A 57671-nucleotide genomic window follows, 5' to 3' on the forward strand; every position below is an offset into this window, starting at 1 on the left:
GAAGAAGCCGTTGCCTTCTATCCCATATTAGTGCCTATATTCTTAATTTTGGGTTATGACGCTATTGTGTGTGTCGGTGCTATTTTCCTTGCCTCTTCAATGGGGGCTGGGTTTTCAACGGTAAACCCTTTTTCAGTTGTTATTGCATCAAATGCTTCGGGGATCAGTTTTATTGAAGGGATTGGTTTTCGTACTATTGGGTTGGTGATTGGTACGATAGGTGTTTTGGTTTATTTATATTGGTATTGCAAGAAGATCAAAAAAGATCCAACTTTCTCTTACAACTATGAAAATGCGGAAAGTTTTAAACAGCGCTTTTTAAATGATTACGATCCTAATGAAATATTGGAATTTTCGTGGCGTCGTAAAGTGATCCTCTGCTTATTTGTTGCTGCTTTTCCTATTATGGTTTGGGGTGTTATGGACATGGGCTGGTGGTTTCCACAAATGGCCGCTCTTTTCCTTGGTATCGCAATCATTATCATTTTCCTCTCAGGATTAAAAGAAAAAACAGCCATTGACGGATTTATTCACGGGGCATCTGAATTAGTTGGTGTTTCACTAATTATTGGTTTAGCACGAGGTGTCAACCTTGTGATGGAACAAGGCAAAATTGCTGACACTATCCTTGAATTTATGTCTCATATGGTAGCAGGAATGCCACCAAGCCTATTCTTATTAGCACAACTCGTTGTCTTTATTTGTTTAGGTTTCATTGTGCCTTCCTCTTCAGGCCTTGCTGTGTTAGCAATGCCAATTATGGCGCCATTAGCTGATGCGGTCGGTGTTCCTCGTTATATGGTGGTATCAGCATATAACTGGGGGCAATATATCATGTTGTTCTTAGCGCCTACTGGACTGGTGTTAGCGACATTACAAATGTTAGATATCGCTTATAACAAATGGCTTAAATTTATTATGCCGATGGTGATATTTATGTTTGTACTTTCGGCAACACTATTATTGGTTCAAGTGGCTTTTTTATAAAATTGAGTTGATGTGTTTATGTTGAAATACGAGTTTTGGTTATTCTGTAATTTAAAATTAATCTAGATTTTTATGCTGCGATCGGGGATATTTTTTGATTTTCATGAGAAGTGATCTAGCTCTCGTTTTTAGTGGTGATAAAAAATAAACCGAAAAAAAAGGTTGTTAATTTGTAGAAGTTATGTTTTTTTAAATACAGATAACACGTAAACACATCATTAAATTAATTGATAGGTAACCCATGATCATCACTACTCTACTACAAAGCCTACGACTAACAGCGCACATCGCGGCTGTGGTTGTCGTGCGTGTGGTGGTGGTCGTCGGCAAAGCGCCGTAACGGGTCCGAATCAACACAGTTTCGAAACCCCGCCGGCGCATTAACCGGGCGGGGTTTTTCTTTTCTACCTGCCCATCAAGTCCGGCTTAGCACAAAGGACAGATAAAAATGGGTGATCAACAAGAAAACGCCACAACAAGTAGAACGTTTACTGGTGCGCAATTAATCGTTTATTTATTGGAACGGCAAGGCATCACGACAGTTGCAGGGATCCCTGGTGGTGCAGCGCTTCCGTTATATGATGCTTTAAGCCAAAGCCAATCTATTCGACATATCTTAACTCGCCATGAACAAGGTGCGGGTTTTATTGCACAAGGTATTGCTCGTGCTAATGGTAAACCTGCGGTTTGTATCGCTTCGAGTGGGCCTGGTGCAACAAACTTAGTAACAGCCATTGCTGATGCTAAGCTTGATTCAATTCCTTTAGTTTGTATTACAGGTCAGGTATCTTCAGCGATGATTGGAACGGATGCTTTCCAAGAAGTTGATACCTATGGCATGTCTATTCCAATTACAAAACATAACTATTTAGTTCGTGATATTGCTGAGTTACCTGAAATTATTTGTGATGCATTCCGTTTAGCGATGTCAGGAAGACCGGGGCCTGTTTGGGTTGACGTACCAAAAGATATTCAGCAAGCCACAATTACATTAGAAGCGTTACCGCCTATTCCACAAAAAGATCCCGTTCCCGCATTTAATACGGATTTAGTGATACAAGCGGCGCAAATGATTAATCAGGCTAAAACACCTGTTTTATATTTAGGTGGGGGGATCATTAGCTCTGAAGCCTGTAAGGAAGCAATTGAATTAGCAGAGAAAAATAATCTACCCACAACAATGACTTTAATGGGTTTAGGATTAATGCCACCTTCGCATCCATTGTACTTAGGGATGTTGGGTATGCATGCGACTCGTAGTACCAACTTTATTTTAGAAGAAGCGGATCTCTTGATTGTATTAGGGGCTCGATTTGACGATCGTGCCATCGGCAAAGCGGAGAAATTTTGCCCTAATGCCAAAATTATTCATGTTGATATTGATCGCGCTGAAATTAGTAAGATCAAACGCCCAGATATCGCGATCCACGCTGATGCGAAATCAGTGTTATCACTGTTATTGCCATTGATTAATACAAACAAACGTAATGAATGGATAGAACGTGTTACGACACTGAAACAAGAGTACCCGTTAGAGATGAAAAATGCTGAAAATATCCTAAGTGGTTATGGCATTGTATTAGCGGCGGCAAACTGTGTTGATGATGAAGCGATTATTACAACAGACGTAGGACAACATCAGATGTGGGTCGCACAAGCATACCCGTTAAATCGACCTCGACAGTGGTTAACATCAGGCGGTTTAGGTACGATGGGCTTTGGTTTACCCGCTGCGATTGGTGCTGCATTAGCTGAGCCCAGTAAGAAAATCCTCTGCTTCTCTGGGGATGGTAGCATTATGATGAATATTCAAGAACTTGCTACGGCGGCTGAGCATCAATTAGATATCAAAATTATTTTGATAAATAATCAGGCATTGGGATTGGTTCACCAGCAACAAACGCTGTTTTTTGAAGAGCGTATTTATGCTGCAGCTTACCCTTATCAAACAGATTTTATTCGTATCGCACAAGGTTTTGGTTTAGATACCTGTGACTTAAATCAGGAAGCGGATCCTGCGAGTGCATTAAAAGCAGCAATTGAAAAACCAGGTCCGTGTTTAATTCATGTAATGATTGATATTCATGAAAAAGTATTTCCAATGGTACCGCCAGGGGCGGCAAATATTGAGATGATAGGAGCTTAATTTATGTCACAACAATCACAACCTATCGCGCTGGAATTGATTGTTCGCAACCATCCCGGTGTTATGACCCATATTTGTGGACTCTTTGCTCGCCGTGCATTTAACGTCGATGGTATTTTATGTTTACCGATGAAAAATAGCGATAAAAGCCGTATCTGGCTATTAGTGCAAAAAGATGATCGCCTAATGCAGATGGTGAGCCAGGTAGAAAAGCTTGAAGACGTAAAAGAAGTGCGATTCAGCGATGATTTACGTGTTTTTGAACAAATGGAAAGTTATTTAAATTAATACAGATTGGCTCTCTCTTTAATCATTAAGAGAGAGCCAGAATTTTATGAGTGTATAAATTTATTCTGTTTTAGCGGTGATTTTCTTCAAGATGTTGTCTGTCCTCACATTCCATCTGTAACGTAATATGGTTGATATGGAATTGCTCACGAAGTTGTTGCTCAAGGTGAATTCTAAGTTCTTCATGATTGGCATTAGGTTGATAAACGATGTGCCCACTTAAAATAAGTTTACTTTGTGTGAGTGCCCATAAATGCAAATCATGAGAGCCTACAACATCAGGGTTATTATTAATTGTTTCAGTAACCTGAATAAGATCGATACCGCGAGGCACGCCTTCAAGTAAAATATTCAGACATTCTTTAAGTAATACCCAAGTTCGTGGGAAAACCATAAAACCGATTAACACGGCAATAATAGAGTCAACAAGCTCCCAACCTGTAAACCAAATAATGATCGCACCAATAATTACGCCAATTGAGCCCAGCATATCAGCCCAAACTTCTAAGTAAGCTCCTTTTACATTAAGGCTTTCATCCTTTGTGCTGGTGAGTAATTTCATTGAAATCCAATTAACCACAAGACCTATTAACGCGATGATAAGCATACCAACAGATTGAATATCTGGAGGAGAAGATAAGCGTTTATAGGCTTCATATAAAATATAGAAAGCGACTGCCATTAAAATAAGTGCATTCATGGTTGCCGCTAATATTTCAAAGCGTGCATAACCATAAGTTCTAAAAACATCAGCGGCTTTTCTACCTGCATGAATAGCGATCAGTGCAAGTAAAAGCGCGAAAGCATCCGTCATCATATGCATGGCATCGGAAATTAATGCCAAGCTACCCGTTAAATAACCACCAATAAATTCGACTAACATAAATGATGATGTTAAGCCGAATGCAATTAATAATCGCGATTCAGGTAGTGTTTTTACGTCCGCATGTTCATGATTTCCACTCATTGAAGTTCCTTATTATCCGAATAGCATTAATAAAAACATAGCTGAAAATAAAGAAAAATAAATTAGATAAAGAGAGGATTTCTAGACAACTTAAAGCGAATATGAAGACATTAAATGAAGGGTATTGATAATTAAGTTCACACGATAATTAAAACCAGTTAAATGATTTACTAATTATCGTGCGAGTGATAAAGCTAGGGCGGTAAATTGATTAAGGGCGATGATGGTAATGCTGTTGATTTGGGCTAGACATGATCACAGAGGCTCGTAAATGCCCTTCCACACAAATATAAGAGTGGGGCGCATTACCATGAAAAGCGTAAAAATCACCCGTTTCTAATAAAACCGTTTCGTCGTTATCAAAACGCATCATTAATTTACCAGAATAAACCATGATATGTTCTTGCGTTCCATCTGCGTGAGCGGGACTGTTAATAATGGCACCATGCTTCATTTCGATATGCCAAATTTCAGTAATATTGCCGATGCCAATACGAAATTTAAATTCCTGAGCATAATCACCAACGATAGGTTTATGTCGTTCTAAACGAGGGTACTCTTCACGCGTAAAACTAAATAAATCTCCCAAAGGAAAGCCAAGTGCTATCGCAATAGCCTCTAAGGTATCGATTCTGGGATTAGAATCACCGGATTCTAATTTTGACAATGCAGCCTTGGATATTCCCGATTTTCTTGATAACTCATTGAGTGACAAGTTTCGAGATTGCCTTAATTGTTTGACTTTATTACCAAGGTATTCATTCGTTTTTTTAGGAGGTTGTGGGTTCATTGCCAATTCAAAATATCGTTAGTTTAAAAGTGTCATTTCGACTAGATAATAGCACTAATTAACCGTATTCGGAAAAATGAGATCCTGTTTCTGCTGTATTTTGTGAATAGTCTTACGATCACTATTCGATTTTTAATAATTACGCTAATATCCTTCATTAAATGATAATTATTCAAGGATTATTATGCTGGACTTGCTCAGTTGGTCTGATCTTTTTATTTGCCTACTTACCTTATTTTTTGCTTATGTCATTTTCGGTATGGCGGGATTTGGCTCTGCGTTAATTGCGGGTCCTGTATTAGCACTTTATTTGCCTCTTTCAATGATAGTGCCTTTATTGGCATTAATTGATTTAAGTGCTGCCATAGTGAATGTCTTAAGAGATGGAAAACAAGCTGATTTTAAAGAGATACGCTATCTTATTCCGCTGATTATTATTGGTAGTCTTGTTGGCGCAACGATTTTATTAACGACACGACCAGATTTACTTTCTCTTCTTTTAGGTATCTTTGCCACTTGCTATGCAATTTACGCCCTGTTTTGGAAAAAACAAGAAAATCAATTTTCCCAACGCTTGGTTTATCCTTTTGGGTTAATTGGTGGTGTGTTTAGTGCGTTGTTTGGCAGTGGGGGCTTTTTATATGCGATCTATTTATCAGGTCGAATTGCAGATAAAAACAAATTTCGCATTACACAAACCACATTGATTGGTTTTAGCACACTAACACGAGTGGTGATTTTCTTATTTGCCGGTATTTATTGGCAATGGGATATTCTTCAGTTAGCTGTTATTTTCTTGCCTGCTATGCTTGCTGGTGTATGGTTAGGGCGAAATTTGACATTACGGATGTCAAAAGCGCGATTTATGAGTGTGATTTATACCATTGTATTGGCATCAGGTGCTGTGCTTATCTATCGTTATTTTTCTTAAGCGTTGTAGGACAACGGCTGATGAAGTGAGAATATTATGAAAGGTAAAGATCTTTGTGAGCCAAACGGAGATCTTTCTCTGATTAACGTTACTTTTTAAGCATGTTTATCTATTTCTTATCTCCTATAATACAACAATATTTTATTTAACCACCTTCCTTTTATTACAGAGGTTTCTGTTATTCGCAGAAACAAAATAACATGTCATATCAAAATTATCGTCAATCTGAAGTTTTTGCGATAACAACTATCACGGTAAGTATTGGCGTTATCGGGATTGTTATCGGATTAACTATTCCTATGGTTGCACTACGCCTTAATTTAGCGGGTATTAGTGAATCTATCATTGGACTTATTTCTGCCGCACCCGCTATTGGGATGTTAATTATTTCACCTTTTGCTCGACGTATTGTGCAATGGATTGGTAAACGCTTTGCCATGCTATTAGCAACCCTTGTTTCAGCAATCAGCTTATTACCCTTAATGGGAAGCCTACCTCTAGAGTTGCTATTTCCGTTACGATTAATCACGGGTATTGCCAGTGGTGTGATGATTTGTTTAGGTGAAACGTGGATTAATGAACTTTCGCCCGATAATAAACGTGGGCGGATTTTAGCGGTATATACCACGGTATTTACGATCAGCCAGTTATTAGGTCCTTCGATAATTGCGCTTTATGGCGTCGCAGATAAGACACCTATTTTAATGAGTGTTTTTATTCATATTATCTCTATTGTTCTGTTTTTAATGATGGATCAGAAAACAGGAGATAAATTGCCGAAAGATACGCAAGAGCCTAATTTTTCTATTATTCGTTTTGTCAAAGTTGCTCCTGCGATCTGTGGTGGCATTATTTTCTTTGCTTTTTTTGATGGCACCGTACTTTCTATGTTTCCTATTTATGGTCTAAGCATGGGACACACTGAAGCGATTGCTGCAATGATGATAAGTGCTATTTTAGCAGGTGACGCTATTATGCAAATGCCATTTGGCTGGCTTGCTGATCATATGAACAGAACACGGCTATATCGAATTTGTGGGGTAGTGACTTTACTTGCCAGCTTATTATTACCTATCACAATGTCTCATACATTTTTGATTTGGCCTTTATTACTGCTACTGGGTGCAACAGCGGGGGCGATATATACCATTGCGTTGGTACAAATAGGGCAATATTTTTCAGGTAATGATCTTATGGTCGCTAATGCGTCAGCTGCGATGTTATGGGGGATCGGTAATTTAGCAGGGCCTTTGCTGGCTGGTGCGATGTCAGAAATTTCTTCATCTTCACTACCATTCTTATTGGTTGCTATGACGGGGTTATTTTTAGTTTCAACGATGGAACGTTGGAATCTAGGTATTGAAACACTCAATAGTCACTCATCTTAGTATTTTCTATCGTATTTCATTTAGGGTGATAGGAATGCGATAGAGAAGCGTCTCTGTTCTCGATTTCTAAATATTAAGATCTTACCTTATTGTTTTTTTTATAAATGATTATAATTATATCCCGTTATTATACTTAATTTAAAACTTATTAAGAATAATCTAGAAATGCTTATATAAAACGGAAAATTATTTGCTAAAACAGTGCTAACTCATCTAACGTTAGAAGTAGAAGATGACATTATCTTCAGATAAAAATAACGAATACTGCAAACCATTAATCGCCACACATTGGGAATGAGAGGTATAATTTATCTAGGCAACTTATTAAAATTGCTAATAGTAGATAGATATACCTAGTTATTATTTGATTTGAAATAAATTCAATTAATTAAGATATTTTCATTTCACTTAATACTATTGTTTTAGGAATTAATGAATGCCGGAATATTTTATTCATAGACGAAGAGAAGAAGATAAAGGAAAAACGACAGCAGGAGGTCAGGTAACTCCTGTTTCTGTTTCCATAGCGTCAGCTAAACTTTTCATGGAAGCGCGTTCACTATCCTATGCGTCGCCTAAATCCATCATATTACCTAAACCTATCTTTAAACCTACCCCCGTGCCTTATCAACGTGTCCTCAATGCCGTTAAAGATGTTGCGATTGCCTCTCGATGGGGAGTTTTAGGCCTACTTTTTCACTCTGAGCCTGCTGGGGATCCGAATAAAGACCAACTTTTCATTAGAAAATTTATGAAGTTGATCATATTCCGTCACAAGCCGCAGTTAGACTTTATTTAAAAAAGTTAAATCCAAAAATATCGGAAAAAGATTTAAAGATAGAATTAGAGGATGATACTAAGCTACGTCGAAAAGAGTATGACAGTCAGGATCTTAAAGAAGCGGTTGAGCGAAATTGGGAAGCAGATCGACGATGTTTAAAAGCAGAATATAACGTATCAGATGAACAGTTGGATAAGGTTTTAGCAGAATTACACCGATTAAATAGAGCGAAAGGATTATACCAATGAGTGTAAATATTGAAGCCTTAGTGCTGCGATTAGGGGATACTTATGATGAACTTTATGACGATGGACTCATTCCGTATAAAACCAAACCACAAGGGAATTCTGGGGATGATGAAGTCACCCTAAGGATGACCAAAGAGTCTATTTTTTTATCTTTTAAAAACCCATCAAAAGAGTTAGAACAAATTACACTAACACTGATCCCTGAAAATATGAAAAATGGCTGGGTATTCCCCAATAAGATCCCCTTTGGATTAGAGCAAGTCATGACTGACCAATGGTTCTATAAACATATTGGTAATCCGATTAGGCAGGCTCCTGAAAGAACAGTTTTAGGTAACTTTATAGGTAAATCAGAAGTATTTACATTAAACAAAATGACCAACTCAAACCAAAAAATTTCTATTTTGGTTAACTATCACCCCGAAATGAAAGGCTTTGCTAAAAAAATTACCTTTGAATTATTAGAGGATTTAGAAACACGTTGGAAACCTAATCACTTCAAATAATCCCTTTTATGTTAAACGGACGAGTTAGTTAAAGTTGTCCGTTTATCCATACTCACGTCGTTCAAAACGATTTAAGGTTTGCTCATCCAGAGTGACTAAAACATCGAATTAAAATTGTTGAAAGAGGCTTAACTTGACCTAACGTAGCTAAATTAGCGAACAAAAAAAGTGGCACCAGTTTCCTTCTTTTCCTCTTTTTCTTTTTTTATGACTTTACATTATCTTTTTATGACATTTTTATTAAAAATGTATTTTTTCGCTTGATTCTTACCCTAAAAGCACCAGATAATCGTTTGCGTCAAATTCTCTCACTCAATCCACACGAAAAACCAAACGTTTGCTTTTGACTCCCTCTTAAGATTTCTTATTAACAAGAGGTCATTTTAATTGATACGTAATCGTTTTCGTTTTTTTGGAGAGTGAACCGTTTTTATGTCAGAGGAATGTAATGTCTGCTAATCAATCAGCAACCACCGGTAAACTGGATAGCTATTTTAAACTTACAGCTCGCGGTACAACTGTTCGCAAAGAAATGATCGCCGGTTTGACGACATTTTTGGCGATGGTGTATTCCGTGATTGTTGTTCCTAGCATGTTAGGACAAGCCGGTTTTCCACATACCGCGGTTTTTATCGCAACCTGTTTAGTCGCGGGATTAGGCTCTCTTCTAATGGGATTGTGGGCAAATCTTCCTATGGCAATTGGTTGTGCGATTTCATTAACCGCATTTACTGCTTTTAGCTTAGTTTTGGGACAAAACATCTCTGTACCCGTTGCATTAGGTGCCGTATTTTTAATGGGATGTTTATTCACCGTTTTCTCATTAACGGGCATTCGTACTTGGATCTTAAAAAATATTCCAATTGGTATCGCACATGGTGCGGGAATAGGGATAGGGCTTTTTCTACTTTTAATCGCAGCAAACAGTGTTGGATTAGTGATTAAAAACCCATTTGATGGTTTACCTGTTGCAATGGGGAAATTTACATCATTCTCTGTTCTGATGTCACTTGCTGGATTAGCGGCTATTTTCGGATTAGAAAAGCGTAAAGTACCGGGTGGTGTGCTATTAGTCATTGTCGCTATTTCAATTATTGGTCTTATTTTTGATCCTAATGTGAAATATCAAGGCATCTTTAAAATGCCTCAATTAGGTGAAGATGGGCTTTCTTTACTGCTTGCAATGGATATTAAAGGTGCCTTACAACCTTTAGTGTTACCAAGTGTTCTTGCGTTAGTGATGACGGCTATTTTTGATGCCACAGGGACTATCCGTGCTGTTGCGGGTCAAGCAAACTTATTAGATAAACGCGGGCAAATTATTAATGGCGGAAAAGCGCTGACGTCTGACTCTGTCAGTAGTATTTTTGCGGGTGTTATAGGTGCTGCACCTGCTGCGGTTTATGTTGAATCAGCCGCAGGAACAGCCGCTGGTGGTAAAACAGGATTAACCGCAACAGTGGTTGGTATTTTATTTTTACTGATCTTGTTCTTATCGCCTCTCTCTTATTTAGTTCCAGCTTATGCAACAGCACCCGCGTTAATGTATGTGGGTTTATTGATGCTAGGTAATGTCACTAAGTTAGATTTTAGTGATTTTGTGGATGCTATGTCAGGTATGGTGTGTGCTGTATTTATTGTTTTAACGTGTAATATCGTCACTGGGATTATGCTAGGTTTCGGCTGTTTGGTCATTGGCCGTGTCTTTGCTGGTGAATGGCGTAAACTCAATATGGGTACAGTATTAATTACACTTGCGCTAGTGGCATTTTATGCGGGTGAGTGGGCAATTTAATTTAAATAATCGGTTTTAAACACAAAAGGCGGAATATATTTTTATTCCGCCTTTTTGCTATTTATTTATCTACTTTTATTCGCTATTGTCGAAATTAAGTCTAGTGATTAATTTTTTGGTAGCATATATGCAAGAAATAAAAATACGTCATGGTGAACCTGACGACGCATCAGCCATTCAACAGCTATATACACATCCTGATTTATATATTTGTACTTGCCAATTTCCTTATCCTTCAGTCACGATGTGGAAAAAAAGATTACTTGAATTTTCAGAACAAAATATCCCTCATTTTGTTGCTACCATTGATGATCAAGTTGCGGGACATTTAGCACTAATCATCGATAATCATCCTCGTCGTCGTCATATTGTGAGTTTTGGTATTGGTGTTGGTGCTGAATATTCCGGAAAAGGTGTCGGAAAATTACTTATCAATACAGCAATTGATTATGCTTTCAATTGGTTAGCCGCCACACGATTAGAATTAGAAGTGTATTCAGACAATGAAAGAGGCTTGCATCTGTATAAGAAATTAGGTTTTGAAGTCGAAGGGGTACGCCGTAAAGCCGCTTTTAGAGAGGGTAAATATTGTGATGTTGTTATGATGTCGATGTTAAGAACAATTGAATAATCATTAGCATGGCGAGTGAGTCTTCAAATTTAATTTCTATTGTTATTTATCTATTATTTTTATTTAGTTACTTAACGTTTTGCATTTTTATACAGTCTATTAGATTGCTTAGGCTGAAAAAGAGAAATAAAAACGTATGCTTTCTATAATTAATGCCGTTAATAAATAAAGAGTAATAAATTGCGTACAATGTGCGATGTTAGATACGATTAATCTTAATTTTTAAATATTCTCACAGAGTCTGTGTGGGATCTGTTTAAAATAAGCATAGATGCATAGATAAAGAAAGGTATGATGCGCGAATTTAACATAATAAATTTCTTTATCATTGGGTAGATTTTCCTTTTATAAGGGAAAGATGGCAGGTTTTCAGGATAAAAATAGGCATGTAAGGGTAACATGGAAATTTTCTTTACTATTTTAATTTTAATACTGGTGGTTTCAGTTTCGGGAGTTATCACAAAGTTAATTCCCTTTCGTGTTCCGTTACCATTAATACAGATCGTGATAGGGGCTTTATTGGCATGGCCTCAGTTTGGTTTACATGTCACTTTTGATCCTGAATTGTTCCTCGTTCTATTGATCCCGCCTTTACTTTTTGTTGATGGTTGGAAAACACCGACACGAGAATTTATCCAAAATGGGCGTGAGATTTTTATTCTTGTGCTTGTTTTAGTTATGGTGACAGTTGTTGGCATCGGTTATCTAATTTATTGGATGATGCCAAGTATCCCTCTTATTTCAGCATTCGCATTGGCAGCCGTACTTTCGCCAACAGATGCGGTTGCGCTCTCATCTATTGTTGGTAAAGGGCGAATACCTAAGCGAATAATGGGTATCTTAGAGGGTGAAGCCTTAATGAATGATGCATCGGGTCTAGTTGCCTTGAAATTTGCGGTTGCTGTGGCAATGGGAACGATGGTGTTTACTGTTGGTGGTGCAACCCTTGAATTCTTCAAAGTCGCTGTTGGAGGATTACTGGCAGGTATCGGTGTCACCTTAGTTTACAGTAAATCTTTACGGTTGATGAGTCGTTGGAGCGGAGACGATCCAGCGACACAAATCGTCTTTATGTTGCTGCTGCCTTTTGCTTCTTATCTTATTGCAGAACATATTGGCTTTTCAGGCATTTTAGCGGCGGTTGCTGCGGGTATGACTATCAGTAAATCAGGTGTTATCAGAAATGCACCTCTTGCGATGCGTTTACGTGCTGATAGCGTGTGGTCAATGCTTGAGTTTGTCTTTAATGGTCTTGTCTTTATTATGCTTGGCTTGCAACTTCCTATTATTTGGACAAGCTCTGTTATTCAAGCCGATCTCGACCCTGAAGTTGAAGTCTGGATGTTGTTTGCGGCAGTTTTCGTTATCTACTTTGCACTGTTGCTCTTGCGATTTACGTGGTTATGGCTAATGAAGAAAATGAGTCGGATCTTTATGAAAAAGCATCCTCTTGATTTCGCTAATTATACAACGCGTGAATTGTGGTTATCGTCATTCGCTGGTGTTCGTGGTGCTATCACGCTTGCCGGTGCGCTTTCTATTCCACTCTTTTTAACTGATGGCAGTACTTTCCCAGGGCGTTATCAAATTATCTTTATTGCAGCTGGTGTTATTTTATTGTCGATTTTAGTGGGGATTATTTCACTTCCTTTCCTATTAAAAGGTGTGAAGGCAACTGACAAAGAAGCCGATAAAAATGAAGTTCGCTATGCACGTAAAGTGATGGCAGAAGTGGCAATTGTGAGTCTGAATAAAATGGAAGAGCGCTTAGCTGCAAGTACTGAAGAGCAGTTAGATGCGGAAGAAATTAATGAAGTTGCTTCGCGTGTCACGGGGTATTTAAGACGCCGTACCGCAGATCAAGATGAAATGATCCATAACGCGTTAGAAGAAGATCTCGAAAGGCGTTTTCGTTTAACAGCACTACGCGCTGAGCGTGGTGAACTTTACCATCTAAGAGCGACGCGAAAAATCAGTAATGAAACGCTCCAATTATTGCTACATGAATTGGATTTAATGGAAGCGTTATTAGTAGAGAAAGATAGTTAATTATGTGGCTGCTCGTTATTACAACACTGTTATGGGCAGCCTCTTTTAGCCTGATTGGCGAGTATCTCGCGGGTCAGGTTGATAGCTGGCTTTCTGTTTTGATCCGCGTTTCTTTGGCCGCGTTGGTTTTTTTACCCTTTTTACGTTGGAAAGGCATTCGCTTTAGGGTCATTGTGCTTTATATGCTGGTGGGGGCTTGCCAACTCGGTATTATGTATCTGTTTGTCTTCCATGCTTATAACTATTTAACCGTCGCAGAGTTTTTATTATTTACGGTATTAACACCACTTTACGTCACGTTAATTTATGATTTATTAGAACGTCAAAGGTTACGTTGGGGTTATGCCTTTAGTTCATTATTAGCCGTGTTAGGGGCTGCGATTATTCGTTATGACCATTTAAGTGATGATTTTTGGTATGGATTATTATTAGTACAATTGGCTAATATGTTCTTTGCTATGGGGCAGGTGGGTTATAAACGATTAATGGAAGTGCATCCTATCCCACAACATCATGCATTCTCTTGGTTTTATCTTGGTGCTGTTGCCGTTTCGCTGATTGGCGCATTGTGTTTTGCCGATTGGCAGAAAATACCAACGACATCGCTACAATGGGGTGTTTTATTCTGGTTAGGAATTGGCGCTTCTGGAATAGGGTATTTCATGTGGAACTATGGTGCCACACAAGTTGATGCTGGAACCTTAGCGATTATGAATAACATGATGGTTCCAGCGGGGTTATTAGTGAATTTTTCTATTTGGCAGCAACATCCAAATTGGCCAAGTTTCATCATAGGCGCAAGCCTGATTGTTGCATCACTTTGGATCCACCGACGCTGGATACGCCGACCTGCTTTACAAAAGGAAGATTGTTAACAGCATGTTGGCCTGATAAACGAATAAACTCTCGAATTGCTGGTTGATGTTGCTCTCCACTGCGGTTAGCTGCATATAACCGGCTCCATAATCCCTCACCTAATGTTTTTGTCACAACTAATCCTTGTTTTTCAAAATTCTCAACCGCCCAATGAGGTAATGCAGCAATCCCCATACCAGCAGCAACCATTTGAATTAGCAACAATGTGTTATCGACATGTTTAAAATGAGGAGTGATCCCCGCAGGTTGTAAGAAATGACGCCATACATCAAAGCGCTCTCTTTGTACGGGATAAATAAATAAGGTTTCTGCAATTAAATCCTGTGGCTGAATATGTAAGCGATTGGCAAGAGGATGCTCTGGCGATAAAACTAATTTCACTTCATAGTCAAATAACGGGGTGTAGTGCAAACGCGCGTCATCTAAGATATCTGAGGTGAGTACGACATCTAATTCACGTTGTAATAATGCAGGTTGTGGATCGAACGTAACACCCGAATGAAAATCAACAGTCACTTCAGGCCATGTTTGACGATATAGCTGTAAGGCAGGGGTTAACCATTGAATACAACTATGGCACTCAATAGCGATATTTAAATTTGAATTACCCGGCTCATTACACGCTTCAATGGCTCTACGAACGATAGGCAATACTTCCTCTGCTAATTTTACAAGGATTTCTCCTTGTGAAGTAAAGCGCAGGGGCTGACTTTTACGCACAAAAATTCGATAACCAAGGCGATGTTCTAATTCACTAAATTGATGTGAAAGAGCAGATTGCGTCTGATGTAATTGATTTGCGGCGTTAGCAAGCGAGCCTGTGTGCTTCAAAGCTAAGATCGTTTTTAAATGTTTTATTTCTATCATGAGAAACCTTCACGTTGTTGATGAAAAATTTGCGCTTGTGATTTATACACTACCTGTAGATTATGGATGTGTAAACATCTAGACGGCTAAAAATAGGATTTTAATGATGACAATTCGCAATCACACACTCGGTTTCCCTCGTATTGGCTTAGATAGAGAGCTAAAAAAGGCGCAAGAAAACTATTGGGCAGGTAAGATTTCACAGGAAGAATTAGTGGCTGTGGGTAAAACACTTCGTGCTCGCCATTGGCAACAACAAGCAGATGCGGGTGTTGAATTATTACCCGTCGGTGATTTTGCTTGGTATGACCAAGTGTTAGGAACAAGCTTACTGTTAGGTAACGTACCGCCTCGTCACCGTAATGAAGAGGGTTCACTTGATCTTGATACTCTATTCAGAGTTGCGCGTGGTAGAGCGCCGTCAGGTAAATCAGTCGCCGCATCTGAAATGACGAAATGGTTTAATACGAACTATCACTATATCGTGCCTGAATTTCAACAAGGACAGTCATTTACCTTTGCATGGAAAGCGCTACTAGAAGAAGTTGATGAAGCATTAGCGCTAGGTCATAAAATAAAACCGGTTTTACTGGGTCCAGTAACTTACTTGTGGCTAGGTAAAGTAAAAGGTCCTGAGTTTGATAGATTAACGCTTCTAAAAGATATTTTACCTATCTATCAACAAGTTATTGCAGCATTAAAAGAAAGAGGTATTGAATGGGTGCAAATCGATGAGCCTGCATTGGTTCTGGATTTACCTGTTGAATGGCAAAATGCGTATCAAACAGCTTATCAAGCATTAACGGGACAAGTTAAATTACTGCTGACGACCTATTTTGATGGGATTTCTCATCATCTCGATATTATTAAATGCTTACCTGTTAACGGGCTTCATGTTGATATTTCTGCTGGTCAAGATGATTTGCAGCACTTACACCAAACATTACCCAAAGATTGGGTGCTGTCATTAGGTGCCATTAATGGTCGAAATGTTTGGAAAGCAGATTTAAGTGCACGTTATCAGCAAGTGCTCACGTTAAAAGATAAACGTCCTTTGTGGATCGGAACTTCCTGTTCATTACTGCATAGCCCAATTGATTTAAATGCAGAGACGAAACTTGATGAGGAAGTCAAAAGCTGGTTTGCTTTTGCAGTGCAAAAATGTGAAGAAGTGGCTTTGTTAGCTAAGGCATTGAATGCCCAAGACGGTGAGTATGATGAACAATTAACACAGTACAGTGCGCCAATTCGTCAACGTCAGCACTCTACTCGTGTACATAATGCCGCAGTTGAAGCTCGTTTACAGGCAATTGAAGCGCAAGACTGTGAAAGAAATTCACCTTATACTCAACGCGCAGAAGTACAACGTACTCGGTTTAATCTGCCATTATGGCCAACGACTACGATCGGCTCATTCCCACAAACAACAGAAATTCGTACTGTCCGTTTAGATTTTAAGAAAGGGCGTATCGATACCGCTGCCTATCGCACAAATATCAGTGAACATATTAAGCAAGCAATATTGGAGCAAGAAAACCTAGGTCTTGATGTATTAGTCCATGGCGAAGCAGAACGTAATGACATGGTGGAGTATTTTGGTGAGCATTTTGATGGGTATGTGTTTACACAAAATGGCTGGGTACAAAGTTATGGCTCACGTTGTGTAAAACCACCAGTAATTATCGGTGACATTAGTCGCCCAGCCCCTATTACCGTGGATTGGGCAACTTACGCGCAGTCGTTAACAGATAAGCCAGTCAAAGGTATGTTAACAGGACCTGTGACAATTTTATGTTGGTCGTTCCCTCGTGAAGATGTCACGCGTGAGACGATTGCAAAACAGATTGCGTTAGCACTGCGTGATGAAGTGGATGATTTACAAAAAGCAGGTATTGGTATTATTCAAATTGACGAACCCGCATTACGTGAAGGATTACCACTGCGTCGTAATGAATGGCAGGCTTACCTTGATTGGGCAGTCGATGCCTTTAAATTAAGTGCTGCTATTGCCGATGATGAAACACAAATCCACACGCATATGTGTTATTGCGAGTTTAATGACATTATGGATTCTATTGCAGCATTGGATGCAGATGTTATTACTATTGAAACTTCGCGTTCAGATATGGAGCTTTTAGAGGCTTTCGAACACTTTGATTATCCTAATGAAATTGGACCTGGTGTTTATGATATTCACTCACCTAATGTACCCAATGTGGAATGGATCGTCGGTTTATTAAGAAAAGCACAATCTCGAATTCCTGCGGCGCGTTTATGGGTGAATCCAGATTGTGGATTAAAAACACGAGGTTGGACTGAAACACGTGCTGCATTAGCGAATATGGTTGAAGCAGCTAAATATTTACGTCAAAACGTATAATAATATTTAAATAATATATTTTAGTAGCCTGTTATTTTGATGTTATCAATATAATAGGCTATTTTTTTCTTATTAATCAAAAATGATTATTAATAGGTAAATAAAAATAAGAGATAATCTTATTATTGATATTTTTTAATATTGTTATACTGCACAAAACTTAATTTTATGGATATAGATATTGTGCAAAATGGTATTCACCTGTCAGAAAAAATATTAAATGCATTTCCTACTCGAGCCTTAACATTATCTCCATTAAAAGGGGATGGTGGTTTATTCCGTACATTATTTTTAGTGATTGTCATGTTAGGGATGACAGTATTTAGTGCTTATCAAATTCCTAATGTTGTTTATGATTATCAAATTAGTAAAAATCCAGTGTTTATTAATGCCGATGTTGATGGCTCTTGTCGTTCAAAACTCTTTATTTTAACTAATTGTAGTGTTGACTTACGGTATGAGGGTAACGAGGTTTCACGTAATTTTACTTTTCTTGATTTTGGCAATAAAGATATATTGGTTGAACCCGTCGCGGATGGAAACGATCTGACTAAAATGACCGTTGATGTGGCAATTGATAATATTTGGTTACGCCTGATTAGTGCATTCGTTTTTACTGCATTATTTGCTTTTTGTGTGTTCTTTTTTATTTATCGTCAAATGATCAGCAATAAAGTTAAAAAAGCATTGCTTTCGGTAGGAACCAAGCCTTTAAAATTAACGGCAATTCCCGCTAAAGTTGTTGTCAGTAATAAACAATTTATTGCTACCTATAAAACGAATGTTGCCGGAAAAGAGACTTCAATTACTTATTCAGGTAATAAGAAAACGCCACCAATTACATTAGAAATGGAAGGTAAAACTTATGTTTTGGCGGTGTATGAGCCCCAACAAAGTATTCCTTATGTATTAGATGTTCCTTTAGCGCGAATTCAAGCAACAGAAGAAGAAAAACAACGTTTTCATGAGGCATTGATTGAGGAAGGTATTCTCTAATTACGCTTTAATGCGGTGATTAGGTCATTGATTATAGCGATAAAGATGGCTATTGCGCTTGATTGAATAAGATACAATAGAGCCCTAGCCATCGATCAATCTATTGATTAGCCACCAAAGATTTTTGCTTTAAGCATATCCATACCGGCACTCATTAAATCTAACTCTTTGGGAATAACACCTTCAGGGGTGAGTTTATCAACCAATTTTGGCAAATAATGTGCTGCCATATCAGAGGCTTCGGCGGTATTCATATTTATCTTTGCAGCCAATTCATTAATCACTGGGGATGAAAAAACCTGTACGATCTGCTCTGCATTAATGGGTAAATTACTGCCTGTGCCAATCCAAGATTGGATCAAATCGCTTAATCCCGCACTGTTAAACTGTTTAACCAAGCCTTCAATTCCCCCTTGGGTTTCTACCCATTCGAGTACTGTTTTGAATTGATTAATTTTCTCACCACCCAACAGGCTTGCGATTTGGTTAAATAAGCTCATGCTTGCTCCGATAACTATTAACGTAGTATTACGTTATACTGAGATGTTAATTTTAAAGGCGAGTAGTGTACGTGAAGTCATTATTTTCATCTATACTCAAGTGATATTTATCCGACTAAGTAAGAAGAGAAAGAAGGATTTTATTACTCCAGTCACGATACCGAGAATGTTGCCACAGTGTAGCTATTCGATATTCCTGTTTGTGATAACTGTCACATTTTTATGAAATTGTTACTTTTTTTGGTGCCTTGTGAGTGATTATGATCACTAAAAAGGTCTGGAAAACTGATACAGTAACTTTTAATTTAATGATCATTGGTTTTGTCCCATTGAGGAGTCCGATATGTCTGATGTATTTCACTTAGGTTTAACCAAAAATGACCTACAGGGTGCCACTTTAGCAATTGTTCCAGGTGATCCTAAGCGTGTTGAAAAAATTGCAAAATTAATGGATAACCCAGTTCATCTGGCTTCTTTACGTGAATACACGTCATGGCGTGGTGAAATTGATGGCAAAGCTGTCATTGTTTGCTCAACAGGTATTGGTGGCCCATCTACCTCTATCGCGGTTGAAGAATTAGCACAGTTAGGTATTCGCACTTTCTTGCGTATTGGTACAACGGGTGCAATTCAAGAGCATATCAATGTAGGTGATATTCTTGTGACGACTGCTGCGGTTCGTTTAGATGGCGCAAGTTTACATTTCGCACCAATGGAATTCCCTGCGGTTTCTGATTTTGAATGTATGAACGCACTGTACAAAGCCGCTAAAGACAATGGCTCAACTGTACACGTAGGGGTTACTGCATCTTCCGATACATTCTACCCAGGGCAAGAACGTTACGACACCTATACTGGTCGCGTTGTTCGCCGTTTCAAAGGCTCGATGAAAGAGTGGCAAGAAATGGGCGTAATGAACTATGAAATGGAGTCAGCCACATTATTGACAATGTGTGCAAGCCAAGGTTTACGTGCGGGTATGGTTGCAGGTGTTATCGTAAACCGTACTCAGCAAGAGATCCCAGATGCAGAATTACTGAAGAAAACTGAAAATAATGCGTTAGGTATCGTTATTGAAGCCGCGCGTATTTTAATGAAATAAGTTTTTTTTAATCAAATATAAAAGCCTTTAATACCTTGGTATTAAGGGCTTTTTTGTATGGTAATTCATCAAGTCAATGTGTTAACAGTCGCTGATTTCTGTTAAGGTCTTTGAAGTCTTAACAATACAACAATGAGAAGAGGCATTATGACTGATATCTTACAAGCACATCCTTCTGTGTTGCCTTTAGTCGGCGGAATTAACTTTCGTGATTTAGGCGGTAAAAAATTGAGTAACGGTGGTATTATTAAACCTGGAATGCTCTTTCGCTCTGGTTCACTTGATCGATTAACCAATACAGACCAATCTCTGCTCATTGATAAAAATCTTTTTCAAATCATTGATTATCGTGATACTGGCGAAATCGTTGATAAACCAGACCGTGTCTGGGACGGTGCGCAATATTATCATGCCCCTGCAAACCCACTATCTAAAGAAGTTTCTGCAAACCTTGAAAAACTGACACCTGAAATACTTGAGCAATTTGATGCAAAAGCCTTTATGTTTCAGTTATATAGATTATTACCTATTAATAATCCTGCCTATAAACAATTAGCTATGTTATTAAAGCAACCAGATAAAGGGGGGATTGTGCAACACTGTGCGGTAGGTAAAGACAGAACAGGTGTTGGTTCTGCTTTAGTGCTATTTGCGCTTGGTGCATCTTTAGATATGGTGATGGAAGATTATCTGCTTACCAATGAAACATTAGCCCCTTATCGCGCTTATCTTTTAGAAGAACATGCCAAAACAATGAGTGATACCATTGTTGATAAATTTGCCTATGTTTATTCAGTACAAGAAGAGTTTCTGCAAACAGCATTGGCGAGTATTAATCAGCATTACGGTAATGTGGATACGTGGCTAGAAAAAGATATCGGTTTAGATGCTTCTAGCCGAGATGCCTTACAAAATTATTTTCTTGAATAATAAAGTGATTTATATTCGGTTAATCAAAGTCTTTTATTTTACTTAGGTTAACCGAATTTAAGGTCTCTATTTTGACAGTACAAGACATTATTCATACCATCACTCTCTTTGTAAAAGAGCACGAAATCTGGGCTATTCCGATCGTGTTCTTTCTTGCTTTTGGTGAATCACTCGCGTTTATCTCTTTGCTGATCCCAGCCACGGTTATTTTATTGGGATTAGGTGCCTTAATTGGTGAGAGTGGTCTGTTTTTCTGGCCGATTTGGCTTGCTGCTGCGTTAGGCGCTTTCTTTGGTGATTGGATCTCGTACTGGATAGGGTTTCACTATAAAGAGGGTGTGAAAAATTTGTGGCCAATTTCACGTTCGCCACAAACATTAGTTAGAGGTCATCAATTCTTTAATCGTTGGGGAATTTGGGGCGTGTTTATTGGACGATTTTTTGGTCCTTTCCGTGCAATTGTCCCGTTAGTGGCCGGTATTTGTGCGATGCCACAACGTTATTTTCAAATTGCTAATTTAACATCAGCCATGATTTGGGCATTTGGTATTTTGGCGCCCGGTGCTTTTGGTTTGCAATGGCTTGCGAAATGGATGGGATAACTGCGTCCTTTATCGCAAATCAAGTCATGATGTAAATTGTTACTAGACAATATTGCCTATGCGTTTTAACGTAGCCCGCTGGAAAGTAAAAAGGTCACTTTAGTGGATATTCAGTTGTTATATGGGATCATTGGTTTATTAGGTGGCGTACTTGTTGGTGGCGCGCTGGTTTGGTGGTCTATCCAACAACGTTTATCTGATAAAGAAGCGATGCTACGTGAAAATCATACACAGCTTGCTATTGCACAAGAAAAAGCGGCGATTATTCCCTCTCTACAACAACATATAGAACAGCTTGAGCAAGAACTACGTTCTCAAAGAGAAATTATAACTTCTCAGGAAGCTGAATTAAGAGAAGTGACAACACGTTGGGAAGAAAGTCGGTTATCTGCAGAAGAAAAACAGCGATTATTAATTAATAGTGAGCAACGACTTGCAACACAGTTTGAGAATTTAGCTAATCGTATTTTCGAACAGAGTGGGCGTAAAGCCGAAGAATTAAATCGCCAAGGATTAACACATTTACTTTCACCATTTCGTGAACAACTCGAAAGCTTTCGGCGACAAGTTCAAGATGGTTTTGGGCAAGAAGCCAGAGAGCGACATACCTTGGTTCATGAAATTCGTCAGCTCCAACAATTGAATGTAAAAATGGCACAAGAAGCCGTTAATTTAACCAATGCCCTAAAAGGGGATAATAAAGTTCAAGGTAACTGGGGCGAAACGGTACTTGCGCGTATATTAGAGTCTTCAGGATTACGTGAAGGCCATGAGTTTGAAACACAGGTAAGTATTCGTCATGAAAATGGTAGTCGTTATCAGCCTGATGTGATTGTGCATCTACCTCATGGTAGAGATGTTATTATCGACGCTAAAATGTCGCTGGTGGCATATGAAAAGTATTTTAGTAGTGATAATGATAATGAACGTAAACAAGCGCTTTATGCGCATGTGAACTCAATTAAAACGCATATTAAAGGATTGAGTGTAAAAGATTATCATAAACTACCAGGTGTAACGTCATTAGACTATGTTTTAATGTTTATACCTATTGAGCCCGCTTATCTTGTTGCAATTGGGCATTCTCCAGACTTGCTAGAAGAAGCATTAAAAAACAATATTATGTTAGTTGGGCCATCTACTTTACTTGTTGCTTTGCGTACAATAGCCGCATTGTGGCGTTATGAATATCAAAGCCAAAATGCGCAAGAAATTGCAGACAGAGCGGCTAAAATGTATGACAAATTAAGACTTTTCGTTGATGATATGCAAGGACTTGGACATAGTATTCAAAAAGCGCAGTCTGGCTATCTATTAGCGATGAAAAAACTCTCTGAAGGTCGTGGAAACCTTATCAGTCAAGCGGAAAGCTTTAAATCCTTAGGGGTTGAGATAAAAAAAACGATTGATAATGATCTCATCGAAAAATCAGCATCTGATTGATTTGATAAAATAAAGAGATACAAACCTCTAAAAACGACCAGTACTGAATTTACTAAATTTTGATTAATTAGCGGGCAAATAATATGACTCAACAAACTAAGGAAACAACAGATTTTGGTTTCCAAACCGTTGACAAAGATGATAAACAAACCATGGTTGCAAGGGTTTTTCACTCTGTCGCGTCTAAGTATGATTTAATGAATGACTTAATGTCTTTCGGTGTTCATCGTATTTGGAAACGTTATACCATTGAAGCAAGCGGTGTAAGACGTAACCAACGTGTTCTTGATCTTGCGGGGGGAACAGGTGATTTAACCGCTAAATTCTCTCGTCTCGTGGGCGAAAATGGGGAAGTTGTTTTAGCGGATATCAATGACTCAATGTTAAAAATGGGGCGTGAAAAGCTACGCGATCACGGTATTGTGGGTAATGTTAACTATGTACAGGCGAATGCTGAAGAGTTACCTTTCCCTGATAACCATTTTGATTGTATCACTATCTCTTTTGGCTTACGCAATGTGACCGATAAAGCAAAAGCGCTACGTTCAATGTTTCGTGTATTAAAGCCAGGTGGACGTCTGCTGGTGCTGGAATTCTCTAAACCTGTTCTTGAGCCTTTAAGCAAGATTTATGATGCTTACTCTTTCCATATTCTACCGAGAATTGGTCAAGTGATTGTGAATGATGCTGATAGTTACCGTTATTTAACGGAGTCAATTCGTATGCATCCAGACCAAGAAACATTAAAAGGTATGATGGAAGAAGCTGGATTTGATCAAGTTACCTATACCAATATGACTGGAGGTATAGTTGCATTACACAAAGGATTTAAATTCTGAGATGGAAAAAGCCACTTTTTCTCATGATATTGCTTCTCAAGTTCTGTATCCGTTGCTAACAGCATCAATGGAGACAGCACTTAATCACGTTTTATATCAGGAAAATGTGCTTAAACCTGCCCGCAATCGCCTTGCGGGCAAAGTGTTGGCGCTTTCTATCAATGAGTTTCCTCGTTCCATCTACTTAGTCTTTAGCGAGCAACAAGTTGATGTATTAAGCCAGTGGGATGATGAAACTGATTGTTTGATAAAAACAAAACTATTAACGCTGATTAAGCTTCGTGACCGTCAAAAAATGTCAGAACTCATCAATCGTGGTGATATCATAATTGATGGTGATATGCAGGTTATTCAAAATTGGTCTGCATTATTAGATATGGCGCAATGGGATCCCGCACAATATTTAGCACCTTATATTGGTGATATAGCGGCGCAAAGCTTGACTGTTGTTGCAGGAAAGGGTGTTCAGTTGTTTTCTTCCCTTTTAAGTCACCAAAAAGAGTATTTACGTGACACATTAATTGAAGAGTGGAAAACTGCGCCTAGTGCATTAGAAACAGTCCATTTTTATGATGAAATAGAAGAACTTGCACAGCAAACCGCCGAACTAGAAAAACGGTTAGGCACATTGGAGAAAAAATAATGCTCCTTAGTGAGTTAAAGCGCCTCTATCATATTATTCAGGTATTTTTATCTTATGGGCTTGATGAGTTAATTCCTAAACATCGGATTACTTTACCTGCAAGATTAGGATGCCGAGCACTGTTTTGGATCAAAAATAAACATCCAGAAAAACCATTAGGTGAACGCTTACGACTCGCATTGCAAACATTAGGTCCTGTTTGGATTAAATTAGGCCAAATGTTATCAACTCGACGTGATCTTTTCCCTCCTCAAATCGCTGATCAGCTCGCTTTATTGCAAGATAAAGTTGCTCCTTTTGATGGTAAGAAAGCACGACAATATATTGAAACTTCATTCGGTGGCCCTATCGATCAATGGTTTGATGACTTTGATGAAACGCCTCTCGCTTCCGCTTCTATTGCACAGGTTCACACTGCAAAATTAAAAGAAAACGGCAAAGAAGTAGTACTCAAGGTTATTCGCCCCGATATTCAACCGGTGATCAAAGCGGATATCCGTTTGATGTATCGTTTGGCAAATCTATTACCGTTTTTACCTGATGGCCGCCGTTTACGACCCAAAGAGGTGATCCGCGAATACGAAAAAACATTACTTGATGAGCTAAATTTACTGCGTGAAGCTGCAAATGCGATTCAACTACGCCGTAATTTTGAAAATAGCTCTATGTTGTATATTCCAGAAGTGTATTCAGATTATTGTCATGAAAACGTGATGGTCATGGAGCGTATTTATGGTATCCCGGTTTCTGATATTGAAGCGTTGAATGCACAAAAGACGAATATGAAGCTTCTTGCTGAGCGTGGCGTAAAAGTTTTTTTCACTCAGGTATTTAGAGACAGCTTTTTCCATGCTGATATGCATCCTGGTAATGTGTTTATTAGCTATGATCACCCTGAGAATCCCTATTATATCGGTATTGATTGCGGTATCGTTGGCTCATTAAATAAAGAAGATAAACGCTATTTGGCTGAAAACTTCTTAGCTTTCTTTAACCGTGATTATCGAAAAGTTGCAGAATTACATGTTGATTCAGGCTGGGTGCCAGCCGATACCAATGTGGAAGATTTTGAATTTGCAATCCGCACTGTATGTGAACCGATTTTTGAAAAACCACTTTCTGAGATCTCATTTGGGCATGTGCTACTTAATCTTTTCAATACAGCGCGTCGCTTCAATATGGAAGTACAACCACAGTTAGTTTTACTTCAAAAAACATTGCTTTATGTTGAAGGGCTTGGACGCCAGTTATATCCACAATTGGATTTATGGAAAACGGCAAAACCTTTCTTAGAAGATTGGTTGCATAGTCAAATTGGTATTACGGCATTAGTGAATGGCATAAAGAGCAAAGCGCCTTACTGGATTGAAAAAATGCCAGAGATACCAGAGTTGGTTTATGATAGTCTGAAGCAACATAAAAATATGAAGTTAACGCTAGATAAATTGACGGAACAAATAGGTTCACAAAGAGTCAAACAGAGACAGTCTCTATTTTTATTGGGTATAGGTACAACACTGTTTTTATGCGGTAGCCTGTTTTTTGTTTCTGGTTTTAAAACATTATTTAGTGTTTTTATCAGTTTAGGTCTTCTTGCATGGATTTTGGGTTGGTTTAGATCTGGTAATGCACAATAAAAACACATCAAAGTTTGTCTTTGAGCAAGTTAAAAGATGAATTCGAGATTCCCGAAAATTGAATTCGTTGTATATAATGGGCACTGTTATTAAGTATAACCCCGAAAATAGTTGAGGAACATAAAATGGGCGGTATTAGCATTTGGCAATTACTCATCATCGCTGTCATCGTTGTCTTATTATTTGGTACAAATAAACTGCGCTCATTGGGCTCAGATTTAGGTGCATCAGTAAAAGGCTTTAAAAAAGCGATTGGTGATGAAGCCGCAGATAAAGACACCAACAACGCTGAAAAAACAAATAACGACGCAGATTTTGATACTAAAAATTTAGCGCAGAAGACTTCAACAGAAGAGAAGTCTACAACTGAGAGCAAAAACAAAGAGCAGGTGTAAACCGTGTTTGACATTGGTTTTAGTCAGCTGCTACTGGTCATGGTGATTGGTCTTGTTTTTCTGGGGCCAGAACGTTTGCCCGTAGCAGTAAAAACAATTGCTGGCTGGGTAAGGGCGCTACGCTCTTTGGCTGCGAATGTACAAAATGAACTGACTCAAGAACTAAAACTTCAAGAACTTCAAGAGAGCTTGAAAAAAGTTGAAGAGAAAGCGAATTTGCAAACATTATCGCCAGAGCTGAAAGCGTCTATGGATGAGTTAAAAGAGGCTGCACAGTCTTTAAAACAAACTTATCAAGCACCTACAACGCCAGACTCCACGAAAGAGCAGTCTGTAAAAACCGACTCTACGGAACCTTCACCCTCTGATTTAGCCGCACTTGCTGAAGCTGATGAAGTTAATGATGATGCTAATCGCCATAAACCTGTGGCAGACAGTGTTACAAAGACAGAAGTTCCTGTTACTCAGCCAGTAACAATAGAGAAAAAAACAACTGATCAGGTCAATGGTGAGCATTAAAACATGGCAGTAAATGATACCCAACCGCTGATCAGCCATTTAATAGAATTACGCAAGCGTTTGATGTATAGCTTGGTGTCAGTTCTTGTGGTTTTTTTAGCGCTGGTTTATTTTTCTAACGATATCTATCAATTAGTCTCGGCTCCATTACTTGAAAAGTTGCCACAAGGGTCAAATATGAGTGCGACGGATGTTGCCTCTACATTTTTGACTCCGATTAAATTGACAATCATGGTATCCGTTTTTGCTTCTGTACCTGTCATTCTTTATCAGGTATGGGCTTTCATCGCACCAGCATTGTATAAACACGAACGCCGCTTAATGCTGCCATTACTTGTTTCAAGTACAGTATTATTCTATCTCGGTATGGCGTTTGCTTATTTTGTTGTGTTTCCTCTCGCGTTTGGTTTCTTTGTTAATACAACCCCTGAAGGGGTTAATTTCATTCCAGATATCAGTAAATATTTAAGTTTCGTCATGACGCTATTTATGGCGTTTGGTGCCGCTTTTGAAGTACCAATTGCGATTATTTTACTGTGCTGGAGTGGTGTAACAACACCTGATGCGTTAAAGAAAAAACGTCCTTATATTCTTGTGGGTGCCTTTGTCGTTGGTATGGTATTGACACCACCAGATGTTTTTTCTCAAACCTTATTAGCAATACCTATGTACTTACTGTTTGAAATCGGTGTCATGGTATCGCGCTTCTATGTAGGTAAGGGAAGAAGAACAGAGGATGAAGAAGCTGAGGATGCAGAAACAGAAGCAGAACAGCAAAAATAATTTTAGGGACACACTCCTGAAATAATATGATATTAACCCAGCGATAGCTGGGTTAACTTTTTCTAACGTGGCTCTTTTTTAAATTCTCTATTACTTACCGATTTTTTCACTTCGCTGTTTAAGATATTTAAAAGCAAAATTGAGCGAGCATCGCCATCTGGCTCTTGATAGATGGCTTGTATTCCTTGGAAAATACCTTCTGTAATTAACACGCTATCACCACTATGAGGTACATTCTCTTCACTATAAGTGAGAGAAGAAAGCTGAGGTATTTGTAGTGTATCAATCACATCTTGAGGAACAGTGACAGGATATTGCCCAAACCGTACAAACGAGTTTACTCCACGCGTTGAGTTAATGGTCGTGGTATGGATCACTTCAGGATCAAATTCGATAAAAAGGTAATTAGGAAAAAGCGGTTCTGTTACGGTAGTGCGCTTTCCTCTTAATACTTTTTCTAGGGTAACCATTGGTGTAAAACAGCCCACTTGCTGACGTTCTAAGTGTTCGATAGCTCGAGAAATTTGACCTCGTTTGCAATACAGCAAGTACCAATTTTTCATAATAGAGACAATAGGTTAGTTAAATTTAATTTAAGCGATGATAGCAAATTTATCATTAAGGTAACAGCTATCTATCAGGGATTAAATAAAAAATAGAGTAACGTAGTTTTATACTGAAAAAAGAACAGAAAAGCTGTGCTTATACGCAATAAAAGAGCTTGTTTTTGTTACTTTTAATTGGATCTCGGATAGAGGTAACAAGTTGACAAAAAAGTAATGGTAAAAACAAGAAAAAGCTCTCAAGATAATTATCTTAGAATTTTGCTCATAATTATAAAGAGGTTCTGTAATGGAAGTTTTTTTATTAAGTAACGGAAAAATTGCCGGGGATCCACGTTGGTTAAGCTATGCAAAAGATAATATCGATAGCATGATTAAAAAGCGCGGTATTCGTTCTGCTGTATTAATTGCTTATGCTGTTATTCGCTCCGATCATGATCAACGTGCTCGTGATTTATCAGACGTATTAGGTATTGAAGTGACTTGTATTGAACATTTTGATTCAGAAGTTGATGCAATCAATAATGCAGAATGTATTTTAGTCAGCGGTGGTAATACTTGGTTATTAAACCAAATGCTACACGAGAAAGGATTAGTTGTTCCAATTCAACGCGCAGTACGTGAGCGTAATATTCCATATATTGGTTGGAGTGCTGGTTGTAACGTCGCAACACCAACAATTCGTACCACTAATGATATGCCAGTACGTTCCTCGGTTATTATGCCTTCATTAGGCCTATTTCCTGTTCAAATCAACCCACATTACATTGATGCTTCTATCAGTGGTCATATGGGTGAAACTCGCGATGAACGTATTGCAGAGTTTTGTGCAATTAACCCTGAAGAGATTGTTGTAGCTATCCGTGAAGGGAGCTACTTATATATTCAAGGTGAAGAATTACATTATTACAGTGCTAAAAATGAAGGTTTTAAAATCTTCCAACATGGAAAAACATTCCCTGAACAGTTTGATACTAAATTGCTTTCAGAGTGGGTTCCATTCCGCTGTTTATAAGTATAGTGAACGCAACTAAATAAAAAGCATTGCATTTTAGTGAGTTATGCGTTTAGCTTATAGCGTCTCAAAGAGGGCATTAGCCCTCTTTTCTTTCACTCACTGGCTCGTAAGATTATGATGAAATACCGCGATTTAAGAGATTTTCTTTCATTATTAGAAGAAAAAGGTGAATTAAAACGTATCACCTATGAAATAGATCCCTACCTTGAAATGACCGAAATAGCGGACCGAACTTTACGTGCCGGTGGGCCAGCGCTGTTGTTTGAAAACCCTAAAGGGTATGATATGCCCGTGCTTTGTAACTTATTTGGTACACCAGAACGTGTGGCGATGGGAATGGGGCAAGATGATGTTAAAGCTTTACACGAAGTTGGAAAGTTATTAGCTTTTCTAAAAGAGCCTGACCCTCCGAAAGGCTTTCGTGATCTTTTTGATAAGTTACCTAAGTTTAAGCAAGTGTTAAATATGCCAACAAAACGCTTGAGTAAAGCCCCTTGTCAGGAGGTGGTTTTAACAGGTGATGATGTTGATTTAACGAAGATCCCTGTTATGCATTGTTGGCCTGAAGATGCAGCACCGCTGATTACTTGGGGGTTAACAGTGACCCGAGGCCCATTGAAAGAGCGCCAAAATCTGGGTATTTACCGCCAGCAAGTGCTAGGTAAAAACAAAGTGATTATGCGCTGGTTATCGCATCGTGGTGGAGCGTTAGATTTTCAAGAGTGGTGCCAAAAACATCCCGGTGAACGATTCCCTGTTTCCGTAGCATTAGGAGCCGATCCAGCCACTATCTTAGGCGCTGTAACACCTGTACCAGATACCTTATCTGAATATGCATTCGCTGGCTTATTACGAGGTAATAAATCAGAAGTTGTAAAATGTCTTTCAAATGATCTTGAAGTGCCTGCAAGCGCTGAGATTATCCTTGAAGGTTACATTGAACCCGGCGAATTAGCCCCAGAAGGGCCATATGGTGATCACACAGGATATTATAATGAGATTGACGCTTTCCCTGTGTTTACCATTACGCATTTAACGCGCCGTAAAGATGCCATTTATCATTCAACATATACAGGTCGCCCACCTGATGAGCCCGCAGTATTAGGTGTTGCGTTGAATGAAGTCCTTGTCCCGATATTACAAAAACAGTTTCCTGAAATTGTTGATTTTTATCTACCTCCTGAAGGGTGTTCTTACCGTTTAGCTGTTGTGACAATGAAGAAACAGTATGCGGGTCATGCAAAACGCGTCATGATGGGGGTTTGGTCTTATCTACGGCAATTTATGTACACCAAATTTGTGATTGTTTGCGATGATGATGTCAATGCAAGAGATTGGAAAGATGTCATTTGGGCAATCACGACCAGAATGGATCCTGCGAGAGATACCATTATGATGGAAAATACGCCTATTGATTATCTCGACTTCGCTTCACCTGTTTCAGGATTAGGATCAAAAATGGGTCTTGATGCGACTAACAAATGGCCAGGTGAGACAGATAGAGAATGGGGTAGACCTATTGTGATGTCTGATGACGTTAAGCAACGAGTCGATACTATTTGGGAACAGCTCGATATTCTTAAATAATAACAGAGGAACAACATGGCAATACTGAATTGTAAAGTCTCACTTGTTGAGCCGATGACAGATACGGTTTATCGGGTGAGATTATTACCTGATGGCGAATTTGATTTTCAGGCTGGGCAATATCTTTTAGCCGTTATGGATGAACGTGATAAGCGTCCTTTTTCTATTGCATCTATACCTGAAAACAAAGACTTTATTGAACTTCATATTGGTGCGTCTGAACTCAATCTTTATGCGATGGCAGTGCTTGATGTGATCTTAGAAAAACAGCAGCTTACCATTGATATTCCTCATGGGAATGCGTGGTTTAAAAAAGAGAGTCAACGTCCTCTATTATTAATTGCTGGCGGTACAGGATTTTCTTATACCCACTCAATTTTATTGGCCGCATTAGCTGAAAATCCACAGCGACCAATTACGATTTATTGGGGGGGAAGAGAGCGCGTTCACCTCTATGATCTTAATGAATTACAAGAATTGTCAGAATTACATCCATCTTTAACGGTTGTTCCTGTGGTCGAGCAACCCGATGAGACTTGGCGAGGCCGAAAAGGGACGGTATTAACGGCAATAAGCGAAGATTTTGGTGATTTATCAGAATATGATATTTACATCGCAGGACGTTTTGAGATGGCTAAAATCGCTAGAGATCGTTTTTGTAATGAACGCAATGCAGATAAAACACGCCTATTTAGCGATGCTTTTGAATTTATCTGATAAAACGAGAGTACTCTGCTATTTGCTAATTATTTCTTTTTAAACCATAAAAAAAACCCGCCCCTGACGGCGGGAAAATGGTTTCTAACCATGCAATCGAAAAGAATGCTTTTCTAATAATAGAACGTGGATACATAGAATACGTATTAAACACGTTCTATAATCGTTGCAATACCTTGCCCTAATCCAATACACATTGTGGCTAAGCCAAATTGTGCATCTTTACGCTCCATAATATTCAATAGCGTAGTGGTTATTCTGGCACCAGAACAACCTAATGGATGCCCAAGTGCAATAGCACCCCCATTAAGGTTGATTTTGTCATCAATACTATCGAGTAAATTCATTTTTTTCATGCAGGCTAATGACTGCGCAGCAAAAGCTTCATTTAGCTCAAAAACATCAATATCACCTAATGTTAATCCTGCTTTTTTCAACGCAATTTCTGTTGCGGGAACAGGACCATAACCCATAATAGCGGGATCACATCCGGTCACAGACATCGCCCGAATAACGGCGCGAGGCGTTAAATTGTGCTCTTTAGCGTAACGTTCGCTGGTGATAAACATGGCGGATGCACCATCAGAAACTGCAGATGAATTGCCTGCCGTTACGGAGCCTGTCGCAGGATCAAACACCGGTTTAAGCTGTGCTAACTCTTCAAGGCTAGGGTTATAACGAATAACTTCATCATTTTTGACATTGATAAAATTACCTATTGCATCATGACCATTAATAGCCACTATCTCATTATCAAAATAGCCTTGTTGTGTCGCAATTGCGGCTAAATGATGTGAGCGATAAGCAAATTTATCTTGCTCTTCACGTGAAATTTGGAATGATTTTGCGAGCATTTCTGCTGTTAATCCCATTGAAAATGAGGCTTTAGCAACAGAAAGATTAAGTGATGGATTAAAATCTGCATTATAAGTCATCGGTACGTGACCCATATGTTCAACACCACCGATTAATGCTACTTGGCTATCACCTAGCATAATTTGGCGTGCACCATCGTGTAATGCTTGCATTGATGAACCACATAGCCGATTAACAGTCACGGCTGGAACCTTGTGTGGAAGTTCAGCCAATAAAGCCGCATTACGAGCAATATTAAAACCTTGCTCTAAAGTTTGTTGCACACAACCCCAAATGACATCACCAATATCATTGGGATTAATATTCGGATTACGTGTGAGTAGTGCTTGCATCAATTGTGCAGAGAGATTTTCCGCTCTGACATGGCGAAATGCACCACCTTTTGAGCGTCCCATCGGAGTACGAATACCATCAATTATGACCACCTTTTCCATTTCATATCTCCTTAAGCGAGTTCTCTGATGTTAACATCTACTTTTGCGGGCTTTGGATAATAGGTTTCGTTGCGTTGTGCTTTCTGTTTTAAGCTTTCAGGAATTTGATAAAGAGGTCCTAATGATGCGTATTGTTGCGCATCTGCCACAAATTGCGCTAATCCGATGGTATCAAGGTAACGGAATACACCACCGCGGAAAGGAGGGAATCCTAAACCATAAACTAACGCAATATCGGCTTCAGCAGGTGAAGCAATAATACCTTCATCTAAACAACGAATAACTTCATTGATCATTGGGATCATCATGCGAGCAATAATTGCGTCTTGGCTAAACTCTTGTGTTTTACCTGCATTCTGTTGAATAAGCATTTGAATTTGATCATCCACAGACTTCTGTTTTTTACCCCGTTTATCAACAGAGTAATTATAGAAACCATGATTATTTTTCTGACCATATCGCTGTTGTTCATATAAAAGCGCAATAGCATCTCGCTCAATCGCCCCCATTCTGTCAGGAAAACCTTGAGCCATTACGGCTTGAGCGTGATTTGCCGTATCAATACCAACAACATCAAGTAGGTACGCAGGTCCCATCGGCCAGCCAAATACCTTTTCCATCACTTTATCAACAGTAATAAAATCAGCTCCATCTCTTAGTAATAGAGAAAATCCTGCAAAATAAGGAAAGAGAACGCGGTTTACAAAGAAGCCGGGACAATCATTAACAATAATCGGTGTTTTTCCCATTTTGCTGGCGTAACTGACTATACGATTAATCGTTTCTTCACTCGTTTTTTCGCCTTTAATGATTTCAACTAACGGCATTCGATGAACAGGATTAAAGAAGTGCATCCCACAGAAATTTTCAGGACGTTTTAAGGATTTCGCAAGTAATGAAATAGGGATGGTTGATGTATTGGAAGCAAGGATTGCGTTATCTGTTAATTGTGATTCTGTTTCTGCTAGTACAGTTGCTTTGACTTTTGGATTTTCAACAACCGCTTCGACAACAACATCCGTCCCACTGACAGAAGCGTAATTCAAGGTTGGTTGAATAGAGGCGAGTGTTTTCGCCATATCTACGGCACTCATTCGGCCTTTTTCTTGGCGTTTTTGCAGTAGGCTTAACGCTTCATTCATACCCAGCTCAAGGGCTTTCTGGTTAATATCCTTCATGACAACAGGAATACCTTTTAAGGCAGACTGGTAGGATATGCCACCTCCCATGATCCCTGCACCCAATACAGCCGCCTGTTTAGGCAATTCGGCATGACGTTTTTTTGTGATATTTTTGACGTACTGATCATTAAGGAAAATACCGACTAAGGCTTTTGCAACATCAGTGCGTGTCAGTTTAACAAAATTTTCAGTTTCGAGAGCCAGTGCTTCATCTCTATTTAGGAAGGCTGATTTTTCAATCGTTTTTACGGCAGTGATAGGTGCTGGATAGTGAGGACCTGCTACTTTCATCACCATACCTTTAGCCACATTGAAAGACATTTTATGCTCAAGCTCTGTCAGTCTTAATGGTGCTAATTTGGGACGACGTGCCGCTTTCCAATCAATTTTACCTTCAATTGCTTGTTCGATTAATGAAATAGCACTCTCTTTTAAATTTTCTAGAGGAACAATTGCTTGGATTAATCCATTTTGAAGAGCTGTTTGAGCATTAACATCTTTGCCCGCAGTAATAATTTCTAATGCGTTATCAACACCTATCAAACGAGGAAGACGCACTGAACCGCCAAAGCCTGGCATGATCCCAAGTTTTGTTTCTGGTAAACCGATACGTAAATCAGGAGAAGCAATACGAAAATCGGTAGCAAGTACGCACTCACAACCACCGCCTAGCGCATAGCCATTGATAGCCGAAACGGTAGGAACAGGCAAATCTTCAAGTCGGCTAAAAATCTGATTAGAGAAATGTAGCCACTGAGTTAATTCTTCTTCAGGGGCATCAAAAAGGGATAAAAACTCGGTAATATCAGCACCGACAATAAAAGCTGGTTTTTCGGAACGCAAGATAACACCTTTTAGGTCTGGTGTTGCTTCTAATACGGTTAAAGCTTCACTTAGCATTGCAACCGTTTTGGTATCTAATTTATTAATAGAACCTTTGGCGTTAAAAATGAGTTCAACAATACCTTGTTTCACCCAATCGGCTTGAATATTTTCGCTTTGATAGAGCATTTGTATTCTCCCTAAATGTATAGACTGGTATGACCAGATAATAAGAGTGTGAATACTATGTTAAATAAATGCAAATATTTGATTAAGAAACTGCAAGGGTGATCACAGTGAAATTATTCAACTTATTGAATTCTATATTGTTGCTCAGTTTGATAAAAAGAGAGGAGATAAATCGGCAATAATCTATTTTGTTATGGGGTTAGCCACTAAAAGAGTTGGCGTGTTAAGCTGAATCATCAATAATGAATAAGATAAGGTAATTAATAATGGAAAAATTGCTCTCTCTGTACCAAGAACATATCAAAACTTTACAAAATCGTACGCGTGATGCTTTATCCAGACACCATCTTGATTCTGTATTAATCCATTCAGGTGAACCTATCCGTATTTTCCTTGATGATAGTGATTACCCTTTTAAAGTGAATGCGCATTTTAAAGCATGGGTACCTGTAACAGATGTACCACATTGTTGGTTATTAGCGGATGGCGTTAATAAACCTAAATTATGGTTCTATTCCCCAGTTGATTATTGGCACAGTGTTGAAGCTTTACCAAGTAGCTATTGGACTCATGAAATTGAGTTAATTCATCTCAAGAATATTGATGATATTCAAAAAGAACTAGCACCTTATATTAATAAAAATACCGCTTATATTGGTCCAAATACACAGCGAGCCGAATCATTAGGTGTGAATATTGATAATATCAACAATCAATCTCTTCTTAATTATTATCATTACTATCGTGCCTATAAAACAGGCTATGAATTAGCTTGTATGCGTGAAGCACAAAAAATGGCTGTCAACGGACATATTGCTGCTCGTGAAGCTTTCCAAGCCGAATTAAGTGAGTTTGATATTAATATGGCGTATTTAATGGCTACGGGTCATCGAGATATCGATGTTCCTTACGGTAATATTGTTGCCTTAAATGAACATGCTTCTGTGTTGCATTACACAAAATTAGATCATGAATCACCGGATGAATATCGTAGTTTCCTTATTGATGCGGGCGCAGAGTATAATGGCTATGCAGCAGATATTACTCGTACTTATAGTGCCAAAGAAAATCATGAATTTACTTCGTTAGTTAAAGATATGAATGATGCACAACAAGCGCTGATTGCAACAATGAAAGCTGGCGTGCGTTATACTGAATACCATGTTCAAATGCATCAACGTATTGCTGGGTTACTTAATAAGTACGAGCTCGTTAAAGGTGTGAGTGAAGAAGAAATGGTGAACGCTGGGTTAACGACACCATTTTTACCTCATGGCTTAGGGCATGCTTTAGGTCTACAAGTTCATGATGCAGCTGGATTTATGCAAGATGATAAAGGAACCCATTTAGCAGCTCCTGCAATGTACCCATTCTTACGTTGTACACGTATTGTTGAGCCGGGTATGGTATTAACTATTGAACCGGGATTTTACTTTATCGACTCTTTGTTAGCGCCTTGGAAAGAAGGGAAATACAGTACTCATTTCAATTGGAAGCTTATTGAGCATTTCAAACCATTTGGTGGTATTCGTATTGAAGATAATATTATTATCCACGATAACAAAATTGAAAATATGACCAGAGACTTACACTTAGCCTGATGAAAGCGTATTTGATCCCCGCTGAAACCGTAGAATTCAGTGAAGAAATAAAGAAAAGTCGTTTTATTACATTTATTGCTCACACTGAAGGTATTGATGCAGCAAAAGATTATATCCAGTCTATCAAAGCGCAATTTCCTGATGCCCGACACCACTGTTGGGCTTTTGTTGCAGGAAGGCCCGATGACTCACAACAATTAGGTTTTTCTGATGATGGTGAGCCAACAGGTACCGCGGGAAAACCTATTCTTGCACCTCTTTTAGGAAGTGGAATGGGAGAAGTTACCGCCGTAGTTGTTCGGTATTTCGGGGGGATCAAATTAGGAACTGGTGGGTTAGTGAGAGCTTATGGCAGTGGCGTTCAACAAGCTTTAAAGCTTTTGCCAACCAAAACGAAAGTGCCTCAGTTACGTTTTAGTGTAGCGTGTGAATATTCACTTGTTTCATTACTTGAACAAGTCATTGAACAATATCATGGGCAAGTACTTTCAAGTGAATATACTGATAAAGTCACTTTTATACTATCATTGCCTGCTGTGCATAGTGGTGAAGTAGAAGTTAAACTACGAGATATAAGTCGTGGCAGTATGCAATTAATCCCGTTAGATAAAAATGAATAATCTTTGCTACCAAGGAAATCGCTAAATGCATTTTCGTTCAATAACCCGTATTGTCGGACTGCTTGTTATCTTGTTTTCTGTCACGATGATCATTCCTGGTATTGTCGCATTAATATATCGAGATGGTGCAGGACGTGCATTTAGCCAAACATTTATTGTCGCATTAATCATCGGATTAATGCTGTGGATCCCCAATCGCCATAAAAAAAGTGAGCTTAAACCTAAAGAAGGCTTTCTTATTGTTGTCTTATTCTGGACGGTACTGGGTAGTGTAGGGGCATTGCCATTTATCTTTTCTGAACAACCTCATCTTTCTATTACTGATGCCTTTTTTGAATCTTTCTCAGGACTGACGACAACGGGTGCTACGACGCTTGTCGGGTTAGATTCATTACCTAAAGCTATTTTGTTTTATCGCCAAATGCTCCAATGGTTAGGAGGGATGGGGATCATCGTATTAGCGGTCGCTATTCTTCCACTTTTAGGTGTTGGGGGAATGCAGTTATATCGAGCAGAAATGCCGGGTCCATTGAAAGATAACAAAATGCGACCTCGAATTGCAGAAACAGCGAAAGCACTTTGGCTTATCTATGTCTTGTTAACGATCATTTGTGCCTTAGCATTATGGATTGCAGGTATGGATGTGTTCGATGCTATTTCTCATAGCTTTTCAACGATTGCGATTGGTGGGTTTTCTACTCATGATGCCAGTATTGGTTATTTTAATAGCCCAACCATCAACATCATTATTGGTATATTTCTTCTGATCTCAGGTTGTAACTTTGGTTTGCACTTTGCCGTACTAACAGGAAGAAGTTTAAATATCTATTGGCGTGATCCTGAATTCCGGATGTTTATCTCAATTCAATTGGGATTAGTCATTATCTGTAGCGGTATTCTATGGCTTTATTCTGTATACGACACAGGATGGATAACTATAAACCAGGCTTTTTTCCAAGTTGTTTCTATGGCGACAACGGCAGGCTTTGCTACGGATAGCTTTGCACAGTGGCCTGCATTTTTACCTCTTCTATTATTATGCTCGGCATTTATTGGTGGTTGTGCCGGATCAACGGGTGGGGGATTGAAAGTTATTCGTATCTTGCTTTTATTCCTACAAGGGAATCGTGAATTAAAACGTCTTGTTCACCCTAATGCCGTATATACCATCAAACTTGGTCACCGCGCATTACCCGAACGTATTATTGAGGCCGTATGGGGATTCTTCTCCGCTTATGCGTTGGTATTTATTATTAGCTTAATGTTATTGATAGCGACAGGCGTTGATGAATTTTCTGCATTTTCAGCTATTGCCACGACATTAAATAACCTTGGTCCTGGATTAGGTATTGTCGCTGATAACTTCACGACAATGAATCCAGCTGCAAAATGGATATTGGTCGTGACGATGTTATTTGGGCGACTAGAAGTTTTCACACTATTGGTTTTATTTACCCCAACGTTTTGGCGTGATTAATCTAATACAAGGAGTCATGTATGAGTGCGCTATTGTTGTATTGTAGTACTGATGGTCAAACTAAAAAAATAATGACGCAAATTGCGAATGAATTAAGACAACATGGTCATGATTGTGATGTCAGAGATTTAACCTCTGTCCAGCAGAGTTTAAATTTATCTGCTTATAATAAAGTCTTAGTGGGCGCTTCAATTCGTTATGGTTACTTTAATAAAGCACTCGATAAATTTATCACTCGTCATCTTGCACAATTGAATAGTATGCCGTCCGCATTCTTTGGCGTTAATCTTACGGCAAGAAAAGCAGAAAAGAATACCCCCGAGACGAATGCTTATATGCGTAAGTTTTTAGATAAGACGCCATGGAAGCCAACGTTAACGGGTGTCTTTGCTGGCGCACTTTTTTATCCTCGTTATAAATGGATTGATAGAGTCATGATCCAGCTAATTATGAAGATGACTAAAGGCGAAACGGATCCAACAAAAGAAATCGAATATACAGATTGGAATAAAGTCAGTGAATTTGCGACGCACTTTGCCAAAATTGGGTGATATTTAATCTTTGTTGTGGGGTTTTTATACGTCTTGTTTGAGTTTTGAACGAACGGAAAATTATTTAAAAAAAACACTTGCGCTAATCCGAGATCTCCCTATAATGCGCATCCACTGACCGACGATGAGCTGACAACAGCCACGAAGGACAGCGAAGAGAAAAGAAAAAAGTTTGAAAAAACTCTTGACTCTTCAGAGGAATAACGTAATATACGCCTCCTCGCAACAACGTAGAAGACCGGAAACGGCAGCGAATGTTGCACTGCTCTTTAACAAATTATCAGACAATCTGTGTGGGCACTCGCAGAGACGATATCTTCTAAAATATTAGATGTATCAAGTCTTGAAGAGTGAACAACAAAAGTAAATTCATTTATGAATAGCTAAGTTTTCGATTTCTTTGAGCATCAAACACTTTTAATTGAAGAGTTTGATCATGGCTCAGATTGAACGCTGGCGGCAGGCCTAACACATGCAAGTCGGGCGGTAACAGGAGAAAGCTTGCTTTCTTGCTGACGAGCGGCGGACGGGTGAGTAATGTATGGGGATCTGCCCGATAGAGGGGGATAACTACTGGAAACGGTGGCTAATACCGCATGACGTCTACGGACCAAAGCAGGGGCTCTTCGGACCTTGCGCTATCGGATGAACCCATATGGGATTAGCTAGTAGGTGGGGTAATGGCTCACCTAGGCGACGATCTCTAGCTGGTCTGAGAGGATGATCAGCCACACTGGGACTGAGACACGGCCCAGACTCCTACGGGAGGCAGCAGTGGGGAATATTGCACAATGGGCGCAAGCCTGATGCAGCCATGCCGCGTGTATGAAGAAGGCCTTAGGGTTGTAAAGTACTTTCAGCGGGGAGGAAGGTGATAAGGTTAATACCCTTATCAATTGACGTTACCCGCAGAAGAAGCACCGGCTAACTCCGTGCCAGCAGCCGCGGTAATACGGAGGGTGCAAGCGTTAATCGGAATTACTGGGCGTAAAGCGCACGCAGGCGGTCAATTAAGTCAGATGTGAAAGCCCCGAGCTTAACTTGGGAATTGCATCTGAAACTGGTTGGCTAGAGTCTTGTAGAGGGGGGTAGAATTCCACGTGTAGCGGTGAAATGCGTAGAGATGTGGAGGAATACCGGTGGCGAAGGCGGCCCCCTGGACAAAGACTGACGCTCAGGTGCGAAAGCGTGGGGAGCAAACAGGATTAGATACCCTGGTAGTCCACGCTGTAAACGATGTCGATTTAGAGGTTGTGGTCTTGAACCGTGGCTTCTGGAGCTAACGCGTTAAATCGACCGCCTGGGGAGTACGGCCGCAAGGTTAAAACTCAAATGAATTGACGGGGGCCCGCACAAGCGGTGGAGCATGTGGTTTAATTCGATGCAACGCGAAGAACCTTACCTACTCTTGACATCCAGCGAATCCTTTAGAGATAGAGGAGTGCCTTCGGGAACGCTGAGACAGGTGCTGCATGGCTGTCGTCAGCTCGTGTTGTGAAATGTTGGGTTAAGTCCCGCAACGAGCGCAACCCTTATCCTTTGTTGCCAGCGCGTTATGGTGGGAACTCAAAGGAGACTGCCGGTGATAAACCGGAGGAAGGTGGGGATGACGTCAAGTCATCATGGCCCTTACGAGTAGGGCTACACACGTGCTACAATGGCAGATACAAAGAGAAGCGACCTCGCGAGAGCAAGCGGAACTCATAAAGTCTGTCGTAGTCCGGATTGGAGTCTGCAACTCGACTCCATGAAGTCGGAATCGCTAGTAATCGTAGATCAGAATGCTACGGTGAATACGTTCCCGGGCCTTGTACACACCGCCCGTCACACCATGGGAGTGGGTTGCAAAAGAAGTAGGTAGCTTAACCTTCGGGAGGGCGCTTACCACTTTGTGATTCATGACTGGGGTGAAGTCGTAACAAGGTAACCGTAGGGGAACCTGCGGTTGGATCACCTCCTTACCTAAGAGATACGTGTTATGTGCAGTGCTCACACAGATTGTCTGATGAAGAACGAGCAAAAGCGCGTCTGCGAAGCTGACTGAAGTCCCCTTCGTCTAGAGGCCTAGGACACCGCCCTTTCACGGCGGTAACAGGGGTTCGAATCCCCTAGGGGACGCCAATGCGCGGTATGAGTGAAAGGCGTACCACACTATATCTGATGAAAATCAGGGAATAGTTAAGATAATTCAAGCGAGTTATTTTACCTATTATGCTCTTTAACAATCTGGAACAAGCTGAAAAATTGAAAACAAATCAATATATCACCGAGGTATATTGATGAGTCTCTCAAAATCTCAGACCTTGAATTTGTGATACTCCAAGGCGAGTGTCATGAGCGAACAACAGCAATTCTAGGCGGACAGCGCGCAGTAAGCGCAGCATACTTAAGTATGTGAGCATTACGAGCACTGCCCAACAACGAATTGATGCTTGTGTAGCCATGACCTTTAAAGTCGTCTTCGAGAGAAACATCTTCGGGTTGTGAGGTTAAGCGAATAAGCGTACACGGTGGATGCCTAGGCAATCAGAGGCGATGAAGGACGTGCTAATCTGCGATAAGCGTCGGTAAGGTGATATGAACCGTTATACCCGACGATTTCCGAATGGGGAAACCCAATATCCCATGGATATTATCATTAACTGAATACATAGGTTAATGAGGCGAACCGGGAGAACTGAAACATCTCAGTACCCCGAGGAAAAGAAATCAACCGAGATTCCCCTAGTAGCGGCGAGCGAACGGGGAGCAGCCCAGAGTCTTAATCAATAGCAGCATCAGGAGAACGGTCTGGAAAGTCCGGCAGTAAAGGGTGATAGCCCCGTATCCGAAGATGCTGTTATTGTGAACTCGACGAGTAGGGCGGGACACGTGTTATCCTGTCTGAATATGGGGGGACCATCCTCCAAGGCTAAATACTCCTGATTGACCGATAGTGAACCAGTACCGTGAGGGAAAGGCGAAAAGAACCCCGGCGAGGGGAGTGAAAAAGAACCTGAAACCGTGTACGTACAAGCAGTAGGAGCCTCTTTATGGGGTGACTGCGTACCTTTTGTATAATGGGTCAGCGACTTATATTCTGTAGCAAGGTTAACCGTATAGGGGAGCCGTAGGGAAACCGAGTCTTAACTGGGCGAATGAGTTGCAGGGTATAGACCCGAAACCCGGTGATCTATCCATGGGCAGGTTGAAGGTTGGGTAACACTAACTGGAGGACCGAACCGACTAATGTTGAAAAATTAGCGGATGACTTGTGGATGGGGGTGAAAGGCCAATCAAACCGGGAGATAGCTGGTTCTCCCCGAAAGCTATTTAGGTAGCGCCTCGTGAACTCATCTTCGGGGGTAGAGCACTGTTTCGACTAGGGGGTCATCCCGACTTACCAACTCGATGCAAACTGCGAATACCGAAGAATGTTATCACGGGAGACACACGGCGGGTGCTAACGTCCGTCGTGAAGAGGGAAACAACCCAGACCGCCAGCTAAGGTCCCAAAGTCATGGTTAAGTGGGAAACGAAGTGGGAAGGCTCAGACAGCCAGGATGTTGGCTTAGAAGCAGCCATCATTTAAAGAAAGCGTAATAGCTCACTGGTCGAGTCGGCCCGCGCGGAAGATGTAACGGGGCTAAACCATGCACCGAAGCTGCGGCAGCGACACTATGTGTTGTTGGGTAGGGGAGCGTTCTGTAAGCCTGCGAAGGTGTACTGTGAGGTATGCTGGAGGTATCAGAAGTGCGAATGCTGACATAAGTAACGATAATGCGGGTGAAAAACCCGCACGCCGGAAGACCAAGGGTTCCTGTCCAACGTTAATCGGGGCAGGGTGAGTCGACCCCTAAGGCGAGGCTGAAAAGCGTAGTCGATGGGAAACGGGTTAATATTCCCGTACTGGTGGTAACTGCGATGGGGGAACGGAGAAGGCTAGGTTGTCCGGGCGACGGTCGTCCCGGTTCAAGCATGTAGGCAGAGTGATTAGGCAAATCCGGTCACTTAATGCTGAGGTGTGATGACGAACCACTAAGGTGGTGAAGCAATTGATGCCCTGCTTCCAGGAAAAGCCTCTAAGCTTCAGGTTACCAACAATCGTACCCCAAACCGACACAGGTGGTCAGGTAGAGAATACTCAGGCGCTTGAGAGAACTCGGGTGAAGGAACTAGGCAAAATGGTGCCGTAACTTCGGGAGAAGGCACGCTGGCGGTAAGTGAAGTCCCTTGCGGACGGAGCCGAAGCCAGTCGAAGATACCAGCTGGCTGCAACTGTTTATTAAAAACACAGCACTGTGCAAACACGAAAGTGGACGTATACGGTGTGACGCCTGCCCGGTGCTGGAAGGTTAATTGATGGGGTTATCCTTAGGGAGAAGCTCTTGATCGAAGCCCCAGTAAACGGCGGCCGTAACTATAACGGTCCTAAGGTAGCGAAATTCCTTGTCGGGTAAGTTCCGACCTGCACGAATGGCGTAATGATGGCCAGGCTGTCTCCACCCGAGACTCAGTGAAATTGAACTCGCTGTGAAGATGCAGTGTACCCGCGGCAAGACGGAAAGACCCCGTGAACCTTTACTATAGCTTGACACTGAACATTGAGCCTTGATGTGTAGGATAGGTGGGAGACTATGAAGTGTGGACGCCAGTCTGCATGGAGTCAACCTTGAAATACCACCCTTTAACGTTTGATGTTCTAACCTAGGTCCATAATCTGGATCGGGGACCGTGTCTGGTGGGTAGTTTGACTGGGGCGGTCTCCTCCTAAAGAGTAACGGAGGAGCACGAAGGTTGGCTAAGCATGGTCGGACATCATGCGGTTAGTGCAAAGGCATAAGCCAGCTTGACTGTGAGAGTGACGGCTCGAGCAGGTACGAAAGTAGGTCTTAGTGATCCGGTGGTTCTGAATGGAAGGGCCATCGCTCAACGGATAAAAGGTACTCCGGGGATAACAGGCTGATACCGCCCAAGAGTTCATATCGACGGCGGTGTTTGGCACCTCGATGTCGGCTCATCACATCCTGGGGCTGAAGTAGGTCCCAAGGGTATGGCTGTTCGCCATTTAAAGTGGTACGCGAGCTGGGTTTAGAACGTCGTGAGACAGTTCGGTCCCTATCTGCCGTGGGCGTTGGAAGATTGAGAGGGGTTGCTCCTAGTACGAGAGGACCGGAGTGAACGCACCACTGGTGTTCGGGTTGTCATGCCAATGGCATTGCCCGGTAGCTAAGTGCGGAAGAGATAACCGCTGAAAGCATCTAAGCGGGAAACTTGCCTCGAGATGAGTCTTCCCTGTCACCTAGAGTGACCTAAAGGAACGTTTAAGACTAAGACGTTGATAGGCTGGGTGTGTAAGCGTAGCGATACGTTGAGCTAACCAGTACTAATGAACCGTGAGGCTTAACCTGACAACACCGAAGGTGTTTTGTCAGAGAGACGAAACGATGAAGTAAGCTTGTTTAAGATTGATAATTACTGGTGACGAGCCGCTAAAAAGGTGAGTGACGGGTAATAAAACAGAATTTGCTTGGCGGCCATAGCGCAACGGTCCCACCTGATCCCATGCCGAACTCAGAAGTGAAACGTTGTAGCGCCGATGGTAGTGTGGGGTCTCCCCATGTGAGAGTAGGGAACTGCCAGGCATTAAATAAGACGAGAAAGCCAACCCAATGGGTTGGCTTTTTTGCGTTTATTATTTGTGATTTTTAAATATGATTCTAAATTCTGAATATAAAAATGCCCTAATTTAGGGCATTTTTTATGATCTTTTAGCAAAAATTATGACGAGAAAACGCTGCGAGTACAGTTCTTTCTGAAATTTCTAAATACGCTTCCATTACTGTTGCGGCTTCTTGGGCTTTTCCATCCATTAACAGCGTTAAAATTTGCTCATTTTTCTCAATATACGGTGCATGTAGCAGTTGAGGATCATTTAATAAACCAAAGGCTAAACGTAATTCAGCCAGAATAAGTTGATATTGTTTAAATAATCTGGGGCTATCTGAAAGCTCAACAATGGCGGTATGAAAATGCATATTACAGGTTCCTACTCCGCTCCAATCTTGTTGTTCTTGAAAAATTTTTGCTTGATTGACACTATCTTGCATTCTGACAATCGCTGGATGCATAGGATAAGAATGTCGTAGAGCATCACATTCAATTAATCGTCTTACACGATAAATATCCATGATACTTGCCATATCTGGTACAGAAACAAAAACACCACGATTCGGTTTATAAGTTAAAAGCCCTTCTTGAGTAAGAACGCGAAAAACCTCTCTTAAAGTATTACGTGATATTTCTAGCGTTTCACTTAATGCAGTTTCTGACAGTCTTTCACCAGGCGTTAATTCTCCAATAGTGATTTTTTGTCGAATAACATTTGCGACTTTCTGAGAAAGAATTTGTGGAGATGTTTTTTTCTGCATTATCTTCTGTTATTAGCTTAATAGGAGTGCCTATTCTATCAGTGTGTTTTGTAATATATAACCTCTATTATGTCACTCTGTTGTATTTCTCACTGTATCGAGTATGACTTTTTATTTATTTCTATCAAAAAATCTTAAATTTCCTCACGATATTTTAGTAATTAAACTTATTTTTCCTTTAATTTAGTGCACTATTTTTGTGCACCTGATCTTTTTATGCCTCATTTAGGTGCATATTGATGGCTAATTAACAGGATATAATTGTCAATAAAATGTTAAAAATGCGATCTTCTTTGCACTTTTATCATCCCATATTTAAATCTATTTGCTTATTTATTCATCTATTATTATTAATTGTTCAACAATCTAATATCAAGTGATTAACAATAATCTGCTCATGCTCAACAATGGCACGTTAATTGCCTTAGTAATAATAATTAAAATAATGATGATAAAGGGGGTAGCTCATGGCTACACAAGATTCTGCAAATACAACATCAAGTTCGTTTATAAAAAATAGACGCTCTTCACTAATAGCCGCCATTTTTTTAATGGCAACGTCAGCGATCGGTCCAGGTTTTATTACTCAAACTGCAACCTTTACTGCCACAATGGGAGCCTCATTTGCATTTGGTATTTTGGCATCAATTATCATCGATTATGTTGTTCAGCAAAGTATTTGGCGAGTGATCACGGTTACCAATATGCGCGCTTCAGATATTGCTAACAAAGCAATACCTGGTAGTGGTTACTTACTTGCTGTATTAGTTATTTTTGGCGGTCTAGTGTTTAACGTAGGTAACATTGCAGGTGCTGGTTTAGGGCTTAATGCGATGGTTGGTCTTGATCCTAAATGGGGAGGGATCTTAAGTGCTTTACTTGCTATCTATATTTTCTCATCACGCAAAGCCAGTAATTTTATTGATCGTATGATTATCGTTCTTGGTATCGTCATGATCTTACTGACTGTTTTTGTAATGTTTGCTTCTAATCCTCCTGTGGGGGAAGCATTAAGGCAAACTGTTCTGCCTGATGCGATTAACTTCGCGACGATCACTACAATTGTTGGTGGTACAGTGGGCGGGTATATCTGTTATGCGGGAGCTCACCGACTTCTTGATAAAGGAACAACAGGTATTGAGAATATTGATGCGGTATCAAGTGCTGCAACTAAGGGAATTTTAGTGGTTGGATTAATGCGCTATATCCTGTTCCTTGCCATTTTAGGCGTGGTTGCCAGTGGCGTAACATTAGATATTTCTAGTCATGCAGCGAATCCGGCTTCTCAAGCATTTCAACATGCGGCGGGTTTAACTGGATTACGCATCTTTGGTCTTATTTTATGGGCTGCTGCATTAACGAGTGTGATTGGTGCTGCTTATACCTCAATGTCATTTATTACTGTCTTTAAAAAAGGTGTTACTGAGCGTCAACGTAATATCGCAACCATTATTTTCATTACTATTTCACTCGCCATTTATATGGTTATGGGAACCGCACCAGCCGCATTATTAGTTTTTGCCGGCGGTTTCAATGGCCTAATTCTACCTATTGGCATGACACTATTCATTTTTGTTGCATGGCGTCGTCAAGATCTCATGAATGGTTATAAATACCCTGCATGGTTACTGTGGTCTGGTATTTTAGTCTGTGCGCTGACTTGGTATATGGGCATTATGTCCGTAGGGGCTATTTTCAACTATCTCAACATTGCTTAAGAGAATAATAACGATGATAAAAACAGTCGATTTAAACAGTGATTTAGGTGAAAGCTTTGGCCAATGGACAATGGGGAATGATGAAGCCGTGCTTGAAATTGTCAGCAGTGCCAATATTGCTTGTGGCTTTCATGCGGGTTCACCAGATGGAATTTTAAGCACATTAAAAGCAGCGAAACAACACAATGTCGCGATAGGGGCACATGTTGCTTATCCTGATTTAGTGGGCTTTGGTCGCCGTAATATGGATATCGCTAGTGATGAATTAACCGCAGATGTGATTTATCAAATAGGTGCTTTGCAAGGATTGGCTAAAGCGGTGGGGTTGAGCGTGACTTATGTTAAGCCTCATGGTGCGCTGTACAACACAATTGCTCATAATAAACGTCAAGCACTTGCCGTTATTGAGGCGATCCTTGCCGTTGATCCTCAATTAACATTAGTTGCTCTAGCGGGATCACCTTTGATCATGCTTGCAAAAGAAAAAGGTCTTCGTGTTATTGCCGAAGCTTTTGCAGATAGAGCTTATCACGCGGATGGTACGTTGGTTTTTCGTAAAAAAGAGGGCGCCGTTTTACATGATCCTAAAGTTGTTGCACAGCGTATGTTACGGCTTGTGCAAGAAGGTGGCGTTGAGTCTATAGAAGGTGTTTTTACTGCGATACAAGCTGATTCTATTTGTGTTCATGGTGATAGCCCAGATGCTGTGGCGCTTGCTCAAAGTGTAAAGGATATTCTTATCCATCATGGTGTTAGCATTAAACCTTTTGCACCACTATCACTTAAAAATGAGGTGCAAAAATGACTCATTTAATGCAAGCAACTGCGGCGGCAATAGCCAAAGCACAAGAAGCCCGATTAGCGATTCGTAATGGTTTAGCCATACCTACGGCAGGGATGGCTAAAGGAATGACGCAAGCGAATATGATTAGTTTGCCTCGTGATTGGGCATTTGATTTTTTGCTTTATGCTCAACGTAATCCTAAAAGTTGTCCGATTTTAGATGTTTGCGAGGCTGGCAGCTATCGTACAGTTTTGGCAGAAGGTGCTGATTTACGTACTGATATCCCTTTGTATCGAGTTTGGGAAAATGGAAAATTGGCCGATGAAATTACGGATGCGACTAAAATTTGGAAGCAACATCCTGATTTAGTCACTTTTCTTATTGGTTGCAGTTTTACATTTGAAACGCCAATGTTAGAAGCGGGCATTGAAATTCGCCATATTACAGATAACAGTAATGTTCCGATGTATAAAACGAATCGTTTGTGTCGCCCTGCTGGGCGATTAGAAGGTGAATTAGTCGTTTCGATGCGTCCTATTCCTGCTGATAGGATCGCTGATGCCGTGATGATCAGTGGTCGTTTTCCTTCTGTACATGGTGCTCCTGTGCATATTGGCTCGCCTGATGCTCTGGGTATTAAAGATATTATGTCGCCAGATTTTGGCTCACCAGTGAGAATTGAAGAAGGTGAGATCCCCGTATTTTGGGCTTGTGGTGTGACTCCACAAGCGGCAGTGATGCGTTCAGGTGTTCCTTTCGCACTCAGCCATGCTCCGGGACATATGTTTATCACTGATGTGCCTGATGCAGCTTATCACGTATAAGGGAGGAAGATATTTTGCGCTTTTTACCCGTTAACTTATCTCATTTACTTGTTGAGCTTTCCTCTTTAAAAGAGACGCTCGCATTATATGAATCCGTTAAACAAGCGGATATTGCTGCTATTCAAGATATTGTGCCTGCTGCAAAAACACTCTTAATTCACTATACGCCGTGGCTAATCACAGCTGAAGAACTTGTGTTTCAGCTTCGACAATTAGAAGTCAAAGCGGTATCAGCACGTCAAACACAGTCATTAACGATCCCTGTTCATTATCAAGGTGAAGATCTTAATGAGGTTGCTGAATTATTAGGGATCACTGCCAGTGAGGTGATCCGCAGACACACAGAACAAACCTATCAAGTGGCATTTACGGGTTTTGCTCCTGGTTTTGCCTATTTGATTGCTGATGAAACTAGGCTCTATGTGCCTCGTCGTAAAACACCTCGAACACGGATCCCAGCAGGTTCTGTTGGATTAGCGGGTGAATTTAGTGGTGTTTATCCACAACAAAGTCCTGGTGGTTGGCAACTTATTGGCACCACAGAAATAAAAATGTGGGACCTCTCTCGCGAACAACCCGCCTTTCTATTACCGGGTAATGAAGTGCATTTTGTCGATGCACAAAAGACATCAATAACGGTTTCACTACCTGAGAAGAAATCAGCAGTAACTTCCTCACTCTCGTTAAATGATAAAGGGTTATATGTTATTTCAGCAGGGTTACAAACGTTATTTCAAGATGAAGGGCGTATTGGTGCTGCATCAATGGGGGTATCTGCTTCAGGTGCACTTGATAAACCTGCTTTACATGCGGCTAATCGTTTAGTGGGTAATCCTGCAACTTTTGTTGCACTTGAGATAACCCAAGGTGGATTGACGCTAAAAGCACGGCAAGATTGTGTGATTGCCTTAACTGGGGCAGATTGTTCTATTACGCTAAAACATGAGTCGGGTGAGAATGAATTCCTATCTAGTTACCAACCTATCGATGTTCGCTGTGGTGATGAAATTATTTTAGGTATACCCAAAATGGGGGTTCGTAGCTATCTTGCCGTGAGAGGTGGGTTTAAATTACAAAAAGTGTTAGGTAGCTATGCGTTTGATACTTTGGCTCAAATTGGCCCTAATGCTTTACAAGAAGGGGATGTTCTTCATTTGAATAATGAATGCGTCTCAAACGGTATTCTTGCCGATGAACAGCCAACATCTGTACTACCCAAACAAGGGGATATCGTCACACTTGATATCGTTTTAGGCCCTCGTACTGACTGGTTTACACCTGAAGCTGTAAAGACACTAACTTCTCAATTATGGCAAGTGACCCCGCAGTCTAATCGTATTGGATTACGTTTATTGGGTGATACACCTCTTGTACGAGAGCAACAACAAGAGCTATCAAGTGAAGGTACCTGCATTGGTGCCATTCAAGTGCCAATTAATGGGCAACCTGTTTTGTTTCTTAACGATCACCCTTTAACAGGAGGATACCCTGTTATTGGTGCGGTTGCTGAATATCACTTACCACTCGCAGGGCAGATCCCTGTTAACGCTAAAATTCGTTTTAATCCAATTACCGAATTTCAAGAATATTGATAGGAGAATGCCACTCATGACAACAACTAACCAAAAACAACGAGTGAAGCATAGAGTACTGATTGCAAACCGAGGCGAAATCGCCGTTCGTATCATTCGTGCTTGTCAGGATCATGGTGCCACTTCAATTGCTATTTATGCAAATGATGATATTGATGCACTGCACGTTCGTCTTGCTGATGAAGCTTATGGACTTAAGGGTAATTTGCCGAAAGAAAGCTATCTAGATATTAATAAAATTATTGAAATTGCTCATAAAGCTAAAGCGACCATGATCCATCCTGGCTACGGTTTTCTTTCTGAGCGAGCAGATTTTGCAAAAGCAGTACAAGATGCGGGATTTATTTGGATCGGTCCTAATCCAGAAACGATTGAAGTGCTTGGCGACAAAGTGCAAGCACGCAAAATTGCACAATCTGTTGGTGCCCCGCTTGTAAATGGTACGGCAGATCCGGTAAATGATGCCAAAGAGGTTCTAGATTTTGCCAAACAGTATGGTCTACCCGTTGCCATTAAAGCGGCTTTTGGTGGCGGTGGAAGAGGTCTAAAGATCGCTTATAAAATGGAAGAGATTGAAGAGCTCTATCATTCTGCTGTACGAGAAGCCGTAACGGCGTTTGGTCGTGGTGAATGTTATGTCGAACAATTCTTAGATAAACCTCGCCATATCGAAGCACAAATTATCGCAGATAAATTAGGTCATGTTGTTGTTGTTGGAACACGAGATTGTTCGTTACAACGCCGCAATCAAAAGCTGATTGAAGAAGCGCCAGCACCTTATTTAACAGACGAACAACGTGAGCGTATTCATCAATCAGCTAAAGATATTTGTGCTAAAGCAGGTTATGTGGGTGCAGGCACCGTTGAGTTTTTATTAAGTGCAAATGGTACTATCTCATTTCTAGAAGTGAATACACGCTTACAAGTTGAGCACCCTGTTACAGAAGAAACAGCGGGTATCGATTTAGTCATAGAGCAGTTACGTATTGCTGAAGGATTGCCACTCAGTATTGATAAAACTCCCGTTCCGCGAGGTCACTCTTTTGAATTTAGGATCAATGCGGAAGATCCCGCCAAAGGCTTTTTACCTACACCGGGTTTAATCACGCATTTTTCTCAGCCTTCTGGCCCCGGTGTGCGTGTAGATAGTGGGGTTGCCGAAAATAATCAGGTTTCACGTCAATTCGATTCAATGATGGCAAAACTGATCGTGACAGGTGCAACACGTAAACAAGCAATTGCCCGTGCTCGCCGAGCGCTATCTGAATTTAAAATTGAAGGTGTGGCAAGCGTACTTCCTTTCCATTGCGAAATGATGGCGCATACTGATTTCACTGAAAATTTCAAAGTGCATACCCGTTGGATTGAAACTGATTTTCAGGCAAGAAATGCCCATTTCCCTCGTAGCACATCTGCAAAAAATGAAGAACTCGTGCGTACTTTTATTGAAATTGATGGTCGTCGGCACGAACTCGCTTTGCCTGCTCAATTATTGTCACTCTCTGCGGTAATACCAACAGCAATTCATGCCAGTCATGAGAAAGAAGAGAATGAAAAAGCCGTCACTGCACCAATTTCTGGTGTGTTACATAGCTGGATCTTATCTGATGGTGACAAGGTCAAAGAAGGTGATGTTATTGCCATTATGGAAGCCATGAAAATGGAAGTTCAGGTAGTGGCTTCTTGTGATGGGGTACTGGTTCAAAAAGCTAAAACGGGTGATTACTTTTCAGCAGAAACGGTATTAGCGGAAATAAACTAAGAGTATTAAAAATAATATATTGATTAATAAGAATAATTTTTATCATTAATTTAAACCCCTTAATATGAAACTGTTTCATATTAAGGGGTTTTTTATAATAACTTTATTTATATTCCTATTTGTTATATCTAATTCCTTTTGGTTATAAGTTATTTTGCCTATAATCGAAGCTTGTTAAATTTTAACCAAAAAGGAAATGGGATGTTGCTTGTAACACAACTGCTTATTGGTGCTGCAATAGGGTTAGTTATTACAACGACCGGTGTAGGTGGCGGTGTTATTTTATTACCTGTTCTTATCTATCTTTTTGGTATGAATGCATTAGCTGCGGTTGCAACCGCTAATTTACTCTCAATGCTAATGAAGCTCTCATCTTCTTATATTCATTTTCGGTTAGGCAATATTCCATTAAAACCCGCCCTATTGATCTTAGGTATAATGTTTCCAGTAACATTTTTAGCGAGTTATGGTGTGACATGGTTGGGATCACAACCTCAATATTATGATCGTGTTGAATTTGCCATTAATATTTTAATGATCGTTGCTATCGTATTTTCATTGATCTTGTTTTTACAGAGAATGATAAGAAGAACAGCCATTTCAGATCCTTTGATTGTTTTACCACCACCTTCTTCAGTGACTTTTTCTTCTTTATTTGTGCCAGGAGTCAGCGCAGGGTTTGTACTTGGTGCAACCGGTGTAGGAGGAGGATTAGTGGTTCTGCCTGTATTAATGCGTTTTGCACAAATGGGTATTAAAGAGGCGGTCGGCACTTCTATTTTTATTACTACAATCCTCTCTGGTGGCTCTGCTATCGCTTATAGTGCTGGGGGTTATACTGATATTCACACGGCAATTATTCTTTGCTTAGGCTCCTTATTTTCTATTCCATTAGCACGTTATTTACTTGTGCATTTATCAGAGCGTTTCTTCCAGTATTTAACACTGTCTTTTATTCTGATCAGCATCATTATGATGAGTTGGAAGTTAATAAATTAACTTAATGTAATATCGAGTGAGTCAATCTTTATCTTATTTTCTTTCGTTAGACTAAATTTATTCTATCATCATTAGATTAACTATTAAGAGTAAGTAAAAACGAGATGAATATTAAAATAGGTGATGAGTTTTTAGTTTATATGGCGCTGGGTGAAGAGAGCTATATGAAAGAGTATTACCGTGTGATTGAAATTGATCCAGCGCTTTCTCAAGTGACCGGTAAATTACTAAGAAGAACGACGGCTGATGACAAAAATATGGGGTTAGGTCGTTGCGAGTTAGAAGGTGGTATTGAGCAATTTGCGTTAGAAGATATTTACCCTGTTAAAGCGTGATCCGTGATTGGGATCACGCTCCTGATTTAATTTGTCGCTTAGGCCACGGGCGCATTCTCAGGTAATGCAGATTTTGGTAAGCCAAACACTTTATCAAATACCCAGTTATAAACGAAGGTATAACAAGGGATGATGATGATCAGCGCAAAGTCCATAACGAATGCTTGCCATAACGAAACATTTAACCACCATGCAATTAATGGAATCAAATAGAGCACCAGCGTGAGCTGAAATCCAATCGCATGTGCTAGACGGCGTCTAAAAGTTCGGATCCTTGAAACTTGCCGACTTTCCCAAAATTCAAATAGGCAGTTATAAATAAAATTCCAACTCACCGCGATGGTTGTGATCACAAGCGCTAATGGTCCCGTTACTGCGGTTGAACTATCAGCCAAAAGTGCAAGCCCAACTGAAGAAATAACCCAGCCAAAAATTTCATAAGCTGTCACGTAGACAATTTTTCGTTTGATACCTTGCATTGTACTCTCTTTTTCTGTGGATCTGTGCCATTAAGCATCGTAAGATAAATCAGTAAGAATGATAGAAAAAGTTAGCTAATATCAATTTGACTGAAACATCAGGAGTGAACATGCAGTTCTCAAGTGAACATATTGCGATATTTTTAGCTGTGATGGATAAAGGATCCTTCTCTGCGGCTGCACGTTCATTAAAACGGGTTCCATCAGCAGTCAGTATGGCAATTGCTAATATGGAAGCTGAATTAGGTTACGCGCTTTTTGAGCGTTCATCACGAGAGCCTCAGCCAACTGAAAAAGCCAAAGCACTTGAGCCTCATGCCAGAATGATCGCAGAGCAATTAAAATTATTACAAGTGCATGCACAAGAGCTTTCTATGGATCTTGAAAGTGTTTTAAATATTGGTGTTGCGGCTGATATTAATCCTGATTATTTATTACCTGCGTTATCTGAATTAACGCAACGTTATCCCTTACTTAATGTGAATGTGATAACCGCGGCACAAGATGACATTATTGAGATGTTACATTCACATAAAATTCAATTAAGCCTCGTTTATGGGGGCTTATATGTGAATGGTGATGAGCAATTTCAGTACCTTGGCTCTGAGTCATTGGTGGCAACAATATCAGCAAGTCATATTGCATTAGCACATCCTGCAAGTGTATTTATTGAAGATCTTGTAAATGTGAGGCAAATTATGATCGCCAGTCATACCAAAGAGTTAAGAGATGAACGCTCATTAGTGGCAACAAATTATTGGCAAACTGATAGTTTTCAAATGGCTTTGGGTATGGTTGAAGCGGGAATGGGATGGGGGAATTTACCGTATTCGCTAATTTATACTCAATTGCAAAAAGGTAAATTAAAACAGCTTCAGTTTAAGAATACGAAGAATGAGTTGCGATTACCTATTCATGCTATGTGGCTAAAAGGGGAGTCGTTACAAAAAGGAGCAAAAGAGCTAGTTGAGCTGATGAGTACTCACCAGCCCATTGTGCCTAACTTTAATTAATCAACGCGTTGTTGATGAACCCAAACAGCGACTTCAACACGAGATTTTAGCTTCATCTTTTTCAATAGATGTTTTACATGCACTTTGACCGTACTTTCTGTGATATCAAGCTTACGTGCGATCATTTTATTTGATAAGCCTTGTGCAATCAGCTTTAAAATATCACGTTCACGCGGGGTGAGTTGTTCAATATCACGCTCACCTTCAGAACGATCTTCACGTAATGATTCAGCTAAAATAGGGGTTAATGCAGGGCTGACAACCATTTTTCCAGCGGCTGCTTGTTTTAGAGCGGCAAGTAATTCTTCAGGCTCCATATCTTTTAAAAGATACCCATCAGCACCACGTCTTAATGCTGTGACTAAATCATCACTATAATTTGATACGCTGAAAACCACGATCCGACCTGATAACGACTTTAATCGCAGTTGATCAAGTGTTTCAAAACCATTCATTCCAGGCATATTCAGATCGAGTAAGATTAAATCAGGATCTAACTCTTCAGCGAGTTTCACACCTTGAATACCATCTCCTGCTTCCCCAACGACAGTGAGTGTTGTATCAAGACTTAAAAGTTGTTTTACACCATTGCGTAGCATCGGGTGATCATCAATGAGTAAAATTGTCGCTTTTTCTGTGGGGGATCCCATATTATTCATTACGACTTGCTCCAATTTAGACAGGGTCTTTATGAGTAGTTATTAATGGAAATTTAACAAATACTTGAGTACCGCCCTGTTCACGTACTTTTATTGTATAAGAACCATTTAAGCTATTCGCGCGTTCACGCATAATAATAAGGCCATAGTGATTTAATTTTTCAGGTTCTGGGCTAATTCCCTCACCATTATCATTAATTTTTAGTTCAACCATGCCATGATTTAGAGATAAAGAGACTTCAGCCCAATTAGCATTGGCATGTTGTAAAATATTATTTAATGCTTCACGGACGATTTGTACAACATGAATACTTTGATGTGAATTCACACATTTTGCAGGTAATTGATAGTCAAATTGAATGGAGAAACCAAGGCGCTGATTAAATTCAGTCAGTGTATTTTCTAGCGCTGCAAGTAATCCTGGCTCAGTGAGTTTTAAGCGAAATGTCGTTAACAGTTCTCTTAATTGACGATAAGCCACATTCAGCTCTTCTCGCATCTCTTTAAGGAGTTTTTGGCAATTTTCCGGTAAGGTTTCTGACTGCATTTGTAAATAGCTAACTTGCATTTTTAAACAAGAAAGCGATTGAGCAATAGAGTCATGTAATTCACGAGCAATTGCCGAACGTTCATCCATTAACAAAAGCTGCTGTTGTTGCTCGTTTTGTTGTTCCATTGCCAGCATTGCTGAGATCTGTTTTGTCAGTAAGAGCATCAAATTATTTTGTTCGTCAGTTAACACAGTATGTTCAGGTAACTGCATAACAAATAATCCATAACGATGGATTTGATCCGCTAATTCCCAATGTAATAACTCACTATTTAATGAAGGCGTTATTGACGTATTATCTTCACAACGTTCACATTGTGGAGCAGGGCAATGTTCGGCGCGTGGTTGAGGCTCTAAACTAATTTCATTAAACAGTGTGTGATGATTATCTTCATATAAACGTATCTGAAAATAAGTATCGGGAATGATTTGTTGAAGCTCAAATAATATCTGTTTTAATCGGGCACAAAGTGGTGCAGGAGAGTGTAATTGTTGGCTTGAATGATAGAGATAAGAGAGCACTTTATTTTTCTGTTGTAAGTCGTAAGTTTTTTCAACCACTCTTTGTTCTAATTCGCTATACAGCGTAGAAAGTTCTTCTGACATAGTATTGAGTGCAATACCCAATGTGGCAATTTCATCATGGTGTGTTCGTTGGTGGAAACGTGCTGAAAAATCACCATGACCAATCGAATTAGCCATTGTCATAAGTTGTTGCCAAGGATGTAATAACCGGTGACGGAAATGCCAAACAGAGCCAAACAGCAATAACAGTGTAAGTGCAGTGAAAATAAGCTGAGTATAAGCCACCAGCCTAATTTTTTGCTCTGTGAGTTGGTCAATACTTAATACGAGTTTATCTAGCTGTGCAACAAATAAGACAACCTCTTG

At 40.1% G+C, this 57671-nt stretch carries 50 protein-coding genes, 1 tRNA gene and 3 rRNA genes (2 of these 54 running past the window's edge); 43 read left to right on the forward strand and 11 right to left on the reverse strand.

Annotated features, from left to right (window positions below):
• The 4 genes from SB028_RS02090 to ilvN all read left to right on the forward strand — a co-directional run.
• Positions 1 to 987, forward strand: the 3' portion of a protein-coding gene (locus SB028_RS02090) for a YfcC family protein (protein ID WP_069368075.1). The gene continues 525 nt to the left of window position 1, outside the view; 987 of the gene's 1512 nt are visible here — the last part of the coding sequence; its start codon lies beyond the left edge, outside the window; its stop codon occupies positions 985 to 987.
• A 241-nt stretch (positions 988 to 1228) separates the two neighbouring features.
• Complete coding sequence (gene ivbL / locus SB028_RS02095; RefSeq protein WP_071788573.1) at positions 1229 to 1327, forward strand: ilvB operon leader peptide IvbL; 99 nt, start codon at positions 1229 to 1231, stop codon at positions 1325 to 1327.
• 108 nt (positions 1328 to 1435) lie between these two features.
• Positions 1436 to 3133, forward strand: a complete 1698-nt coding sequence (gene ilvB, locus SB028_RS02100) for an acetolactate synthase large subunit (RefSeq protein WP_069368074.1) — start codon at positions 1436 to 1438, stop codon at positions 3131 to 3133.
• 3 nt (positions 3134 to 3136) lie between these two features.
• Complete coding sequence (ilvN, locus tag SB028_RS02105) at positions 3137 to 3421, forward strand: acetolactate synthase small subunit (RefSeq protein ID WP_069368073.1); 285 nt, start codon at positions 3137 to 3139, stop codon at positions 3419 to 3421.
• 70 nt (positions 3422 to 3491) lie between these two features.
• On the opposite strand, the gene SB028_RS02110 is transcribed toward ilvN, so the two are convergent.
• Both SB028_RS02110 and SB028_RS02115 read right to left on the reverse strand, forming a co-directional pair.
• Positions 3492 to 4388: a cation diffusion facilitator family transporter gene (locus SB028_RS02110; protein ID WP_069368072.1), complete on the reverse strand. Its 897-nt coding sequence runs from the start codon at positions 4386 to 4388 to the stop codon at positions 3492 to 3494.
• Positions 4389 to 4599: 211 nt separating this feature from the next.
• On the reverse strand, positions 4600 to 5178 hold the full coding sequence (locus tag SB028_RS02115) for a helix-turn-helix domain-containing protein (protein WP_069368071.1): 579 nt from the start codon (positions 5176 to 5178) through the stop codon (positions 4600 to 4602).
• A gap of 184 nt (positions 5179 to 5362) precedes the next feature.
• On the opposite strand from SB028_RS02115, the gene SB028_RS02120 reads away from it, so the two are divergent.
• The 8 genes from SB028_RS02120 to SB028_RS02155 all read left to right on the forward strand — a co-directional run bounded on the left by SB028_RS02120 (position 5363) and on the right by SB028_RS02155 (position 14382).
• A complete protein-coding gene (locus tag SB028_RS02120) occupies positions 5363 to 6109 on the forward strand; it encodes a sulfite exporter TauE/SafE family protein (RefSeq protein ID WP_069368070.1) in 747 nt (248 codons plus the stop codon).
• Positions 6110 to 6309: 200 nt separating this feature from the next.
• The gene (locus tag SB028_RS02125) at positions 6310 to 7497 is read left to right on the forward strand and encodes an MFS transporter (RefSeq protein WP_069368069.1); all 1188 of its coding nucleotides are present in this window, start codon (positions 6310 to 6312) and stop codon (positions 7495 to 7497) included.
• Between the two features lie 436 nt (positions 7498 to 7933).
• Positions 7934 to 8296 (forward strand): hypothetical protein, encoded by a 363-nt coding sequence (locus SB028_RS02130; protein WP_069368068.1) that lies wholly within the window; start codon positions 7934 to 7936, stop codon positions 8294 to 8296.
• A gap of 226 nt (positions 8297 to 8522) precedes the next feature.
• A complete protein-coding gene (locus SB028_RS02135; RefSeq protein WP_069368067.1) occupies positions 8523 to 9032 on the forward strand; it encodes a DUF6392 family protein in 510 nt (169 codons plus the stop codon).
• A gap of 448 nt (positions 9033 to 9480) precedes the next feature.
• The gene (locus tag SB028_RS02140) at positions 9481 to 10827 is read left to right on the forward strand and encodes an NCS2 family permease (protein ID WP_069368066.1); all 1347 of its coding nucleotides are present in this window, start codon (positions 9481 to 9483) and stop codon (positions 10825 to 10827) included.
• Between the two features lie 127 nt (positions 10828 to 10954).
• A complete protein-coding gene (locus SB028_RS02145; RefSeq protein WP_069368065.1) occupies positions 10955 to 11458 on the forward strand; it encodes a GNAT family N-acetyltransferase in 504 nt (167 codons plus the stop codon).
• Between the two features lie 399 nt (positions 11459 to 11857).
• Entirely contained in the window at positions 11858 to 13507 is a 1650-nt protein-coding gene (locus tag SB028_RS02150; RefSeq protein ID WP_069368064.1) for a Na+/H+ antiporter, read from the forward strand.
• Positions 13508 to 13509: 2 nt separating this feature from the next.
• Positions 13510 to 14382: a carboxylate/amino acid/amine transporter gene (locus SB028_RS02155; protein WP_069368063.1), complete on the forward strand. Its 873-nt coding sequence runs from the start codon at positions 13510 to 13512 to the stop codon at positions 14380 to 14382.
• On the opposite strand, the gene metR is transcribed toward SB028_RS02155, so the two are convergent.
• Positions 14297 to 15250 (reverse strand): HTH-type transcriptional regulator MetR, encoded by a 954-nt coding sequence (gene metR, locus SB028_RS02160; protein WP_069368062.1) that lies wholly within the window; start codon positions 15248 to 15250, stop codon positions 14297 to 14299. The two genes, SB028_RS02155 and metR, sit on opposite strands and share 86 nt — an antisense overlap.
• A 106-nt stretch (positions 15251 to 15356) precedes the next feature.
• On the opposite strand from metR, the gene metE reads away from it, so the two are divergent.
• Positions 15357 to 17630, forward strand: a complete 2274-nt coding sequence (gene metE / locus SB028_RS02165) for a 5-methyltetrahydropteroyltriglutamate--homocysteine S-methyltransferase (RefSeq protein ID WP_069368061.1) — start codon at positions 15357 to 15359, stop codon at positions 17628 to 17630.
• Positions 17631 to 17798: 168 nt separating this feature from the next.
• Positions 17799 to 18626, forward strand: coding sequence for a hypothetical protein (locus SB028_RS02170; protein WP_069368098.1), 828 nt, complete (start codon positions 17799 to 17801; stop codon positions 18624 to 18626).
• A 107-nt stretch (positions 18627 to 18733) separates the two neighbouring features.
• Here SB028_RS02170 and SB028_RS02175 read toward each other — a convergent pair whose 3' ends face one another.
• Entirely contained in the window at positions 18734 to 19126 is a 393-nt protein-coding gene (locus SB028_RS02175) for a YidB family protein (protein ID WP_069368060.1), read from the reverse strand.
• Between the two features lie 343 nt (positions 19127 to 19469).
• Here SB028_RS02175 and udp point away from each other — a divergent pair, with 343 nt between their 5' ends.
• The 10 genes from udp to tatC all read left to right on the forward strand — a co-directional run bounded on the left by udp (position 19470) and on the right by tatC (position 28019).
• Positions 19470 to 20228, forward strand: coding sequence for a uridine phosphorylase (gene udp / locus SB028_RS02180; protein WP_023583501.1), 759 nt, complete (start codon positions 19470 to 19472; stop codon positions 20226 to 20228).
• Positions 20229 to 20375: 147 nt separating this feature from the next.
• A complete protein-coding gene (locus SB028_RS02185; RefSeq protein ID WP_069368059.1) occupies positions 20376 to 21158 on the forward strand; it encodes a tyrosine-protein phosphatase in 783 nt (260 codons plus the stop codon).
• Positions 21159 to 21229: 71 nt separating this feature from the next.
• Positions 21230 to 21760, forward strand: coding sequence for a DedA family protein (locus SB028_RS02190; RefSeq protein WP_069368058.1), 531 nt, complete (start codon positions 21230 to 21232; stop codon positions 21758 to 21760).
• Positions 21761 to 21862: 102 nt separating this feature from the next.
• Positions 21863 to 23203, forward strand: a complete 1341-nt coding sequence (gene rmuC, locus SB028_RS02195) for a DNA recombination protein RmuC (protein WP_069368057.1) — start codon at positions 21863 to 21865, stop codon at positions 23201 to 23203.
• Positions 23204 to 23286: 83 nt separating this feature from the next.
• On the forward strand, positions 23287 to 24042 hold the full coding sequence (ubiE, locus tag SB028_RS02200; RefSeq protein WP_069368056.1) for a bifunctional demethylmenaquinone methyltransferase/2-methoxy-6-polyprenyl-1,4-benzoquinol methylase UbiE: 756 nt from the start codon (positions 23287 to 23289) through the stop codon (positions 24040 to 24042).
• A 1-nt stretch (position 24043) separates the two neighbouring features.
• On the forward strand, positions 24044 to 24685 hold the full coding sequence (locus SB028_RS02205; protein WP_069368055.1) for an SCP2 domain-containing protein: 642 nt from the start codon (positions 24044 to 24046) through the stop codon (positions 24683 to 24685).
• The gene (ubiB, locus tag SB028_RS02210) at positions 24685 to 26322 is read left to right on the forward strand and encodes a ubiquinone biosynthesis regulatory protein kinase UbiB (RefSeq protein ID WP_069368054.1); all 1638 of its coding nucleotides are present in this window, start codon (positions 24685 to 24687) and stop codon (positions 26320 to 26322) included. The genes SB028_RS02205 and ubiB overlap by 1 nt, the downstream gene beginning before the upstream one ends.
• Positions 26323 to 26447: 125 nt before the next feature.
• Positions 26448 to 26717 carry a twin-arginine translocase TatA/TatE family subunit gene (gene tatA / locus SB028_RS02215; RefSeq protein WP_069368053.1) on the forward strand — a complete coding sequence of 90 codons (270 nt, stop codon included), beginning with the start codon at positions 26448 to 26450 and terminating at the stop codon, positions 26715 to 26717.
• A gap of 3 nt (positions 26718 to 26720) precedes the next feature.
• Positions 26721 to 27236, forward strand: a complete 516-nt coding sequence (gene tatB / locus SB028_RS02220) for a Sec-independent protein translocase protein TatB (RefSeq protein WP_069368052.1) — start codon at positions 26721 to 26723, stop codon at positions 27234 to 27236.
• Positions 27237 to 27239: 3 nt separating this feature from the next.
• Positions 27240 to 28019 carry a Sec-independent protein translocase subunit TatC gene (tatC, locus tag SB028_RS02225; protein ID WP_069368051.1) on the forward strand — a complete coding sequence of 260 codons (780 nt, stop codon included), beginning with the start codon at positions 27240 to 27242 and terminating at the stop codon, positions 28017 to 28019.
• 62 nt (positions 28020 to 28081) lie between these two features.
• Here tatC and rfaH read toward each other — a convergent pair whose 3' ends face one another.
• Positions 28082 to 28582 carry a transcription/translation regulatory transformer protein RfaH gene (gene rfaH, locus SB028_RS02230; RefSeq protein ID WP_069368050.1) on the reverse strand — a complete coding sequence of 167 codons (501 nt, stop codon included), beginning with the start codon at positions 28580 to 28582 and terminating at the stop codon, positions 28082 to 28084.
• A gap of 289 nt (positions 28583 to 28871) precedes the next feature.
• Here rfaH and pepE point away from each other — a divergent pair, with 289 nt between their 5' ends.
• From pepE to fre, 3 genes are all read left to right on the forward strand, one after another.
• Positions 28872 to 29597: a dipeptidase PepE gene (gene pepE, locus SB028_RS02235; RefSeq protein WP_069368049.1), complete on the forward strand. Its 726-nt coding sequence runs from the start codon at positions 28872 to 28874 to the stop codon at positions 29595 to 29597.
• Between the two features lie 120 nt (positions 29598 to 29717).
• Positions 29718 to 31187 (forward strand): 4-hydroxy-3-polyprenylbenzoate decarboxylase, encoded by a 1470-nt coding sequence (gene ubiD / locus SB028_RS02240; protein ID WP_069368048.1) that lies wholly within the window; start codon positions 29718 to 29720, stop codon positions 31185 to 31187.
• Positions 31188 to 31202: 15 nt separating this feature from the next.
• Positions 31203 to 31904 (forward strand): NAD(P)H-flavin reductase, encoded by a 702-nt coding sequence (gene fre, locus SB028_RS02245; RefSeq protein WP_069368047.1) that lies wholly within the window; start codon positions 31203 to 31205, stop codon positions 31902 to 31904.
• Between the two features lie 146 nt (positions 31905 to 32050).
• Here the strand turns inward: fre and fadA are convergent, their stop codons facing one another.
• Entirely contained in the window at positions 32051 to 33214 is a 1164-nt protein-coding gene (gene fadA, locus SB028_RS02250) for an acetyl-CoA C-acyltransferase FadA (RefSeq protein WP_069368046.1), read from the reverse strand.
• Positions 33215 to 33225: 11 nt separating this feature from the next.
• Positions 33226 to 35406, reverse strand: coding sequence for a fatty acid oxidation complex subunit alpha FadB (gene fadB, locus SB028_RS02255; protein WP_069368045.1), 2181 nt, complete (start codon positions 35404 to 35406; stop codon positions 33226 to 33228).
• 266 nt (positions 35407 to 35672) lie between these two features.
• On the opposite strand from fadB, the gene pepQ reads away from it, so the two are divergent.
• The 8 genes from pepQ to rrf all read left to right on the forward strand — a co-directional run bounded on the left by pepQ (position 35673) and on the right by rrf (position 45279).
• Positions 35673 to 37007 carry a Xaa-Pro dipeptidase gene (pepQ, locus tag SB028_RS02260; protein ID WP_069368044.1) on the forward strand — a complete coding sequence of 445 codons (1335 nt, stop codon included), beginning with the start codon at positions 35673 to 35675 and terminating at the stop codon, positions 37005 to 37007.
• On the forward strand, positions 37007 to 37627 hold the full coding sequence (locus SB028_RS02265; protein WP_069368043.1) for an IMPACT family protein: 621 nt from the start codon (positions 37007 to 37009) through the stop codon (positions 37625 to 37627). The genes pepQ and SB028_RS02265 overlap by 1 nt, the downstream gene beginning before the upstream one ends.
• A gap of 25 nt (positions 37628 to 37652) precedes the next feature.
• Complete coding sequence (gene trkH / locus SB028_RS02270) at positions 37653 to 39104, forward strand: Trk system potassium transporter TrkH (protein ID WP_069368042.1); 1452 nt, start codon at positions 37653 to 37655, stop codon at positions 39102 to 39104.
• A gap of 20 nt (positions 39105 to 39124) precedes the next feature.
• Positions 39125 to 39655, forward strand: coding sequence for a menaquinone-dependent protoporphyrinogen IX dehydrogenase (hemG, locus tag SB028_RS02275; protein ID WP_069368041.1), 531 nt, complete (start codon positions 39125 to 39127; stop codon positions 39653 to 39655).
• A 418-nt stretch (positions 39656 to 40073) separates the two neighbouring features.
• Positions 40074 to 41616, forward strand: a 16S ribosomal RNA gene (locus SB028_RS02280).
• An 84-nt stretch (positions 41617 to 41700) separates the two neighbouring features.
• Positions 41701 to 41776: transfer RNA gene (locus SB028_RS02285), tRNA-Glu, on the forward strand.
• A 366-nt stretch (positions 41777 to 42142) separates the two neighbouring features.
• Positions 42143 to 45045 (forward strand): 23S ribosomal RNA (locus tag SB028_RS02290).
• Between the two features lie 118 nt (positions 45046 to 45163).
• Positions 45164 to 45279 (forward strand): 5S ribosomal RNA (rrf, locus tag SB028_RS02295).
• The 16S, 23S and 5S rRNA genes sit together here with 1 tRNA gene alongside, the layout of an rRNA operon.
• Before the next feature lie 126 nt (positions 45280 to 45405).
• On the opposite strand, the gene SB028_RS02300 is transcribed toward rrf, so the two are convergent.
• Complete coding sequence (locus SB028_RS02300; protein WP_069368191.1) at positions 45406 to 46065, reverse strand: GntR family transcriptional regulator; 660 nt, start codon at positions 46063 to 46065, stop codon at positions 45406 to 45408.
• A 467-nt stretch (positions 46066 to 46532) separates the two neighbouring features.
• Between SB028_RS02300 and SB028_RS02305 the strand changes: the two genes are divergently transcribed.
• The 7 genes from SB028_RS02305 to SB028_RS02335 all read left to right on the forward strand — a co-directional run bounded on the left by SB028_RS02305 (position 46533) and on the right by SB028_RS02335 (position 54079).
• On the forward strand, positions 46533 to 47783 hold the full coding sequence (locus SB028_RS02305; protein ID WP_069368192.1) for an NRAMP family divalent metal transporter: 1251 nt from the start codon (positions 46533 to 46535) through the stop codon (positions 47781 to 47783).
• A 13-nt stretch (positions 47784 to 47796) separates the two neighbouring features.
• Positions 47797 to 48588, forward strand: a complete 792-nt coding sequence (locus tag SB028_RS02310; protein ID WP_318859763.1) for a 5-oxoprolinase subunit PxpA — start codon at positions 47797 to 47799, stop codon at positions 48586 to 48588.
• Positions 48585 to 49391, forward strand: coding sequence for a putative hydro-lyase (locus tag SB028_RS02315; RefSeq protein ID WP_069368194.1), 807 nt, complete (start codon positions 48585 to 48587; stop codon positions 49389 to 49391). Before SB028_RS02310 ends, SB028_RS02315 begins: the two co-directional genes overlap by 4 nt.
• A gap of 14 nt (positions 49392 to 49405) precedes the next feature.
• Positions 49406 to 50983, forward strand: a complete 1578-nt coding sequence (locus tag SB028_RS02320) for a 5-oxoprolinase/urea amidolyase family protein (protein WP_069368195.1) — start codon at positions 49406 to 49408, stop codon at positions 50981 to 50983.
• Between the two features lie 16 nt (positions 50984 to 50999).
• A complete protein-coding gene (locus tag SB028_RS02325; protein ID WP_069368196.1) occupies positions 51000 to 52745 on the forward strand; it encodes an acetyl/propionyl/methylcrotonyl-CoA carboxylase subunit alpha in 1746 nt (581 codons plus the stop codon).
• A 201-nt stretch (positions 52746 to 52946) separates the two neighbouring features.
• Positions 52947 to 53744, forward strand: a complete 798-nt coding sequence (locus tag SB028_RS02330; protein ID WP_069368197.1) for a sulfite exporter TauE/SafE family protein — start codon at positions 52947 to 52949, stop codon at positions 53742 to 53744.
• Positions 53745 to 53848: 104 nt separating this feature from the next.
• Entirely contained in the window at positions 53849 to 54079 is a 231-nt protein-coding gene (locus SB028_RS02335) for a hypothetical protein (protein WP_069368198.1), read from the forward strand.
• Positions 54080 to 54117: 38 nt separating this feature from the next.
• Here the strand turns inward: SB028_RS02335 and SB028_RS02340 are convergent, their stop codons facing one another.
• Positions 54118 to 54558, reverse strand: coding sequence for a PACE efflux transporter (locus SB028_RS02340; protein WP_069368199.1), 441 nt, complete (start codon positions 54556 to 54558; stop codon positions 54118 to 54120).
• 110 nt (positions 54559 to 54668) lie between these two features.
• On the opposite strand from SB028_RS02340, the gene SB028_RS02345 reads away from it, so the two are divergent.
• Positions 54669 to 55571, forward strand: a complete 903-nt coding sequence (locus SB028_RS02345; protein WP_023583674.1) for a LysR family transcriptional regulator — start codon at positions 54669 to 54671, stop codon at positions 55569 to 55571.
• Here the strand turns inward: SB028_RS02345 and narL are convergent.
• On the reverse strand, positions 55568 to 56221 hold the full coding sequence (gene narL, locus SB028_RS02350) for a two-component system response regulator NarL (protein ID WP_128860770.1): 654 nt from the start codon (positions 56219 to 56221) through the stop codon (positions 55568 to 55570). The two genes, SB028_RS02345 and narL, sit on opposite strands and share 4 nt — an antisense overlap.
• A gap of 25 nt (positions 56222 to 56246) precedes the next feature.
• Positions 56247 to 57671 carry the 3' portion of a nitrate/nitrite two-component system sensor histidine kinase NarX gene (narX, locus tag SB028_RS02355; protein WP_069368201.1) on the reverse strand. Its footprint extends 381 nt past the window's final position, so 1425 of the gene's 1806 nt are visible here — the last part of the coding sequence; its start codon lies beyond the right edge, outside the window — the gene reads right to left on this strand; the stop codon is at positions 56247 to 56249.

Source organism: Proteus vulgaris, assembly GCF_033708015.1.
Classification (GTDB): domain Bacteria; phylum Pseudomonadota; class Gammaproteobacteria; order Enterobacterales; family Enterobacteriaceae; genus Proteus.

What these genes read in the sequence shown, in the direction of transcription:
- SB028_RS02300 (WP_069368191.1), bottom strand. Translation starts at nt 46,065, where the DNA reads ATGCAGAAAAAAACATCTCCACAAATTCTTTCTCAGAAAGTCGCAAAT.
- ilvN (WP_069368073.1), top strand. Translation starts at nt 3,137, where the DNA reads ATGTCACAACAATCACAACCTATCGCGCTGGAATTGATTGTTCGCAAC.
- tatA (WP_069368053.1), top strand. Translation starts at nt 26,448, where the DNA reads ATGGGCGGTATTAGCATTTGGCAATTACTCATCATCGCTGTCATCGTT.
- fre (WP_069368047.1), top strand. Translation starts at nt 31,203, where the DNA reads ATGGCAATACTGAATTGTAAAGTCTCACTTGTTGAGCCGATGACAGAT.
- rfaH (WP_069368050.1), bottom strand. Translation starts at nt 28,582, where the DNA reads ATGAAAAATTGGTACTTGCTGTATTGCAAACGAGGTCAAATTTCTCGA.
- tatC (WP_069368051.1), top strand. Translation starts at nt 27,240, where the DNA reads ATGGCAGTAAATGATACCCAACCGCTGATCAGCCATTTAATAGAATTA.
- SB028_RS02115 (WP_069368071.1), bottom strand. Translation starts at nt 5,178, where the DNA reads ATGAACCCACAACCTCCTAAAAAAACGAATGAATACCTTGGTAATAAA.
- SB028_RS02205 (WP_069368055.1), top strand. Translation starts at nt 24,044, where the DNA reads ATGGAAAAAGCCACTTTTTCTCATGATATTGCTTCTCAAGTTCTGTAT.
- hemG (WP_069368041.1), top strand. Translation starts at nt 39,125, where the DNA reads ATGAGTGCGCTATTGTTGTATTGTAGTACTGATGGTCAAACTAAAAAA.
- SB028_RS02175 (WP_069368060.1), bottom strand. Translation starts at nt 19,126, where the DNA reads ATGAGCTTATTTAACCAAATCGCAAGCCTGTTGGGTGGTGAGAAAATT.
- ubiE (WP_069368056.1), top strand. Translation starts at nt 23,287, where the DNA reads ATGACTCAACAAACTAAGGAAACAACAGATTTTGGTTTCCAAACCGTT.
- fadA (WP_069368046.1), bottom strand. Translation starts at nt 33,214, where the DNA reads ATGGAAAAGGTGGTCATAATTGATGGTATTCGTACTCCGATGGGACGC.
- udp (WP_023583501.1), top strand. Translation starts at nt 19,470, where the DNA reads ATGTCTGATGTATTTCACTTAGGTTTAACCAAAAATGACCTACAGGGT.
- pepQ (WP_069368044.1), top strand. Translation starts at nt 35,673, where the DNA reads ATGGAAAAATTGCTCTCTCTGTACCAAGAACATATCAAAACTTTACAA.
- SB028_RS02185 (WP_069368059.1), top strand. Translation starts at nt 20,376, where the DNA reads ATGACTGATATCTTACAAGCACATCCTTCTGTGTTGCCTTTAGTCGGC.
- SB028_RS02315 (WP_069368194.1), top strand. Translation starts at nt 48,585, where the DNA reads ATGACTCATTTAATGCAAGCAACTGCGGCGGCAATAGCCAAAGCACAA.
- pepE (WP_069368049.1), top strand. Translation starts at nt 28,872, where the DNA reads ATGGAAGTTTTTTTATTAAGTAACGGAAAAATTGCCGGGGATCCACGT.
- SB028_RS02110 (WP_069368072.1), bottom strand. Translation starts at nt 4,388, where the DNA reads ATGAGTGGAAATCATGAACATGCGGACGTAAAAACACTACCTGAATCG.
- SB028_RS02170 (WP_069368098.1), top strand. Translation starts at nt 17,799, where the DNA reads ATGGATATAGATATTGTGCAAAATGGTATTCACCTGTCAGAAAAAATA.
- SB028_RS02335 (WP_069368198.1), top strand. Translation starts at nt 53,849, where the DNA reads ATGAATATTAAAATAGGTGATGAGTTTTTAGTTTATATGGCGCTGGGT.
- SB028_RS02305 (WP_069368192.1), top strand. Translation starts at nt 46,533, where the DNA reads ATGGCTACACAAGATTCTGCAAATACAACATCAAGTTCGTTTATAAAA.
- SB028_RS02155 (WP_069368063.1), top strand. Translation starts at nt 13,510, where the DNA reads ATGTGGCTGCTCGTTATTACAACACTGTTATGGGCAGCCTCTTTTAGC.
- SB028_RS02310 (WP_318859763.1), top strand. Translation starts at nt 47,797, where the DNA reads ATGATAAAAACAGTCGATTTAAACAGTGATTTAGGTGAAAGCTTTGGC.
- trkH (WP_069368042.1), top strand. Translation starts at nt 37,653, where the DNA reads ATGCATTTTCGTTCAATAACCCGTATTGTCGGACTGCTTGTTATCTTG.
- metR (WP_069368062.1), bottom strand. Translation starts at nt 15,250, where the DNA reads ATGATAGAAATAAAACATTTAAAAACGATCTTAGCTTTGAAGCACACA.
- SB028_RS02340 (WP_069368199.1), bottom strand. Translation starts at nt 54,558, where the DNA reads ATGCAAGGTATCAAACGAAAAATTGTCTACGTGACAGCTTATGAAATT.
- SB028_RS02130 (WP_069368068.1), top strand. Translation starts at nt 7,934, where the DNA reads ATGCCGGAATATTTTATTCATAGACGAAGAGAAGAAGATAAAGGAAAA.
- metE (WP_069368061.1), top strand. Translation starts at nt 15,357, where the DNA reads ATGACAATTCGCAATCACACACTCGGTTTCCCTCGTATTGGCTTAGAT.
- SB028_RS02345 (WP_023583674.1), top strand. Translation starts at nt 54,669, where the DNA reads ATGCAGTTCTCAAGTGAACATATTGCGATATTTTTAGCTGTGATGGAT.
- ubiB (WP_069368054.1), top strand. Translation starts at nt 24,685, where the DNA reads ATGCTCCTTAGTGAGTTAAAGCGCCTCTATCATATTATTCAGGTATTT.
- SB028_RS02150 (WP_069368064.1), top strand. Translation starts at nt 11,858, where the DNA reads ATGGAAATTTTCTTTACTATTTTAATTTTAATACTGGTGGTTTCAGTT.
- SB028_RS02120 (WP_069368070.1), top strand. Translation starts at nt 5,363, where the DNA reads ATGCTGGACTTGCTCAGTTGGTCTGATCTTTTTATTTGCCTACTTACC.
- SB028_RS02140 (WP_069368066.1), top strand. Translation starts at nt 9,481, where the DNA reads ATGTCTGCTAATCAATCAGCAACCACCGGTAAACTGGATAGCTATTTT.
- SB028_RS02145 (WP_069368065.1), top strand. Translation starts at nt 10,955, where the DNA reads ATGCAAGAAATAAAAATACGTCATGGTGAACCTGACGACGCATCAGCC.
- SB028_RS02265 (WP_069368043.1), top strand. Translation starts at nt 37,007, where the DNA reads ATGAAAGCGTATTTGATCCCCGCTGAAACCGTAGAATTCAGTGAAGAA.
- SB028_RS02125 (WP_069368069.1), top strand. Translation starts at nt 6,310, where the DNA reads ATGTCATATCAAAATTATCGTCAATCTGAAGTTTTTGCGATAACAACT.
- fadB (WP_069368045.1), bottom strand. Translation starts at nt 35,406, where the DNA reads ATGCTCTATCAAAGCGAAAATATTCAAGCCGATTGGGTGAAACAAGGT.
- ilvB (WP_069368074.1), top strand. Translation starts at nt 1,436, where the DNA reads ATGGGTGATCAACAAGAAAACGCCACAACAAGTAGAACGTTTACTGGT.
- ivbL (WP_071788573.1), top strand. Translation starts at nt 1,229, where the DNA reads ATGATCATCACTACTCTACTACAAAGCCTACGACTAACAGCGCACATC.
- SB028_RS02325 (WP_069368196.1), top strand. Translation starts at nt 51,000, where the DNA reads ATGACAACAACTAACCAAAAACAACGAGTGAAGCATAGAGTACTGATT.
- SB028_RS02135 (WP_069368067.1), top strand. Translation starts at nt 8,523, where the DNA reads ATGAGTGTAAATATTGAAGCCTTAGTGCTGCGATTAGGGGATACTTAT.
- narL (WP_128860770.1), bottom strand. Translation starts at nt 56,221, where the DNA reads ATGGGATCCCCCACAGAAAAAGCGACAATTTTACTCATTGATGATCAC.
- ubiD (WP_069368048.1), top strand. Translation starts at nt 29,718, where the DNA reads ATGAAATACCGCGATTTAAGAGATTTTCTTTCATTATTAGAAGAAAAA.
- SB028_RS02330 (WP_069368197.1), top strand. Translation starts at nt 52,947, where the DNA reads ATGTTGCTTGTAACACAACTGCTTATTGGTGCTGCAATAGGGTTAGTT.